Source organism: Psychrobacter sp. DAB_AL32B (assembly GCF_002224105.1).
GTDB lineage: Bacteria > Pseudomonadota > Gammaproteobacteria > Pseudomonadales > Moraxellaceae > Psychrobacter.
The window spans coordinates 1-47,938 of record NZ_NEXU01000048.1 but is presented as its reverse complement, the minus strand read 5'-3'; the positions used below and the strand labels follow the sequence as shown (position 1 = coordinate 47,938).

The following is a 47,938-nucleotide window of genomic DNA, read 5'->3' as shown; positions in this document are numbered from 1 at the left end:
GGACAACCAACGCGCATTCGATAAAGTATACCTTCAACTGTTTGTCTTAGATTTCCTTTGTCATAAATATTCAGTTCTAGTAAGATAGGTCTTAGTCTAGTCCAGTGTTCATCTTTGAGCATGGTACGAGGCATAGCGAACGTGATCTTTTGGTGTGAGAACTTAAAGACTAGACGTTCGCTATCTTTTTTGCCAACACTTTATCGCCAATGTTCAACACGGCCTAATTATAGACTACCTAATTTTTTATCTTACTGTTTTCAGGTTATACCTTTTAAAACTAAATTTTATTTTTATATTGTATACGCTTAAGAGCTGGTAAGGAGCTGCCGCTAGAGGATTTGTTAAATCTATCAGTTCTATAATTATATTGATTCGTGGAATCTAGTTCACTATTATAAATATTAACTAAGCATATACCTTATATGCAAATTTAAACGCAATGACAATAATTAACAAATAATATATAGATGGTTAAAGGTCTATGGCATGTCCTCAATTCAAGCGATCATATCTAAATGAGTTAAAAATGATTAAATTTTGCCAAACATCGTTAAATAGCTAGGTAGTATCCCGATATTATCTGCGCTATTTTCCTTGTTTAACTGCAATTTATCTCATTTTTATTATCATTTTTGAAATGAGGACACGCCCTAGTATCCGCAACAGTATAAATTATATCAAGGAATGAGTGATGATAATTAGTAATAATTGCCCTAAATGTAAGTCTGAAAATACCCTCTGGCTTGACAATGTTATTGAAAACTTTTGGAATCATTCTAAACGAACACTCAGAAAATATAATGGGATTGATAAGAAGCATTTCCATTTGTTTTTAAAAGAGTGCGAGTTTAGATTCAACTATGGATCACCGTCTCATCAGCTTAAAACGCTGAGAAAATGGTGTGATATTTAGTCCTTATCTACTACAGCCCCTTTATTTTAGCTTGTAATGACGCTCTATTTTTTAGAAAAAATAGAGCGTGTATTATTGAGTAAAATTTAATTATAAATATAAATGAGTCTATCTAAAATGCAAACCTACCTATGCCTAGGTGTGAGCCTTAGCACGAATTACTAATTCACATTTTAAAACCTATCTAAAGCAACTATTTCTTTATTAAAATACTCATAGAATTCAGGGTTAAACTACAATGAATGATAAAAACTGTCCTAAATGTCAATCTGAAAAGATACTTTGGCTTGCTGAACCTAAGGTCTTTATCTGTACTTTATGTGTAAATCAGTGGTCAGACGTAAAGGTGTTAACGGAGCAATTGTTTTGTAAAGCCCTTAGTGAGTCTGATGATTGGCAATGGACTGTACTAAATGAATATCCTGCTCCAATAGCACACGAATATAAGCAATTGCAAAAGGTGCTTAAACAGGGTCAGTTTGTTTCTGCAATGCTTCAATTAAAGGATGTTGTAGAAGTTATAGTTAAATTCTCTGCGATTAATATGTACCAATGGTTATCTGCTCAAAATTTTATCAATGACTCAGAAGAGTTTAATATAGTTTCCACTGAGCTGTTATCAAAACCTTTGTCTCTTGGTACTTGGTTAAGCATTTTGAGGAACGTATCCTATCTAATATTATCTAATAACGATAACAGTAACTATGATGTCGGATCTAGAGTAGCTAGCTGGTTATATTCTTATCAAGAAAAACAAGAGGGCAGAAAAGAAAAATTTCAGCCAACTTCATTAACCAGCTGGCTAAATAGGATGGTCGAGTGGCGTAACAAAGAAATTGGGCATGGTGCTTTACGAATTGATTATAGTGAGCAGTTCAAAGAATTTGAAAAATTAATTAACGAGCTGCATGCCTTACTAGGTAAAGAAAACCCTTGGGGAAGGTATCAGTTGTTCTTAGTAAATGGTTCTTCTAATGCTGATAGATTACAGATGACGGGATGGGAAAGTATTAAGAAGAGACATGAATCGTTAAGCCCATTTAATGCAAGTCTTCATCGAATTGATTCTAATAAATTATTACTTGTTAATAAAGACAATCCAGAGCAAGTCATTGAATTATCCCCATTTATAGAGGCGAAAGTTTGTACATACTGTAATTTAAAAGACGTATTTATTTTTGATGGTGTCGCAAAAAACCGTTATTTTTGTATTGATTATTTATCAGGGCATCGGTTAAAGCTTGCTACTGATAAAAATAAGAATCTGATAAGAATTCTTAGTAGAAACAACTTCGTGAAGTTTGATGCCAAATCTAATGAAGAACAAACAGTCGATCAAGACTCAATAAGTGAGTCTTTACTAAATGTATTTGAAATGAAGTCGTTAGAATTAGAAGCTAACTACACACCACCTATTTACTTGAATAATTTAATTAGTGATTATTTAAATGATGATGCATATGATAGTGGCTTGTTTTGGTTGCAAGCACCTGCACATATGGGTAAAAGTACATTCATTAAGGGATTGAACGATAAAAGCTTAGGTGGGAAATTTATAATACTTCGTTTTCATATAAGTAGAGAATACCGTTATTTCGCTCATCATTTCACTGAACATTTATATATAGAGTTACAGAAAGAGCTAGCTAAAAGAAGTGGTAATAAGCCACTACCTAGAATTGATTTACAAGATATTAGCAATACACCTGATAATATGCTAGTTAATTGGGTTAATGAGATTTGGGATTGTAGACCGCAGAAGCTACAGAATCATACGCTAATCATTGCAATTGATGGACTTGACGAAGTAGGTAGGCCCAAAGAAGATGATTTTACAAAGCTGAGTATTGTAGATCTATTACCTACAAAGAATTCTAATAAACTCAACAATAATATATATATCGTTTTAACCTCTCGACCAATCAAAGATTGCCCTTACTGGATGCAAGGATATTTGAAGCAAAAATTATCAGATAATACTTATCAAGTTATTATTAATAAAGATGATAAAGGTTATTTATCGGTATTAAGAGACCATTTCAATAGCAACCTGAAGAAATTATTGAAGGATGTTCCAAAAAAGTATCATAATGATATATTTGAAATGTTATTAGATAAATCAGACGCCTTGTTTCTATATTTTAGTATGTTAATTGAGCAGATAAGCTCTCAACAACTCTCACTAGCAGATCTGGATAAATTGCCTTATGGTAAAGAATTATATGGATACTTTATAGATAAACTAGAATACGTCTTAGGGGAAAACAGCAAAGGGTTTTTAGCTATTAAAGATATTATTACCTTGCTAACTGCTTGCGAGCAGGCTTTTTATACTGATATTAGTATACAGACAGAAGCAATGCAAATCGATGGAGAATCAATTGATTTGGGGTACTCGCCATCATGGCAGGGGATAGATGCGAGTACATTGGCAGGGCTTTTAAACGAAGCACATGGAGCATATTCTAGTCAATTCATTTTTTCATTGTTTACTATAAAGAGCTTGATGAGAGTCGAGCGTAGTAGTGAACAAGCCAAATATAAAATAGGCTTAAAAGAATTGAACTCCTATATCAATAAAAGATGGAAAGGTGCTGTTAAGGAGTGGCATAAGCGTCTTAGTATCCATTTTTATGAACCTTGGATAGATGCGTATGACTATGATTATTTAAATGGATATATTGTTAAAAATGATGGTAATCGAATAGCTATTGACCTTGAGGATAATTCTATTCCAGACATTAATTACCTAAATAGATATGCTTTGAGCCATGCAAAAATTGCTAGTGAAGCAGGTATATTTTTTGATACTAACTACTATAATAAAATTATAGAGAGTAACTCAATACGTAGTTTTTTCCATCATAACTACTTGATAAATGAATTAGATCTATTTGCTAGACGTGCTTTATCCTGGCTAAATATGGAGATTTTCTGTCAGGAAAATACACAAAGTGTTAAGAATAAGTTGAAATGCTACCAATCAGATAATCTGAAATATCAAGTCAATGAAGTCTGGACCAAGTTAGCTACTAATTATTTAAACCGTGGAGACTTATTATCTTACATGGAACATGAAGACTATGCGCAACTTAATTATAACCAGACAGCAATATTAAGTAGAGCGGATATAGTCAGTAGTTACGATAATAAAGTAATACTTTTACTAGAAAGCCTATCAAGAAGTAATAAATTTTCTAAATTGAATGGTCCTTTAATTGATGGCAGCTACAATGATGAGCTAACAGAAGCAAAGTTATTACTAATAGAGTGTTTAGAGTATCTAGACTCTATGAAATTACACGCGGAAGCTTATAACTCGAAAAATCTAATGCAGGTACATGATAGTTTGCAATGGAAAATTGAGCTAATGGGAGCTAAAGTACTGAGCCAGGAAATTAAGCTTTCAGAAAGTGACAGATATTACAGCTTATATCAAGGGGATAGCATAGGTGAATTATGTGAAACTCAATCAGTTTATGAGGTGTATAGAAAGTCAATTACTTATAATAAAAATTTAAAATATGAGCTAGTAAACCAGTATTTAAAATTATCTGATTGTAACGGGATTGGAGAAAAGACTTTTTATGATATGAATAGTGCAGTAGTTATATTACGTGAGATTATAGGAAGTTATAAAGATACCTCACCACTAAAGTATCAATATTCTTTAGCTCAAACCTTGCGAAGTAGATTAAGCCATTATTTCCTAGACCATTCTGACAACTCTAAAATTACTAAGGATACTATAGAGCAAAAAGATATTTTAGAGAGTATAAAGAATAAGTTGGAATCAAAAAATGAATATGTACCAAAGCTACTAGAAGATAGTTTATTAAAAACTTATGAAGATATAAGGTCAATTCATGATGTGACATCTGCAACTACCAATTATGTAAGTCAGAATTATGGTGTTAAATATGATTCGTATGAAACTGATGTAAAACCAGCTCTTGAAAGCATAGGTAGTCTCATAAATATTAAGCTTATGGAGAAAGAGAGATTAATTGAAAAATATATAAATGATGATAGGGATAGCTCTAGATATTCACTTATGAAGTGGTACGGTTCTTATCTAGATCTTTTAGGAGAAAAGCTAAGCATACTTACATCAAAAAGAATATTAGATGAGGAAGTAAAAGAAGCTAGTTATATAGTAGATACGATTAATGAGATATTTCAAAGAGAGATTTTATTTAAAAGAGATTTATTTTCATTACAAAGATTACTTATTGAAAATAAAGAGGGTATGGGAGGAAATGAATTTTTAAATATAGATATCAATTTTATTAATAAAGTATTATCACTCTATATTGAATGTGCATCAGTTTACTTAAGAGATGATAAAAATAAAAAAGCTGAATTTATTATTAGTTTGGTAGATTGTTTTTATGAACCACTTATTTTGGAGGAGAGAAATAGATATGTTGCTTTCAAGCTAGATGGTTTTAATGATCAATCCGACGAGGAATTTTTTAAGTGGCGTGATGCATATTCTCAGTGTATTAGTGGATTAAATTACTATGATGATGATCTTGATATAGAGTATAAGGGAGATCGAGTAATTTTTACATATATGTCTAAAGTTCAGAATGTTCTAAACTCAATACTCTATGATAAGATTGGTTTATTAGATGTTTTGAAGAAAGATAAACCTTTATTGAATTTCTCCAGATATTTTCATAGTAATGTTTTAAATATACGTATGAATGTTAGATATATGTTTGACTGTAGGCAAGATGAATATGGTAGCTTGGAAGGTATTTCTGATTTAAAGGTGCTAATAAGCAATATAAATTATTTAATTGAAAAAGAACCTGAGGCTGTTGAGAAAGTTAGTATTCTATGCAGTTGTTATTATGTTTATACGAGTATTGTATATTTCTATAAAGATATACACGATATAGATTCCGCAATTGAATACTCAGTTCTTTTTATAGAGAGATTAAAGGAATTTGAGTTATTATTGGAAGGATATGAAAATAATAAAACTGTAAGTGCTAGTCGAATTTCTATTTTAGAAATAAAGCAAAAAATGTTGTTGGTTAAGGCTGGTTTATATACACAGAATTTAGAAAAAGAGAGTGCGCTAAATAGTTACAATGAATTTATTTGTATATATGAAGGTTTTCTTAGAAATCCGCCAGTAATCTTAGGTAGGTTTCAGTCAGATTTTTATAAAAGATATGGTTTAAGGTATTTAAAAGAAATCGACAAAGCTCTTAACGTTTCTATTGAATTACAAGAAAGTTTGAATAGTCCTGTATTAGCATCTAAAGCTTATACAGAAATAAAGTTATTTCAACTTAATTATTTAATTGAAGGTAGGTACAGTAGGGATAGAGTAGTTAGCTTCAGAACTGAAGCAAAAGGAATTATGCCCCGGCTATATCACCTACAGTACTGGGAAAGAGTTTTGTTCGAGAGTAAAATTAGAAACGATATAAAATTAGCAGAACAAAAGGACTATCTGACTAAGAGTTACTTTGCTTATATTAGTGATTTAGACGGTTCAAATTGGTGGTTTAATATAGCAACTAAAAGTGCTTCTTACGTAGAGCTAGATAACTATGACTATTGTCAATATATAGATATCCTAACTAATAGAGCCCAGACAATATCTTATACGGATACTGTATTAGCTATTGAAGAGTATAGTAAGGCCATTGATGTATGCTGTAACTATCTGGATCGAAAGAATGCTTGTATATTAATTAATATTAAATCTAGGATAGCTGTCCTCTTTTTCTGTAGAGCAACTGCTTATGAGTCTCTTGGAGACAAAGTTAATTTAGAATTAGGTTTAGTAGATTATTCAGAATCGATAGCACAGCTTGAATATTTAAGAGTCTATAGAGTAGATAAAAGAGGCTATGGTGAGTCAAATGATTTAAATCAATTCTTATTAAGAGTTTATTTTAGTAGAGCCATGCTTCACAATAAAGTTCGAAAAAAGAATTTGGCTCAACAGGATTTTGAAAGTGTGACCTCGCTACATTATCAGTTATATTTTAGTAAGATTATTTATATTGAACATCAAATAGACTGGTTCTTACAAGGAATGATTTTTGTAAATGATGATGGTACTGGTTTTTATGATTCTAAGAATATTGAAATGAGTAATATTAAAAATCCTATAGAATTATTTCTATATCCTATCTACGAAAATGATGCGACTTTATATGAAGTCTTAGAGAATAAGTTCAAATTTTCTCAGAATACTTTAGTCGAAATAAGAAATAATAACGATTATACATTTGTTTCTAATATGCTACATTCACTAGGCAATGCATTTGTAATTTGTGCAATTAAAAGTAACCGTCGTCATTTAGATCTATTGCTTTTAATACTTGATAAAGTCGAAAATGTTTATGAAGAAATAAAAATACTAAATAATATCGATCCTGTTAGAAGTGCTTCTGAAATTCTTGAAACAGACGTAATTAAAGCTGGGTTTTTATTAGAAAAAAATGGAACTAACTCCAACCAAGCTTATTCATACTATAAGATCGCTCAAAGAATTCATTTACAAGCAATTGAAATTATGCGTGATCATAGTTATGTTTATCCAGAGCTATGGGATTATGATCTTAGAATTTCCACTCAATTAGCTAGCTTATAACTAATGAACCGCCTCGGGATTATCGGAGACTTAAGTTATTAGATAATTTATTTATAAACTTAATATTTATATGACTGTATTAATAATGCTGGAGTACTTTATATAAATCATTTACCGATAATAGTCTGAGATATATTGCACCAGGTTTAGGCTTGATATCTCCAAGATAAAAACCGTCACTTAAAAAACTGCCGTCACTTACTACTTTGACTGGCTTTACTCAGTCGATAGTCGAGCTTGGCTCGACTAATATTAAGCAGTCGAGCAGCTTTAGGAACATTGCCATCGCATTTACTTAGAGCTGCTTGAGTGATTTTGTCATTAAAGTGTTCTAGATCAAACCTCGATATTAACAACATCATCTGAGAAAAGTGAATTTCATAACTCAGCCTTCTACGCTTTATAAACAATAGTATGTAGGGGTTTTTCGACTCATCAGAGTAAAATAAATCCATGGCATATGAAGATGTTATTGATATTTTGTACACCATAGTATTAGGGGGGGGTGTCACCTAATAAGTTATAGTCTAAATTAATATTGGGTCTACTCTAGCATTGAATTATTCTTCGCTATTGATATTAATTTCAAAAATATCCCTTAATAAAAATAAACAGCAATTAAAAATTCTTTAAAATTATAACCTCCTAAGTTAATGAGCTATGCTGAAGAAACCGTAGAGATAAACTTGGTAAACTAGCGACTCGACAAGGAGTTTACTATGACAAGAAAATCAGAACTCATAGCACAGAATTCAAAGCAGAAGCCGTCAAGAAGATAGCGGACAATAATGGCAATATCTCAGCGACCGCAAAGCAGCTTGGTATCGCCATGTAGACCTTATCTAATTGGCACAATAAAGCCAATCAAGGCAAACTTGCAGGAACAGCTCAATATGATCCTGAACTCATATCGGTGATCGAAGAAAACAAGCGTCTTAAACGGCAGCTCAAGATGGCTGAAGAGGAACGAGAGATCCTAAAAAAGGCGACGGCGTACTTCGCAAAGCACAGCTAATCAAGTACGCCTTTATCAAAGATAACCAGCTCTTCTTTAGCATCACCACTATGTGCCACGTGCTTAATGTTAAGCCATCAAGCTATTATGACTGGATAAATCGTGACATTAGTGAGCAGCAGGTACACCGTAATCATTGCGAGCTACTGGTTAAAGCCGCTCACATTGAAAAGTAAAGAACGTTATGGTTATGATCGACTGCATGCAAAGCTGACAGAGCAAGGGTTTGATATTAGCTTATACATGGTGAGACGTACCTTTGATGAACATGGTATCAAATGCCGTCGTCATAAGCGCTTCAGAGTGACAACCGACTCTGATCACAACAAACCCCGATATTAATAGCGTCACCTAAGAAAAGTAAGTTTCATTCTCCAGCCCTCTACACTATATAAATAATAGCATATAGAGCTTTTATAACTTATCAGAGTAAGATTGATTCATGGCATATGCAGATATTAACGATATTTTAAACACCATAATATGAGGGGTTTATTACCTAATAAGTTATAGTTTTAATAAGAACTTGATCTACTTGAGCGTTAAATATTTCTAGTATCTATCTCAATTTTGAGCATAGCTCGACTATAAAACTGACGACATCAGTGTATTTATACAGATTCTAATGCTTGCTGGCATGCTTGAGCCAAATAAGGGTCAACACTGTCCTGTTTAAGCAGCCATTTAAGATAGCCAGCACCCTCAGAACTAGTGGCTAAATCTGCAATAGCCTCACCTTTATGTTTACCAAAGCTTAAATGCGTGGGTATACGTGCCATTTCACTAAATTCATATAAGCTTTCCACATCACTTATCTCATGACCTTGGCTATTCGCTAAATCAATCAGACTACCAAGCACCAGCTCAGTGAAGTAAATATCAGCAATAGCAGCATGAGCATCCCTTGCTTGAGCACGGGCTATATCACGGTGAAAGTGATAGAGGAGGGATACTAGCTTATGGCTCTCAAGCGTAGGAAGCAGGTAGTTAGCCATTGCATTGGTACATATCAGATTGGGACTATGAGTAACGCCAGCATTTTTCAGAACGGCCATATCAAAAACAATATTGTGACCAATCAAGTACTCAACACTACTAGGTAGTCGAAAGTCTGTGTGAGGTGGCTCATCTGCCACATCCTCATCACAGATATGTGATATTGCCATAGAGCCCAAGCTGATTTCTTTTAGAGGGTTGAAGCGCTTGGCTCTCGGCTCCTGCAACACAATTATATTACCATCGCTGATATCAACAATAGAGTAGGCGGCCTCAGTCATGTGCGGTTCAACAAGCCCTGTGGTTTCAGTATCGAGTATGTATGTGGTCATAATTGGCCTTGATAGATATGAGGAGCTTAGCAGTCTGATATAAGTAGTTCCATTATATCAGTCTATTTTGAGTGGTCTATTAATTGATTAACAGGATCTGTTTAGCTAGTTCTACTGGGATGTACATCAAATGGGTGGCAATCCTCCTAACAATAAGATACCTATCAAAGAAAGTTTAATACACCCCAATTGCAAGCTTGTCATTTATTTAATGATTTTTTTATGAATTATGATAGAACATGGTAGATGCTAACATATTAGACCTCTTGCATAAGTCATCGCTAGCGCCTGTAGCTTCGTCAGTTTAAGTCAATGAACTGGTACTTTTGCAAGAGGTCTATTAAGCTTATATATCACTCAGTACTTTTAATTAAGTTTATGTAACAAGATAAAACATTTGTGTTATATTAATAAAATAATAAGGATTTGTAAAAACGTCAATTATTGGAGCGGTAATGAAACCTACTTATTTTTTATCTTTAGCTTTTTTAACCCTGTCATCTCTTGTATCTACTAGCGCACTAGCTGCCCCTGGTTTTTCAAATGGTATTAATGTTTATACCAGTCAAGACGGTGGTGTGTATAGCACTAGTTGGACTGCATATCCTATGACAATAGAAGGGTATACGGGTGCTAACCTTAAAAAGCCAGACAATCTGTTGATTGCTTTAACAGCTGATGGTAAAACAAGTAGTTTTAGAGGGGTTCTAAGCATTACTTGTTCAAGCCCAATAAATTCAACCATAGTAAGTGATGCAGATTATAAAAGCTTAAAAGAAGCAATGGCTGATTACACAATACCTCGCCCTGTAGTGAACAACCTCTTTGCCAAATTCTGTAAATAGCGATTACCATTTTATTAAGTCATTAAGAGTTGCCCATATAAACAATGGGCGACTTTTTTGTTTGTCTAGAAGATCCACATATTTATGAATTTAAAGCTGCAAAAGTGCTCAGTACATTAATGAAGATTTATTCGTACCCATTACCCTTTGCTAAAGACTAATTCTTCTTCCTATAATTCTTCCACTCATTTTCTAACAATATTAAGAGCGTAACTATGAAATCAGGTCATGTTTTATCGTTGGTTGCTATAAGCAGTATTATTGCGTTATCTGGCTGTGCGGACAATAACAAAGTAGAAGCTACTCAAGAAGCTGCTACTGAAGATTCAGCTGTTGCCGAAGTGGCTGCGGTAGAGCCAGTAGTTGCTGAAGAGGTCGTTGTTATTGAAGAAGTGGTTGTCGAAGAAGTGGTTGTCGAAGAAGAAAACCCGCCCAGATTTGCTAAGGTTGCTGATTATCTTGCTTTAAAGCCTAATGCTGATTGGCAGTGGGAAACGCTGGCTGAAATACCTGGTGTACGAGAATGGCGAAATAAGATCCCTACTTTAGATGGAGGTACCAACTATTCCATCATTGGTGATTTAGATGATCATAGCCATGTTGCAGCTTATGGTACTAAAACAAAACCAGGCTTAGTTAATATTAGTTCTGGTCAGGGCGTAGCAGAAGATGAAACAACAAGTGCCGTTTATAAGCTTGAAGATCTATTTAGAGAAAAAGAATTAACGCGTGTGGAATCTAATTGTGATACAGACGAAGACTTTCCTTTTTCCCAGCATTTTTACAAATGGCAAAAAGAAGGCTATCAGCCCCTTTATGTCCTAGCAATGACAGAAGAAGGAAATTCTGGTACATCCAAAGATTTTGGTATCGCTAAAAGCTTTGAAGAGTTTTATAAACCTGAAAACAGAGATATGTATCCTAATTTAATAGTTTCTGATGATGATGGTAATGAAATAACTTGTACTTTTAACCTCTAATATTTATTCAGTATTTTAAACACTAATGGACTAAATTATGAAATCGAATCATGTGTTGTCATTGGTTGCTATTAGCAGCCTTATTGCTCTATCAGGCTGTGCTGAGAGTCAAACAATGGGCACAACAGTAGTAAAAAGTGTTGGTTCTTTGGTAAATGAAGTAGTGACAGGTACGATAGCCGGCGTACAACAAGGCTTAGGTGGCTCTCCTGTAGATACTAAAAAAGTAGTCATAAGTACTCCTAAAAAATTACCAACAAGTGACATGCTTTATTTGTTTGGTGATATGGAAGGTGGATGTGTAGGTAAAAATTTATCTTTTAAAACTTTTGACCAAAGTCAGTTGTCATTAGCGGATAGTATTAAAGGGGTATCAGAAGGCTCAGGATACTTTGTTAGGCCTAGGTCACAATGGTTATCAGCATATCGCGATACGATAAAGGATGTGAAAATAAAAGAAGGAAATGAGTTCACTGCATATCATCTAATATTCAAAGACGGCATTAAATATCGAGGTCAGCCTTTAGAGGAATATGTATTTATGTTTAGACCAGAATCTTCAGGTGCAGGTGAGGCCTTAAAGTTTGCACCAACTGCCAATCTTTCTACTGTTTTGCCTAACTTTAAATCTTATAAGATGGAGTATTGGGATGAGATAATAGATATGGGTGCAACGTATAACTCTAAAAACAAAACGATTACTTGTCTTTTTGATTGAATGCTCTAATCATATTATGCGATAACGTACACAGTTCAAACCAAACCATTTCAGTAAACAACCAACGCATAAAAGGATTTAAAATGAAAAATAAATTAGTATCACTTACTGTAGCAGCAACCCTAGCACTTACTGGTGTATCAGCTTATGCTGCCCCTGCAGCAAAGCCAGCCGCTAAGCCTGCTGTGCCGCTAAAGATTGCCAGTACAGGTGATGGCGTGATCTTATACAAAGGCAAAACAGTTGTGTCGGGTGTGCTTGAAATTAACCGAGTAAACGAAGCGGGCTTCCCGCTTGAATTTACAGTTGATAAAAAGTCCAAGTCAATGATTCCTAAAGTACCGGCTCAGAGTTACGACACTCAATTTGCGCTAGATACTGATACTCCTCAAATCCTGAAGTTAAATCTTAATAAAAATAAGTGCTACCGCATTCCAATGACGATTGAGATTGACGGTTACTATAGTGATACCAGTGACTTTGGTACTGATACTGCCAACTTGATTAAAATTATCAAGAAAGGCACTCCAGTGCTAACAAGCTGTAATGTGGGATGAGAATAATGCTGGCATGCCAGCACATATTTGAAATTATTATTTGATAAATCACTATTAATTAGTTTGTATTACTAAATACCAGTATCAAAAACATGACTTGAGTAAAAAATAGGCTGCTAACGCTATGCTTCATATATAGCTAGTAGCCTATTTACTACTATTGGAACTGCATTTATGAAAATGTCCATCTATCTGAGCTGTGTTGAAAAAGTGTAGAAATAAATTTGGCAAGCTAAGCTCTGTTGGTAATCATTCAAACCCTAGCATCAACCAAGCCACCTGAGTATTTCTTAAAATAGTAAAAACCCTGTAAGGCTTGATAGTAAAAGCCTAATGGGTTCTTTATACTCAGAATCTTACCTAATTATACTCTTGATGTGCTTTATTGTTGATAATGTTATACCCCCAAACTCATGGCTTTGTCGCCTAGTAAGTAAAAGTATTATTATCAGAAAATTGCTTTTTAATAAAGAAATTTTCAGAATGCCTACATTTGGTTCAAAGCATTAAATTACCTAACCTATTAAAAAGTAGTGACTAACCCACTATATATAAATCATAAAAACGAGAATTATATGAAATCAAAAATTAAGAGTGATTTTATCAATGGTCGTAAGTTTACGTTGCTTGCATCCGTTATGTGTATCAGCTTAATCAGTACTGCTTGCACAGATAAAGAAGTAGGTGTACAAAATGTTGATGAAAACGCTACAGATACCGTATTGGTTGAGGAAGTAACAGCAGAGCCTTTAGGGGTTGAAATAGAGAAAAACTCTGACAATCTTGTTGAAACGGTTGATGAAAAATCAAGTAAAACTCAAGTTGATCCAACAACAGCAGAGTTACCAAAATCTGCCGAAGTTCTTGACGGCACTGTTAAAGAAGTATTGGTTAGTGGTATTAAAATAATTAGCGGTGACTCGTTTAGCGCAGTAGATGAAAACGGCAAACGTATAACGGTGAAGCTAACGGGCATTAAAGCGCCTAAGATAGGGGAGCCATTAGGTCAAGAAAGTGCTGATCGACTTAAAGTTTGTATTGAGATGGATACAGCATTGCTACTTGTTCAAGTTAACCATTCGACAGACAAAGAAGGTAGAACCTTAGCGGAGTTACAGTCAGGACCTATCCATTGTAATCTCTCTCAGGTAGAGGAAGGGATGGCTTTCATGTACGAAGGTGAGAATGATAATGTAAGTGATGAAATGCATCCTGTCTATAAAGATATGCATGATGAAGCGCTAGAGAATAAACGCGGTCTTTGGGCGTTGAAAGAATCCTACCTATAAAGAGACGCCTGATTAAGCGCTAGATAATAAAATGGGTGGTTGGCTGCTGTATGCAACAAATCCTGAGTAATAGTAATAATAGACGCAAATACTAGCGTTCAATGATCAATGTAAGGATTCTATTATATGAAATCAAATATCAAGAGTAATTTTAGCAATGGTCGCAAGCTGACGTTACTTGCATCCGTTATGTGTATCAGCTTAATCGGCATTGCTTGCACTGATAAAGAAGTGGTGGCATCAGACGTTGATGAGAGTACTGTCGATACAGTATTAGTAGTTGATGAAGCGCCAGAGATTATTGAGGTTATAGAAGTCGATACCAGTATCACCGATGAAGCTAATGATAAATCTAAAGTAGAGGTAGCGCCAGCCAAAGACGCAGATAAAGTCAGCGATGATGCTGGAAAAGAGTTTTTGGTTACTGATATCAAAGTGATTGATGGTGATACGTTTACAGCCAGCAGAGAAAATGGTAAGAAAATCACAGTAAGAATGGCTGGGCTAGATGCGCCTGAAATTGGGCAAGATTTGGCAGAGGAGAGCGCTGAACAATTACGCGGCTGTCTCGCAAGTGGCAATGCGCTTATAACTGTACAAGCAACCAATTCAATAGATGATAAAGGTAGAACTTTAGCAAAGGTTGAGTCTGCTGAGCTAAATTGCAATCAGCAGCAAATTGAAACAGGTATGGCTTGGATGTATGACAAGCATGATGAGGATTTAGCTTCGGAGGACTACCAGCTCTACGTATTCGCAAATAGAGATGCACTTGATAGTCAACGTGGTCTTTGGGAGAACGTCGAAGCAGAGAGACCGTGGGCATACCGTGAGCGTCTAGGTAAATAATATAGGATAATGTACTTATCCATAGTGACTTCAATGAGTCATTCTTTAATGAGGATAGTTCTGCAAAAGATACCCCTGATGAAGAGTACCGCCTATTGTATGTGGCCATGACTCGCGCTAAGAAGAAGCTATATGCTGCTAATATCGCTAAAGTAATAGAAATCATACAGTAAGGGTAACGATATGGCGTTTGTTTGCTTAAAAGATGATAAGATTATTTATAGTTTCCATTACGTCTTAAAGGACTGGATTGCTTTGAAAGAGGATAAGCACTCTTCTTTCAAAATGTCTTGTTGCAACACGCCCGCTATTCTTAAAACAAGCAAGCTTGGTACGCAATTTTTTTCTCATAAAGCCAAGCCTACCGATACGGATTGCTCAAGCGGTGGTGAAACGGCTGAGCACATGCACATCAAATATCTGGTCAGTAAAACCCTTTTCGAATGTGGTTGGGATGTGCAAGTCGAAAGACGCGGTGTATCAAGTAAGGGCGAGGAATGGATAGCGGATATCTATGCCACCAAAGGCAAGATTAAAATCGCCATCGAGGTGCAGTGGAGCCCGCAAGCTTTTATCGAAACCAAACGTCGTCAACAGGTCTATAAAGACTCAGGTGTTAGAGGCTTATGGCTGCTTAGAAGTGGCTCAATTAAAGATAGAAATGCCATTACCGGTGATTACTTGTATAAAACCAAGGATGTGCCAGTATTTTCGGTCTACAAAAACAAAAAAGAGCCTAGTAGCCCCTACAAGGTTTTTAATGTCAATCAGGAAGATACCGAAGAGGGTTTGATTTATGACCGTTTTGAGCCGATTGCGCTAGATTTAGAGGATTTCATCTCTAGGATGATGTCATCACAGATAAAGTTTTATGCAAAATACAGCCGTAGCACAGAATTGTTTTTAAAAATCATTAAGCAAAAATGTTGGGCTTGTAAGAGAAGCATGAATAGCGTAGCCGAGGTTGTTTATAGAAACACCAATTATGGGGTGCCTTATGAAGATCGTCGTTATAGCGGGCATATAACAGATTGTGACAGCGAAACCATTCATGTTATCAATAATAATCTTGCTCAGGCGTATGGGTTTGCGCCTCTAAAAAGCATGTATAGCAAAACAATGGGCGGCAGCTTCATGTCTAACTCATGCCCGCATTGTGGTGTTTTGATGGGTAACTTCTTTACCGAGCAGGCATTCATTGAGGCCCGCTACCATAACCGCGTCATACAAACAGATAGTATCAATATTTCTAGAACACCAGTTATCGTACATGGCAAAGAAATAGAAGCCGACTTTGAGCGCGGTGAGTGGGTACTACTTAATGCCTTGCCTAAAAAATCTCAGATAACCGTTAATACAGACAACCATAACGCTGGCACATAATGAGATATTTAATAAAAAGCTGTAAGGCGGGCTAATCTCGCAACCGCGCCAGCGGAGATACTGGCATTAAGGAATGAACAATGAAGCGACTGCTTTGCACCGTAATTGGCTTATGCATGTTATCACCGGCTATGGCTTATAATGAAAATGGAACGAAGATTGATAAAGCGAATAAGAGCAAAATTAATAGCTATATGCTCGATAAGTCTTGTGTGGATGTGGGTAAGACATTAACTAAAAATGGTTGGATGCCTTATCGTGATCCCAATAATTTGCCAGGGGAGTTAATAGAACCCAATCATAATCAGAAGCTATTCAAGAAGTATAAGGAATTAGAATTTTGCCGTGGTACTGGTCTTGGTGAATGCTATGGCAGATTCATCAAAGGCAAATTTAAATTATCAGTAGAGTACTATGCCGAGGGTGGCAGCGCGCTTTTTGAAGATAAGTCGTGCCGGGCATCAACCTATAAAATACAAACCGGCTCATTTGATTAAAACAAGCAAACCAAAAAGGAATTGGAATGAATAGTAAGTTAATATCATTAACTATCGCGGTAGCCCTAGCCATTACTGGTACATCTGCTTATGCAGCAAGCGAAGTCAAACCCCTGAAAATAGGGGCAACGAACAGCGATGGTATTACAAGATATAAAGGTAAAACGGTGGTATCCGGTGTCCTTGAGTACAATATGATTAATGAGGCGATGTGTCAGACCTGTTTTACAGTTGATAAAAAGTCACAGGCGATGATTCCGAAGAAAACTAAGACAAATTATCCTACTGAGTTTGCCATCGTTTCTAATAACCCGCAGCTTACAGCTTTAAAGCTTAACGATAGTAATTGCTACCTTATTCCCATGACGGTCGAAATTGACGGATACTATGCTAATAATGATGGTAGCGGCGGCTTTGATGGGGCTAATTTAATAAAAATCATTAAGAAAGGTAAACCTGCACTAACCAGCTGTCATATGGCATCAGACTAACAATTTGTCGCTGAGCGTCGATAAACTATCATGACGTATACTTGCATGAAAAATATCTGGTGGTGTTTTAAAAAGTAAGCTGGCGATAAAGGTAAATAAGAAATCTATGCTGCGTTCTCTGATCCTACAGGACTTTTAAGGCTTCAAGAATTTTTTAAATTTTAATCAGCATACTTTTTAATACACCACCATTTTAGTTACACTCATAGGTAAGCTTAAGGTTGGGTAGTAACTGCTTAGAATAAGAGATAAGAGATATGTCAGACAGAAATATTAATCTATGTGAAACTAAAGCTGAAGAGCAACGATATATTATTAGCATGCTACCGTCTCAGCTATTAATAAAGGGGATAACTGAAGGTAAAGGCTTAGTAAAGCAGATCACAAAAGGGCTGTCTAAGATACATAGAAAAAGGCAAGATCAAGTTGCAGGTATTTTTGATAACTTAGCCACTACTCAGAAAAAGGGCAGCATTATTGGAGAGGATATAAGCCTTGAAAAAGGCGAACTAATTGATAGTCCTTATGAGTCTTTATTACGGGCTTTTGGTGCTGAATCTGCTAAGAATTTACTTGAACATACCAAGATCATAGACTCATGTTTAAACCAAAAACTCGATGACCAGCTTGTTATTAACTTTAAAACCTATTTGTCTAATACATTCAATTATGAGGATGACACTCTCAACACTGACATGCCAGCAGATGAGTTCTATCTACACCTGGTTTTAAGCTTTATAGCCCATCTTGATGCTCGAATTCATCATGCTGTTTACTCAGAAGATATTGCACCGATTAGTTTGGGCTGGCTATTTATGCAAAAGCTGTATCCAGATAAGTGGCAATACGATACAAAAACTAAAAAATATAACCTAACTAATAGAAATGGCAGTCCTTTCACTTGTACTTCACGCTCATTTATACATTTTTTACTAACTGTTTTTTTCTTTCAAAAACATCAAAAGATGCCTGAAGGGTTATATGGTATTCGTAAGAAAATCGATTGGAAGACAGATGATAAAAATGGTCAGTTGCACAGTTTTTTAGATATGAAAAGTGAACGCGATAGTAAGAGAAACTGGATTAGTCTTGAAGAGTTTTATTGGCTGTTAGGTACGCAAGACTCTGCAAAAGATGAACCTAACGATGTATTAATCAACTGGCAGAAGTCATTTGTTAAGTATTTAAAAACTGAAGATATAAGTGAGCTTGGTGGGCTTCCTCCCAGTGCTGAAGGCATTGTCTGGTTTATCTATGCTTTTTTTCAAAATATATACGAGCAAACGGATAAGTATAATAAAGCGAATAAAGAAAAGAGCTGTGTTATCTATGGAGACTATTATGAGTTATGGCAGTCATTCACTAATTTTTATGAACAACACATAGATGAGCAAGCTAAGAAAGAACGTACCGAGTGGCCTGATTGTTTAAAAAAGCAAGCCACTCCAATAGCTGCGAGTTAGCAAAAAATACTCAATATATAGTCGTTCAACCTAGCTCAAACACATCAATATAATTGCTTTTATAGCGTCCATGAAATTTTTCAGGATTGAATTTTATTTCACTAAATGCCTGACGAATACCGATTTCTATGATTGGACGACTATAAATATAGCCCTTCGTAGTATTTGAGTTTTGAAAAAATTTTCCTACAGGATCAATCATGAGGTAGGAGTCAGTCATCTCGTCATTGTCTTCAGAAGAGATAATACTGTCAAACTCACTGTGACGATCTAAAAATTGAGAAAAATCGCTTTGGGATATATTGTTTTCTTCAGTAATTATTGGTAAAACTTTAAATATCTTCCATTTATCAGGATCTATTTTTTTAATAAAAGAAGACAAGTCTTCGGCTTTATTTAAATTGCTCACAACAGTATTAACCTTGATGTCAATATCTGGATTTAGCTTCTTGATAGTGTTAATGTCCTCTGAAAGTTTCATGACATCCATAGGGTTGTTTTTTTCCGATCTTCCTATTGTTAAATTTGTTTGGTTATCTAGCGAGTCAAGGCTGAAGCCAATGCTGCAAAAGTTTATGGCAATCAAATCTATCAGCTCATCGTTTAGTCGGCTGCCGTTTGTGATTGCAGATAGGTTAAAGTTTCTTTGCTTAGCATGATGAATAATCCGAGAAACCTTCCTAAAGCTTAGAAAAGTTTCACCGCCTACTAAATTTAAACGTATGCTATTGAAGTCTGTTGGATAGCTGTTGTTTAATATTTTTGGTAGTTTACTAATTTCATCTAATAAGCGAATAGTAGCTGCTTCATCATTCATAACTTCGTTTTTTTGCCTATCCCATTTGGCAAAGCAATAACTACATTTATAATTGCAAGCCTCGGTAATGTGCCAGTTTATGACCAGCTCTCTTTTAGCATTGTTTACGTTGTCCATTGGTCTTCTCAGTTTGAGGGGGTTTAAGTAATATGTTGGTTTCAGATAATTACCTATCTATCAATTCTTGATGATTACGCTAAATATCTTAAAACTTAATATCAGTTGAATCTCCCACAAAAATGCGAGTTTTTTGAAATATGTGCAATTAAGGTTTATAACATCACCATAAGTACTAAATAATGACTAAAACAACCAGAGACTAAAAAGTGAATAAGACTTTTAACTTAGCCAAAACGTAATCTTGTTGGTTTTTGGACAATGCACATAATATTGAAGGTCAAATAGCAGGATTTATTAAAGAGAGTATCTTAAAGGTTAGCACTTTGGCTCAACCGTCAGATTTAGCAAAGTCTATTAAGGCTGGCGAGAAAATCACTATAAAATCGAGCTATATTAGGAAAAATGGATTGCCTTTTGATAATTGAGACCATGATTTTTCTGCCATGGCTGTAGTGACATAGTTGAGTCATCACTACTTTATAACAAACACATCAGAACGGAATATCATCATCGATAGGACCATCTGGCATAACGTTTGGTTTTGGTAGCCATGGCTTCTGAGGTATTGGTATGACGGCTTCTGGTTTTTGCGTCTCAGTTCTGTTGCTATTACCAAGCATTTGCATGCTACTCGCATAGATTTCGGTGATGTAGCGATCTAAGCCGTTATCATCTGTCCATTTTCTAGTACGTAAACTACCTTCTATATATACTTTGCTGCCTTTATTTAGGTATTCAGCAGCAACTTCACCTAGGCGATTGAATAGCTTAATTTTGTGCCATTCTGTTGATTCTTTAGGTTGACCATTTGCATCTGTCCACTGATTTGACGTAGCGACAGAAATGTTAGTGACACGATTGCCATTAGCAAACTGATGAACATCTGGTTCAGCACCCAAATGGCCGATTATCATTACTTTGTTTACGCCTCTCATGGCTGTCTCCCTATTAGTATTTGACGATATAACGCTGTATTCAAACATTCAGATAGATATTGTTCAGCTACTAGTCCACGACATCATCGCCATACGCTGTGTGGAGGTGTGCTGATTCCAAGTCGCTTGCATAACGCGGTACATCTGGTAGGTCATATCCCAGCACTCATCATAAAAGTTCTCAGCAAAGTCTATTTCTTGACGTAATATGCGAAAGCCTGTTTGTGCATTGGCATATTTTGGACAGGTAGCAAGCAGGAAATTTTTGCCTGTGCAGGATTTCATCTGCTTTGCTAGATTTGGTAGGGTGTCTTGCACCGTCTCTATATCTATAACATTAGATAATAGATGAAAGGTCTCCACGCATTCACTATTCAACGGGATGAGTGCATTATCGAGTGTGCGCTGCTGACAATGGATAGATACTTGTATACCATATACTTTTGCTAGTCGCTCAATTAAGAGCTTAGCAATGTCTAAGCTGACTTTGGAGGGCTCGATCAGGTGTATTTCGAGTGAGCTTTGTTGTGCGACCCCTTTTTTTGTTAAATGGTCCATAAGTGCCAATGTCGCTACCCCTTGACCACAGCCATAATCTACCACGCGAATGTTTTCTTGTGCATTACTAGTGAAATCAAGCGTTTCAGATAATAGATGTTGCATACTTTGGTGATGTTGCCAGCCATAAGCAACGATATAAAATATCGCCTCCTGTTCACTGGTTAAACCCCAAGTTGCTCACATTCACCTAAGAAAAGACACGAATATTAAAAAATCATGTGAGCCAATTCTGATAGGGTTTGTAGAGGTATTTAGCTATATTGATAGTAGTAAGCAAGGTTTAGATATTGAGGGTAATTGATAACTCAATCCCCTTGATTTTAAAGGTTTCGACACTTAATTTAAACGTGATGGGTAGACCTGAGGTCGAAAACCCTAGTGAGTTTATACGCTACTAACTAGCGTATTCAGTTCTTATAAATGAAAAAGCACTACCGTAGTGCGCGCTCCTAAATTATTCAATAAATATAATGTTTGGAATACTCTTAAGAATGGTAAAGAAGTTACTTGTACGTTCAGCCAGCTAGCTTGTTTTTGGCTACGATATGAATGCGCTTAACTCATATGCTTGTAGATGATATTTTCTATAACGGCATACTAATTAAGATTCAACAGTTTCTAATGCTCAAAAATCTAAACAACGTCAAGCTGTATAGATTTTTGTGGCTTCGAGTACTTACTTACTAACAAAATCATTCCTCCACATTGCATGTTCACATACTGCACAAAACCAACTCTCTTTTGCCCGCATATAAGTAATATCAGCGGGTACTTCAATGGGACAGGCGCTCCCGCAATATTCACAACAAACATCATCTAAGCAAGCATAGCATTGGTTTATGGTTTCAAATAATACGTGTGAACTAATATTATATTTTTGACAAAGCAGATGGACATAATCTATATAGCTGATTTTATGATCATAGGCCCAATAATCCTCACAGACCCGTTTGTCCCAAGCATTTTGTGTCATGCTCCATTCAATCCTGATACCCACAACATACTCCTTTTTAATGGCAGAATGATTATGATTAGTTTCACATTTTTATAGTAACTATATCTATCGAACAAGTCGCACCCATCATGGTTAGCCAGCTATTGAGCAGCAAGATGAGTCTATGACATAATAAAGCATTAGTCAGCACAAAATAGTTTTTGACGGAAACTTAGTTATTGCCAACGAGTATTATTTTAACAGAAAAGTAGTCACTGGCAAGTATTTTTTACTTACCAATAAGGATTTTATTGTGATTTTATGTAATCTACCAGTGCTTTTAGCGGAAAGAAGGTTGCGAGTTGCAGATTTAGTAAGAATGACAGACATCAGCAAATCAACGCTTCATAGAATTTATAACGATGAGACAACTCGCATAGAATTCGATACCCTGAGTAAGTTGTGCCAGGTATTAAAAGTCACTCCAGGGGATGTTTTAAAGTATGTTCCCGATGAGAATGAAGAAAACTAAGCTTTATAGGAAGGTCGACTGCTATAAGACGTTAACCTCCTCACCCAACTAGAATTGAAATTTTAAAATACTCTTCAGCCTTTATTTTATAATAGGTTGGAGAGTATTTTTTTCGTCTAAAAAATGGTTATGGATTAATATTTTAGTTATCTAAACATAAGGATATAACAGCGATATTAAGGTCTTTACAAAAGATAAGTTATAACATATCATAATTAATATAATTCACTGTTAATGATATTAAAATGAATAGTATTCATCTAAAACCTACCCAGAAGTTTATAACTTTTAGCAAATCTAAACTGGTTATTCATCAAGATGCGCAGGAGGCATTGTTGATATGGCATCAATTTAGGCCAAGAATGAAAGGTATAAATATAGGTGGCTTGGATGATTGTTATCGCCCACCGCTACGATTAGTCATTGGTAAAGATTCGACTTACTATTTTTTTAATGAGTTTAGACGAATTGATAGAGTTCTTACAGAGGAGGTGAGTTTGCGTCAGCCCTGTCTTGTCGCAGCTGAAAGCTTACAAGATATTAAGCGCTTGGCTTGGAGTGAGGTTATTGAGCTGGCATTCTCAAGAGGAATTTATCATCCTGAGTTTTTTAAGGCATTAAATACCAATGCGCCAAAAAGCATTATTTGCGAGCTCATGAATATTGATCGCCTGACGGTAGAGAATTATTGCAAGTTTGCTGGTATCAACCAAAGCGCTTATGAGTATCAGCAGTGCAAAGTGGCCGATGATCAGGCATTGCTGGGATTGCACAAAAATATGAATTGGATGGATGCCTCTTATGAGTCAAACTAAACTATTTGATGATGTGACTGTTAGGCGAGTATTAGACAAGCTTATCCCTATAGACTCGCCACATTATATGCAAATGCATGCGCTTGTGGCTCATATAATCAGCTTGGTGCCAGATGATGAGGTTGATTTAGTTTTTTCGACAACCTATGAAAATCTTAAAGGCTTCACTGATATAGACTGTGAAGATGTGATTAAACAAATCATTCGGCAAGGTAAAACAGTAGAGTGGGCGGTCAGCTATATGCTAATTGTCTTTTATCAGGTGTATGGCGAAGTTGATATCAATAATAATGCTTGGCGATTTATGAGCGGCTACTTAAAAGTGATGGTGATGATCACAGCACGCCACGACAAACACTTTGCCAAAATAGATAAGCTTAGCGTACGTGTTCGTATGGCGCTAAGACCTACTGATCCACAACGTAGGATTCTCGACCAGTTAATCAGCATTCATGCTCAGTGCGATAGCTTGTCCTCATGTTTACCTTATATCAGACAATATGAAGCAAACGTCAAACAGGAAGAGGCAACAGGTGAAACAGCCAACCAATATCTTGGTAGCAAAATTGGTCAAATTAGGTTGGCTTATGAGGTGGCGATTGATAATAAGGCTTTTATTGGTAAAACCTATACTGAAGATACTAAACGCGTAAAGTCGGCTCAAACAGTCACCAAAACAGTGGCGCATATCGATGGTGAGTCGCTACAAAGAATACTATTTAGTACGAAACAATCAAAAAAGCACAGTAACGTGGCAATCGCTGAAAATATTGCCGATGACGATGAAGTACCATTGCTAGACAATGACTTTAAGCCCGCCATACAAATTGCTAAATCCTCTGAGCTACAGCAATGGCGATTGAAAAATAACCATCAACACGCCCGCCGTAATCAATTTCACTTCCCAACCAATCATCGTCAGTTGAGTATTACTGGCTACCAAATGCTATTTGCTACGCTTTGGCAACGCTTTATTAGCGAAAATACAGAAGATAAGATTGGATATGCGGTATTACTGCTATCACTGCTAAGCGGTCTTAATATTGATAGCATCATTGCTGATTGGCAATGTAGTCGCAGTCAACGCAAGTATTTCATTTATGACAGTACCTGTAAAATCAGTCGCACTGCCATCACGATTGATGTGACCACCAATACTCGAAATCACCTCCTTGCCCACAGACAAAGCTATGGCAGTACCTTTTATCGCGCACTGCCTGTTGCCTTGCAGGTCATGCTTGAGGGTAAGCTTACTGTTTCATCCGATGAGATTAAATCGGCTCTTTCTTACGCTAAAAGCCAGCTTGACCTGCCAGCGCTTAGTCCTCAGCATATTGAAGTGGGACTGCTTGTCATTATCAAAAACGAGCTTAAACAGCCACTACATGCCGACCTGATCACAGGTGTTGATGTAAGGCATAGCTCTGCGCTGTATTACACTAGCACTAAAACGGTAGAGCTAGAGCAAAATTATATAAAAGCGGTAGAGCTGATAACTGAATACTGCAATGATGAACAAAAAGCACTTTTAATAGATGAGTGTAGCGTACCGATGAACGGGCATAGAAGCCACATTGGTAGTGATATGGCACTAAAGACCACAATGTGCCAGCAGTTCTTTAATCAACTGGCTGTCAGTGCCGAGAGCTTTAATGGCAAGCTAAAGTCACGCATAGATCGCTATATTGCGCAGTTTAATAGCTATAGTATTTGGTTGTGGCATATTGTCATGATCCAAACGGGTATCCGCCCAGTCAGACACGCACCAGGGTTGCCACACCAGTTTGATTTGAAGCGGCGTATATTGTGGGTGTCTGACAAAGAAGAACGTCATGCGCAGTCTGATGGCAGGCTCATTCCTCTTAGCAAGTTTTTGATAACTGCTATACAAAACTATATGACTTATATTGAGCAATTTGCCGCCATCTATAATCCATTATGTCCAGCAGCGCCTTATCCCATCAACGACATCTTACAATCTGAGCGTCCTCTCATTCAGCTGTATAAAAAGAACCCAAAGGGCTTTACTAGCATTACGCCAAGCCAAGTTCGCTACCAGTTACAAGACTTTTTTAGTCATCAGGATAATTGGCTGCGTCATCAGCTGAGATCTATGCTTACGGGGCGCGTGACTGACTATCTGATTTGCGCGCTTTACGGTCATGAGCATCCTAATCAAGAATTTATGCATCCAATGTCATCAAGCTTTATAAATCAGCTGCACCAGCTCAGTCCCCATTTAGATGCGATTGCTACAGACCTTCACTTAAAACAAATTGAGGTTCGCCTATATGGATAATATTAGCGCCCATAAACTGCGACAGCTTAATAGAGAAGAAGCTAAAAATAGTATCAAGCATGATGCTAAAGCCTTAATTAAAGAATATATCAATCAATATCCTATGCAATCGCCTTGTGAGCTTCAGCATCATTACGAAGCGATTAACCAGTTACTAGAGGAGAGTTTTGATACCGCTCAAAACTTCCAATTGGCGCGGCGCGGATTTTTAGAGTTTGTTCGTGATTATAATAAAGCTCACCAGATATACCTTAACGAGCCTGTGGTACCGATACTGGCGACTCGTGAGCGCTTGACCATTAACTATGACTGGTTCGTCAATGGACGCGCTGTAGCAAATAGTAGCGCGACAATGATAGAGGTTTGGCAACGAAAGCGGCGTTTTTCAGTGAGTGACTTGGTTGAGGGGTTACTATATTGCAGCATCATGTATGGCGGTATTAACGACATTGAAGTGTTAAAGGCACTCTATGGTTGGCTATTTGATGAACGTCAGATTTATCAAATTGACATGGCAGCGACTGATGAAAAAAGCAGGATAGAGCATTTGGCTATAATACCGCTTAGCGTACCTGATGATAACTATGGCTGCGCGGCTGATGAAAGTGAAAGTCTAAAGCGATTCGTTGATTATATTCCCGATGATATGAGCCTGTGTTTTTTATATACTCTAAAGGATAAAGAGTTAAACACTGCCAAGATAAAGCCATTTAATACCATAATCAACGATATCTCACAAACGCTTAAACTTACCAATAAGGATAGCGCTCGCCCGCAGCTCTCACTACTCATCAAATATGCCAACTACCACTGGAGACAGCTAGAGGGTAGTCTAATCGATGGTGCGCTAGCCGTGGTGAAACAAGGCGATATAAAGACAACAGGTTTGCCTACTGATAAGCTAATCAGTCATAACCGAGAGCTTATCAATCAAAACCCTAGGCTATTAGAATGGTCTGAGCTGTTTGATGCCAGTTATCAGTCATCGATAAAGTCGAATAGCCAAAGTAGTACCATAGACTATCCTAGTTTTAGTAAAAATCTGATCAAAGAGCTGCAAGATACGCTCAAATTAACTAGAAACGCCGCTATTTCTACTATTACCATATTAAAGACAGATGCTAGTCAGCCTAATGCGCAGCGCCTGCTTAGTTGGGTATTATCATTCCTGGATGATAATAGCATTCGGCTTAATACCATCAGTAAATACATCGGCTGCATTGGTCGCGACTGGTTGATGCTGACAATGGATGATGATGTTGATCAGTGGGAGGGTAATGACTTTGAGGAAGTTTATGAGCAAATTATTCAAAGTAAAGTGAAAGATAGCCGTAAGCTGTCTACACTGTGCAAGTTATCAGAGTTTGATGATACGTCTAGTAGTATAGATAACGATAACAATGCTACTGGTCAACCGCCATCTTATCTTGATCGTTTAAAAGATAGCCAGAAATTTACTTATGGCCGCCTAAAAGCCTTTCATGATCACCAGCGTATACACTTTGATGCCCCTTATGTGTATTTTCCATGGGGGAGTAATAGACAGGTAGTAAAAGCCAATATGGTATCACCACGTGTCTATCATGCAATGAAAGATTATATTCAGTCATCAAATTTAGAGATCGATCAAAAGCAATTATGCTTTGTGGTACTAGCACTTGCTTATCGCACAGGTATGCGTATCAATGAAATTATTGGCATTAAGGTTAGCGACATTGCTGATATAGGGTTTATTAATGGTCAAGTGATTGAAGCGCCAAAAATAATCCTCAAACCTAATCGGTATCGTAGGCTAAAAAGTAGTAGTGCCAAAAGAGTAATACCGATAGATAAGCTTTTGAAGACTGATGAGTTGCAACCGTTCATCGCATTCTATTATCAACAAAAAAGATTAAAAAGAAATTATTTATTCTCACAAGGATCAGGTGATCAACCACTACCGTCCGTATTCTTTAGTAATATGATGAAAATCATATGGGATAGATTGCTAATTACCCATGATTTCACCTTTCATAGCTTTTGACATACTGCAATTAGCCAATTAGTCCTGGTGTTAAGCGGCTCGCCACTTGCGCAGGTGATGACAGATTATGATAGAGATCATAGCGAGGCTATCGTTAGCGCCTTGCTTGCTAATAATAAAGAAAAAGGGATGTGGTTTGGGCTGGCTAGCTTTGCTGGGCATCTAACGTCAGATACTACGTTTGAATATTATATGCATACTGCTCATTTGCTAGTTGGCTGGCAAATGAGCCAAGCTAAGCTTGCTATGCCTATAACCGTATTTGAGATGGTGACAGGTATTGGTTATCAGACAGTGAATAGACAGGATAACAGGGCTTATGCTGCTAACACTAAACAGGTTCATCTCGATAAGATGCGTGGCTATTTAATTGGCAAAGTTGTTAACAAAGAGTCTCTATTTTCTTATAACAGCACATCAGCTAATATAGCTTGCCAGCAAAACACACAAAATGACGCAGTAGATACTCAGCCGTCTATATTTATTCACTCTAAAACCTATGATGTCATTGCGCTGTTAGAAGAGCTACAAAACATAAACATCGATAAAAGAGCTGAGCGGTTACCAGAGGTTGCACTTCGGCATGGCGTCGCTTTTAATGAGGCTAGGCAAATATATTATAGAGCCAGTCAGGTCTTTACTGATGATAAACTGCTTTTGAGTACGCCGACGGGACATAAAAACCAAGAGGTTTTAGTTAGAGCGCTTGATCGTGCGTATCAGATGTCGATTGATGAGCCTGCTAGACTGAAATTATTTAAGGAAATATTTAAAGATAAACACAACTTAAATACTTCATCGATCCATTTTGGGATTAAAAAGACCCAGCTTGAGATGCTACAGCAGTTTATGGCAGTAGGTTGTCAGCTTATAGATGCCAGTCATTGGCAAATTAGGGCGCATAGTGAGAAAGCAGTGCGAGATGTTAAAAAAGAGCTAAGGCTCGATAGCTCAATACGTGTTGGCTATCGTGAGCGTTTCCATGGTTATGAAGTACGGGTAGTACAGAAAAAACGTAAGCGGTCTGATAAAAATTTAGCGGTGACAGATGATTATTACGGCTCATCGGGGGTGCTAAAATATGTGGGATATTTACTTTTGCTATTAGTTATAAGTGAAATTAATGATTAAAGGAAGATGAGAGTATCCATTAAGATTAGAATTTTAAGGCTCTACAGCTTTTTGTTTAAATATCATGCTGTATTAATCTCTAAACGGTACCAATAATTACTCAACTGGCATAAGTGTGTTGATGTAGTAAACTTTGTCTCTTAAGAGATAGTATAACAATACTACTCAAGTTCGATATGATCCTGTAAAAAATACATAATTTTCATATAATCTACTTCGGTGTGTAGTATGAGCTGACTAATTGATGTAGTCTACGATCGACACTTAGTGCTCTGATAAAATAAAGATAAAAGCACTTATTTGGGACTTACATATGTGAGTCTTTTTTGTTGTCTATAAGTTGAAACTGTTAGGATTAACCGTATAACGAATCGTGAGAAACTAGGTAATGAATGTAAAAGACTATGTAGGTGACTTAATCGGAGCAAGTTTGCTGATCACTGAATCACGAATTATCGCAGAGTATTTATTAAAAAAATTATCTGATGATGAGTGGAAGTCACTTGTTATCGAGCAAAACATACTACAAAAAAGGTCGGGTCAGACAGCATCTCGCTACACTAAAACCATTCGCCAGCGTATTGAAGTACTTGGTGACGACTTTATAGTGTCGTTGCTTGAGTCTACTGAGCGTGCCTATATTCAGCTGTTAATGGCTGCACTACTTATTAACTCTCCAATAGTTGCGGACTTTATGCGATTGAGTCTGGCTGAAGCACGCAGAACCTATAAGCCAACATTAGCATCTGATGCTTGGACTGAGTTTTACGATACGCAAATACGTGTATATCCAGAACTTAATAAGTTCTTTGAGTCGACTATCAATAAAATGGGTAATAATGCGATTAGGTCGCTAGTGGACAGTGGCTATCTAAGTGATAGTCGTAAACGTCATATTCAACCTGTTTATCTGCTACCAGAAGTAAGAGAGTGTCTTATACACTTAGGTAGGGAAGATTTAATTGAAGTTATGGAGTGCACGATATGAAGGCTCTTCAAGGCAGACTTGATCTTATTCTTGAAAGGATAGAGGGACCTAAGTTTTTAAAAAACGATGGTTTAGGTAATGAGATAGGTTTTTGGGTATTTGATTATCCAGCAAAATACGAGTTGGTTGTACGAGAGCAAATCAATCATATTACTGACAAGCTACGCAAACGAAACTATCGCTTTGTACACCTAAATATATTTGAAGTGCTCATAGATATGCTCGAAGAACGAGGTTTATTTGATCGTGCTTGCCAGCGAGAAAAACAGGTTGGCGTTGATAGTCTACGTAAAACACTGGCAGGGCCATTAAGCCAAGAAAAGGTAGCCAAATTCATTGCTGATAGATATCAGCCGTCTGAGCTAGAGTTTGTATTGTTATCAGGGTTAGGTAGTGCGTGGCCGTTGGTCAGAGGACATGAGCTACTAAGTGCACTACAAGATGTTATGGGTAGCACTCCATTGGTTTTGTTCTATCCAGGTGAGTACAGTGGTAGAGACTTACATCCTTTTGGCATGATCGAATCTAAAAACTATTATCGTGCTTTTAAGTTGGTGCCTGAAGATGGCAAAAAGCCCTTAATTACTAATAATAAATAGAATAGGAAACCTCCCAAATGAATATTGAACAAATTTTTTCAAAAAAGCTAACTCGTGATATTAATGGTGTTGTAAAGGCTGAGCAGAAAGACAATGACAGTGTCTATGTTGAGCTTGATGAGTATGTTGTCACACAAGAGCTCAATAGACATTTTCGCACTTTTTTTGAGGCGTATGTACAGTCTATTGATAATAGCGGCTCAGAGATGTCTGGAAAAGTAGGAGTTTGGATATCAGGTTTTTTTGGCTCGGGAAAATCACATTTTTTAAAGATATTATCTTATTTACTAGAAAATAAGTCGGTAGAGAAAGATGGTGAGGGCAGGCAAGCATTCGATTTTTTCAAAGATAAAATTACCGATGCAAAATTATTGGCGGATATTAAAAAGTCTGTTGGTAAAGACACAGACGTTATTTTGTTCAATATTGATTCAAGGGCAAATACTGAGGATCGTGAGAACGCCATTCTAAAAGTGTTCTTGAAAGTATTTAATGAGCGTGTTGGTTACTGTGCTGATTTCCCTCATATTGCGCATTTAGAACGAGAGCTTGATAAACGCGGACAATATCAGTCTTTTAAAGATAGGTTTGCTGAGCTGACGATGTCTACGTGGGAAGAGGAGCGTGATGCATATGACTTCTATCGTGATGAGCTTTCAGAAGCTCTAGCTCATGCCAGCGATCAGTCTACAGAGTCTGCTAAAGACTGGGTACAACAAATAGAAAGCAACTTCCCACTGGACATACAAAACTTTTGTAAATGGGTAAATGATTATCTAGACAGTAGTGGTGACCGAAATTTATTGTTCATGGTCGACGAAGTGGGTCAGTTTATTGGGAAAAACACCCAAATGATGCTCAAGCTTCAGACTATTACTGAGAACTTGGGTACCGCTTGTAATGGCCGCGCTTGGGTAGTAGTCACATCACAGGCAGATATTGATGCCGCCATTGGGGGTATGAGTAAGGGTGATGGTGAAGACTTCTCTAAAATTCAGGGGCGTTTTAGTACCCGTCTACAGCTGTCTAGCTCAAACACTTCTGAAGTTATCCAAAAGCGCCTATTGTCTAAAACAGATAAGGCAAGTGAGATTCTTACAGAGGTGTTTGCGCAAAAAGGCGACATTCTACGTAATCAATTAACCTTTGATAAAACAACAACGGCAGTTTTAAAAGGTTATACGGATACTAAGTCTTTTGTAGATAACTATCCATTTGTACCCTATCACTATACGTTGGTTCAAAAGGTTTTTGAATCTATCAGAACCAAAGGGGCAACGGGTAAGCATTTAGCTATGGGTGAGCGCTCTTTATTAGATGCGTTTCAGTCTGCGGCAAAACAGATGAAGGATAATGAACTTGATGTACTGATTCCCTTCTATAGTTTCTATGCACCTATCGAGAGCTTTTTAGAGCCGGCAATCAAGCGCACTATTGATCAAGCATGTGAATTGGAGTCATTGACCGAGTTTGATCAAAACATCTTAAAAACACTTTTCTTGATTCGTTATGTTGATGTGGTCAAAAGTACTTTAGATAATCTGGTGACTTTATCGATTGATCGTATTGATACCGATAAAATTGCACTACGTAAGCAAATCGAAGACAGCCTAAATCGTTTAGAAAGACAGCTACTGATTGCTCGTAATAACGATGTGTTTATTTTCTTAACCAACGAAGAGAAAGAAATAGAAAACGAAATTCGTCAAACGGATTTTGAGATATCTGAAGTATCGAACAAGCTTTCAGCGATTGTATTTAATGACATTCTCAAAAATAACCGTACTTACCGCTATCCAGTAAATAAACAAGACTTTATGGTTAGCCGATTTTGTAACGGTCATCCTAAAGATGGGACGACCCTTGAAGATTTAGTTATTAAGGTAGTGTCACCACTGGATAGCCATTACGACAGCTTCTCTCATGAGCAGGCTTGTATTGAACATACATTAAAAGATAATGGCTCTGTACTGGTCAAGCTGGGTGAGCATAAGCGCCTGTGGGATGATTTGATAGTCTTTATTAAGACAGATCGCTTCTTAAAGCAAAACTCAGGACAGCGTCCAGAGCAAGAGCACCTGTTACGCGAAAAACAAATGGAAAATATGGCGCGTGAAAAACGTCTAAAGATGGATTTTGAGGCCTTATTTGCAGAGGCTGATATCTATGCAATTGGTACTAAGCTTCCCAAAAAGTCTTCAACACCAAGCACTATCGTTGAGGAATCCTATAAATACATCGTTGAGAATACCTTTGCTAAGTTAAACATGCTTAAGGTAACACCAGGTGAGGTACTACCTGAGCTGCAAAAAGTATTGATTGCAGATAACGTTGCACAGCTTGGATTGGATCTACAGGCGGATGAGTGCAATCCAGAAGCGACTCGTGAAGTAGAGCAGTATGTCACGCTCAAGATAGAGCGTAATGAAGCTGTCTATCTGAGTGATATTGTGACTCACTTTGGCAAACGTCCTTACGGCTGGCCAGTTAATGAGATATTGCTGTTAGTAGCAAGGCTTGGTTTGGCAGGCAAGATTTCATTTAGTACTCAAGGTAGCGACTTAGCTTTGAATAGAGCTTATGAGCCATTTAATAGCGTACGTAAGCGTGGCGATATACGAATCAATAAAATTCGTCAGGTTAATGAAAGTCAGGTTAAAAAGGCAGCAGCCTTAGTCAAACATTTATTTTCTAAAACCTTTACCGGCTCTGGTGAAAAAGAGCTGTATGAATTGGTAAAAAACGAGTTGATTGATTGGAATGAAGAGTTAAAGTCATTTCGCACTAAATCTCAAACAGGGCAATTCCCTGGCAAACCGCAAATTAATAATGGTTTAGCACTGGTTGCTGGCATATTAGAAAAAAAATCAAGCTTTGATTTCATTGAGCGCTTTTTGCAAGATGCAGAGGCACTTAAATCGTTCTCTGAAGACTTTGAAGATCTAGATGATTTTTATAATAGTCAGTTTCAAACATGGCAAGCACTCGCTGCTGCACTGAATGAGACATTTAAGGCAAACCTGCCAGCGCTCGAAAAGGAGTCTCAAGCCTCAAAGGCGTTAGTAGAGCTTAAGCTTATTTACGATATGCCTGCTCCCTATGGACATATGCGTCGCATTAAACCTCTCATTGAGCAAGTGGATAAGATTAATTTAGCCTTGATTAAGGAAAGGCGAGCTCATGCCCTTGAAAGAGTGGATGAGCGAATTGAGCGTATTAATCAAGCCTTAGTAGAAGCATCAGCAACTGCAGATATCAAAAATAAAGCGCTGCGTCCGCTACAAGTATGTAGAGAACGTATAGAGCATACCAATTCTATTCCCCAGATTTTTAGCGAACAGTCGGAAGCTGGAGATTATGAGGAAAGCGCGAATGAATTGTTAAATGCCTTTATCGCTGATCAGCGCCAACTAGCGGAAGCTGAAGTGCGTCGCCGAACCCTTGAGCAGAAAAAACAGCAAGCAGAAGCAGAGAAAGCAGGGAAGGTACTGCCACCACCTACACCCAAGCCTGTCATGCATGCTCCAGTTGCTAAACTAACCGTTACGATTGACCCTAGGGAAGCAATAGCTAAATCAGTTCCTAGTGGCTTTATCGAAAGCAAGGCTGAAGTAGATGCTTACCTTTCTGCTTTACGCGAGCAGCTAATAGCTGCTGTTGAAGCTGGCGAGCGAGTACGAATTAAATAATAAATGGATGAAGAATAGCTATGTATCAAGCAGGTGGAACAATAAGAACATTGTTAGATAAAGTCGCTGATCAAGAATATTTACTACCCGCTATTCAACGTGAATTCGTATGGCGTCCTGAACAGATTTGCATGCTTTTCGATAGTTTATTGCAAGGGTACCCATTTGGGACGTTTCTATTTTGGAAAATTAAACCTGAGAACCGTGATCTTTATCAGTTTTATCAGTTCATGCAGCACTATCATGAGCGAGATAACCACCACTGTGAGAATGTCACAAATCTACCTGAAAGAGAGTTTGTAGCTGTACTAGATGGACAGCAACGTATTACTGCACTGAATATTGGGTTGCGTGGATCATACGCTTGGAAACTTAATGGCAAATGGTGGAGTAATAACGATGCTTTTCCTGTACGCCGCCTTTATCTAAATCTATTAAAAACACCAGAACTAGAGACTGGTTTAGTGTACGGTTTTGAATTCCTTACTGATGAGAAAGCGGCTCAAGTAAACCAAGGCGATTACTGGTTTAGGGTGGGTCGTATTATGGAAGAAGAGGAAGATACGCTTATAGACGAGGTTGCTGACGATGACACATTAACCTCGGAGCAAAAAAAAGAAGCTCGTTCGACACTTCGTCATTTGTATAGAACCATTCATGATAAAGACAAGATCGCTTTTTACGAGGAAAGTGACCAAAGTCTCGAACGTGTACTGAACATCTTTATCCGAATGAACAGTGGTGGCACTACGCTCTCTTATTCTGATTTATTGCTCTCGATAGCCGTGGCGCAGTGGAGTACTTTGGATGCACGTGAAGAAATACATGCCTTAGTAGATGAGATGAAGCGCGTTGGCGACGGATTTAATGTCTCTAAAGATTTAGTGTTAAAGGCAGGGTTAATGCTATCGGATATAGGTAGTGTTGGTTTTAAAGTTGAAAACTTTAATAAAGAAAATATGACTATTCTAGAGAAGAACTGGACGCCTATACGTGAAGCGTTATTATTAACGATGCAATTGCTGGCAAGTTTTGGGTTTAATGAACAGAATCTAAGAGCAACCAGTGCCATCTTACCATTAGCTTATTATTTGTATCATCGTAAGCTAACCTCTTCATACCTTACTCGTTCAGAATATGCTGTGGATAGAGATAATATTCGCTATTGGCTCACTCGGTCGCTACTTAAAGCCTCAGGTATCTGGGGAAGTGGGCTTGATACTTTGCTCACTGCACTTCGAGCTGATATCAAGCAATTTGGTAGTGACTCATTCCCGATAGTAAAAATTGAAGCCACTATGATGCTACGAGGTAAGTCACTACGATTTGATCCTGAAGAGATTAGCGAGCTTGCTCAGCTTGACTATGGTAATCCGAGAACGTTTGCATTATTAGCGCTGCTTTTCCCAGGGTTTGATTTTTCACGCCATTTCCATGTTGACCATATCTATCCAAAGGGTTTGTTTACTAAAAATAAGCTGACTAAAGTAGGCGTGCCAGCCGAATTGCAAGAAGAGATGATTGAAGCCTCAAACAAGCTACCCAACCTACAGCTGCTCGAAGGCTCAATGAATAATGAGAAACGTCAAAAGATGCCGCATGATTGGTATGCAAAACAATGGCCAGAAAGTAATGCTAGGGTAGCGCATCTACAGTCTCAAGCTATCTCGTCACTACCTGAAGAGTTAACTGATTTTATGACGTTTTACCATGAACGTCAGCAAACACTGCATGCTCGTATCAAAACTGCGTTAAATTCTGTAGAAAATACAGCAAGTATCAATACTGAGGCACAAGACTAACCATGAATACCAGTAATATAAAAAAGTATGCTCCAAAAGCACGTATCGAATTTATGGATGCGGTGACTAAACGACTAAATAGTTTTGGTATCTCTCAAACGAAAGGCACCGCTAGCAATGCAGGCGAGCTACGAATCGCTGAGGCAGTCGTTCAGGGCTCTGTATTACAGATCGATGGTAACAGCTTCGACAGTGCTTTAGCTGAGCCTAGACGTCGTTTGGTTGTGCGTAGCGAGCAGTTGGGTTTTGCACAATTGGTAGAGCAAGAAGCTTATACGTGGTTCAACCGTCTATGCGCGATTCGTTACATGGAGATTCATGACTATCTCGGGCATGGTTTTAGAGTATTGTCGCATCCAGACAACCCTACAGGCTTTGAAATCATCGATCATGCAGTAGATGCTGCTGATGAGTTAGATTTAGATCGTGATTATATTGTTGAGCTAAAGCTGGCAGGCAATAAAGATGAAGTCCTATATCGTGAGCTGCTACTCAAACAATGTCATAAACTTCATCAAGCGATGCCATTCTTGTTTGAAGCATTGAATGATGCATCTGAGCTGTTATTGCCGGATAACCTGACACGTACCGACTCGATTCTGCGCGGCTTGGTTGATGGTATTCCTGAAGAAGACTGGCAACAAGTTGAGGTGATTGGTTGGCTATACCAATTCTATATTTCTGAGAAAAAAGATGAGGTGATGGGCAAGGTTGTCAAAAGTGAAGACATCCCAGCGGCGACTCAGCTATTCACTCCCAACTGGATTGTAAAGTACCTAGTGCAAAACTCAGTAGGTCGCCAATGGTTACAGACCTATCCTGAGTCACCTATCAAAAGTCAGATGGAATACTACATAGAACCGGCAGAGCAATCTGCTGAGGTGAATGAGAAGCTACAAGCTATTACCCCTGATAGCATTGAACCTGAGAGCATAAAGGTACTCGATCCAGCAGTAGGTTCTGGCCATATATTAATCGAAGCTTATAACGTACTAAAGGCTATCTATGAGGAACGAGGCTACCGCCCGCGTGAGATACCAAAGCTGATACTAGAAAACAATCTATATGGCTTAGATATCGACGACCGTGCTGCCCAGCTTTCAGGTTTTGCTTTAATGATGATGGCACGTGATGATGACAAACGTATCTTTACCCGCAATGTACGTCTCAATGTACTGGCGCTACAAGAAGGCAATCATATCAACTTGCCAGCCCAGTGGCGCGCGCTGAATTTATCTGGCGGTTGGGATACGGGTGCAGCACAAGATATGTTCGCTGATGACGCACATGACCTAAGCTCGTTTGAAGCCGACAATCGCTATCAGCTGTTGCAGCATACCTTAGCGCGTTTCACTCAAGCTAAAACATTTGGTTCTCTAATTGACGTGCCAGCAGGTGAGTATGATGGCTTAAAGGAGATGCATGAGACTCTGAGTGAACTGGCGGAGTCTGGTGACTCATTTCAAAGGCCAGCTGCCAAGCAGTTGATTGATATTGTCCATCAGGCGCTTATTCTATCGATTCGTTATGATGCTGTGATTGCTAATCCGCCGTATATGGGTAGTAATGGTATGAATGTGACACTAGATAGTTTTGCTAAAAAAGGATATCCAAATAGTAAATCAGATCTATTTGCAATGTTTATAGAGCGTGGATTTAATTTAATTAAAGTGAATGGTTATAACTCGATGGTTACCATGCAGTCTTGGATGTTCTTATCAAGCTATGAAAAAATGAGGAAGAGAATATTAAACAAAAAAAATATAGAAACAATGGTTCATATGGGTAATGGCGTAATGAAAATCGCATTTGGAACAAATGCTGCTATATTCCGTAATATTTGTATTGATGGTTATATTGGCTCTTTTTCCTATGTAGAAAATAATGATATTAATAAGCAAGGTGTACCAGTTGAATTTCCCGTTAAAAATGCAAGGTTGAAAAATGTTGCCCTAGAAAACTTTAAACAAGTCCCTGGTAGTCCAATTGCTTATTGGGCCTCAGAAAAACTACTAAATACATTTATAAATTCAGAGAAGATAGGTGATCTGATATCTACTTCTCAGGGTATGAAAACACTTAATAACGAAAGATTTGTCAAAGATTGGTCTGAAATAGAAATTGATAAAATGGCTTTAGACTCTATTTTTAATCTTTCCCCAAAATGGTATCCCATAAACCACGGAGGAAGTTTCAGGAAATGGTATGGAAATAATGAGTCTGTAATTAATTGGGAGAATGATGGACAAGAAATTAAAAGCTTAGCAGAAGAGAGGTATGACTCAGTAACTAGAACTGTAACAGGTATGAAGCATTATTTTAAGCCAGGAATAACTTGGTCAGCTATATCATCAGGGAAACTTAGCGTTAGAATGTTCCCTAAAGGGTCTTTATTTACTAATGCAGGAATGTGTGGTTTTGGTTCTGAAGATAACTTAAACCTAATAGCAGCATTTCTTAACTCAAAGGTCGCTAGAGTTTTACTAGAGTTTATCTCACCAACATTAAATTACGGACCGAATCAGATAAAGTTATTACCTATTAAAGATTGTGAAAATATAACTGACTTTATAAATGAAAACTTTGAGGTAATACTAAAGATATCTAAGGAAGATTGGGATAGCGTTGAAAGTTCATGGGATTTTAAGCATCATCCTCTCGTTTGTACAATAGATAAAACCAAAAATATTAAAGCAGTAATTTTACTTGAAAACTATATTTACAAAGTAAGGGAGTTGGTAAACAAGGCTCGTCTTATTGAAGAAGAAAATAATAAAGTATTTATTTCTGCATATGATTTAGAAGAAGAGTTAGACGCAACCGTTGATACCAAAGATGTGAGCCTTTTATCGAATCCATTTTATGTATATGGAACAAAGAACGTAGAAAATTTAGAGAGAAGTGCATTGCTAGTAAGTTTTATTAGCTATTTCATAGGCTGTTATATGGGGCGGTATTCTTTAGATAGAAACGGTATAGTCTATGCTCATTCAAATGATAAATTATTTGATGAGCTCGTCGCTGAGGGCGCTTATAAAAGCTTCCCTGCTGATCATAATGCTATCGTTCCATTGACCGATCAAGAGTGGTTTAAAGACGACGCCACTGACCGTTTTCGTGAGTTTGTACAAGTGGTATGGGGTTCTGAGCATCTACAAGAGAACTTAGACTTTATCGCTGAGTCTTTATGTTTACATGCGATCAAGCCTAAAAAGTCTGAATCTGCTCTAGATACTATACGTCGCTATCTATCGACCCAATTCTATAAAGACCATCTGAAGACTTATAAAAAGCGCCCCATTTACTGGCTATTTAGCTCAGGAAAACACAAGGCTTTTGAGTGCCTAGTTTATTTGCACCGTTATAACGAAGGTACACTGTCACGTATGCGTACAGAGTACGTCACGCCACTACTGGGTAAGTATGATGCTTATGCTGAGCAGCTTGAAAAACAGGTTGAAACAGCTGAATCCACAAGCGATAGCAACCGCTTTAAAAAAGAATTGGCTACCTTGGCAAAACAGCAGGTTGAGCTGCGTGAGTTTAATGACAAGCTGAAACATTACGCCGATATGCGTATCTCCTTAGATTTAGATGATGGTGTAAAAGTAAACTACGGTAAATTTGGTGACTTGCTAGCTGATGTGAAGGCCATTACTGGTTCAGCACCGGAGATGAAATGATGCAAATTAGCGAGTTAGCACAAGGTCTTACATCCAAGTTTGAGCAAAGTAGAATCGTATTTTGGTATGACCCTGACCAAAGCTTTACCGAAGATTTAGAGCAGCTTAATGCGCCTTTAAATACAGCTACTTCTAGCCATACTAATAATAACGCTAGTGATATCTCAGAGCTAGTTATTATAAATATGGCTAATGAGTCTGTATTAGCGGTTAAAAAACGTATTGAGATTGATGAGCCAAAAGGGCGTTTCATACTTTATTTCCCTCATACAGAGCCAGAACCTGAGCGTGATTGGTTGCTTGATATACGCCTCTACAGTGAGCAGTTCTTTGCAGATCATAGCTCAATGCTACTTAATGAGCTGGGAATTACTAAAATGGCGCTGCGAACTCATATCCATAAGCGCCAAGCGTTTTTTGCTAATAAGCAGCGCTTCGCTGGACTTAAGCGCTGGGTGGTAGCAAACGAAGATGAGCAGTCGCTTGATCTAAAAATGATTGCCGTTACTGTAAAAGCTGATTCAATAGCTCTGTCTGATATCTTGCTCAGTTTACTAAAGGAGTATGCTGTCAGCTTAGAGGATGAGGCTAAAGCTACACCACTGTGGAGCCAACTTGCTAAATTTGACCTACAAGCATCGCTATGGGCATGTCTGGATGACAGTTATGGTTACGTGAGTGAACAGCCGTCATTTGCAGATTTTGTGCTCAAGCTCTTCTGTACAGACTTTTGGAGTCAAATTGAAGGGGTAGAGCGCGATTGGTTGTCTAATAATGTGTTAAAAAATGCTGCTGGTCGCGCAACGGCACTGGCGTTTATGGTGAGCTGGCGTGATATTCGCTCGTATGCTGGCTTCTATAAAGTTATTGCCAGTGTCTTAAGTCATCAACTAGATATCGCTAACCACAGCAGCCAATATCGTCCAATTGAGCTAATAGAGTGCGAAACCTTTGAAGCAGTTGAACAAAATATTATTATTGGCTTAGTAGATAGCTTGCTGAATAGCAGTCAAGCATTAGATCGAGTGCAGTTTAATACGATAGTTTCACGCCGGCTGGCAAGCTATTGGAGTTTATCTAAGTCAAAATATAATAGACTTTATGAAGCGCTACGTAATGCTGAAACGCTTATTTATCTTCGTAAAAAGTATATAGATGGATTCCACTTTGACAATGCCAAAATGATGTATGACGCTTATGCCACTGATATTTTTCGATTCGATCAAGCGTACCGGCTATTCAATGAGTATGTGCATACCTCACTAAGCAGTGGTTCCGACATCCTCAGACAGCTAGATGATGAAGTAGAGAGCCTATATACCAATTGGTATCTTTACGAGTTGGGTTTAGCATGGGATCGTCATTTAGGTGATGAAAATTTATTGGATGAATGGAAAATAGCAGACATTCCAAATCAGTATGACTTCTATAAAAATAACGTTCAATTCCCCTTAAATACGACGCAGCTCAAACGTGTATTTGTGATTGTTTCTGACGCGCTACGTTATGAAGTTGCCTCTGAGCTTGAGTCAGTTATTAATCATGAAAACAAACGATTCAAGTCGACAATTTCAACACAGCTAGGGGTGTTACCAAGCTACACTCAGTTAGGTATGGCAGCCCTGCTTCCTCATGAGTCCCTTAGTTATCAGCCTGCAAGAAGCAAAGCTGTATATGTTGATGGCGTCTCATCCGCAGGTTTGCCTAAACGAAATGAGATACTACAAAAAGTTGGCGGTATGGCAGTGAGTGCAACAGACTTAATAAATTGGAGTAATCAAGAGGGGCGCGATAAAATTCGTGATGCAAGTGTAGTTTATATTTATCATGATACGATCGATGCCATTGGTGATACAAAATCAACCGAAGAAAAAACCTTTGAAGCTTGTCGTAGTGCCATTGATGAGCTAAAAAATCTAGTTGGTCGAATAATAAATCGTCTTAATGGTAGCTATGTGGTGATAACTGCTGATCATGGATTTCTTTTCCAACAAAAAGAGCTTGTTGCCGATAACAAAACCAAGTTGATGACACAACCTAGTGGCGTTATGGAAGCCAAAAAGCGTTATGTGATTGGTGAACAACTACCATCAGATGATGCCTACTGGAAAGGAGCTATTAGTAACACAGCTAATGGTTTGGTTGATTGTTCATGCCAAACCGAATTTCTAATACCTAAAGCTAGTCAGCGTTTCCATTTCGTTAGTGGTGCTAAATTTGTTCATGGTGGTGCTATGCTACAAGAGATATGCGTTCCTGTCATCCATGTTCGAGAATTGGATAAAGAGCAAGCGGCTAAACTGGAGAAACAGCCAGTTGGTATTTTTGTTGTGACTCAGCCTATAAAATTAGTAAATAATATCGATAAAGTGACTTTTATTCAAACGGATATAGTTGGTGAGAAGTTTAGCTCTCATAAAATAAATATTTTTATTTTAGATAATGAAGGCAATGAGGTCTCTAGCCGAGAAACTATTAACTTTGATAGTAGTAGCAAGACTATGGATGAGCGTACTCGTGAAGTAAGGCTAAAACTGATTGGCTCGAAGTTCGATCGTAATGCGCAGTATAAGTTAGTGCTAGAGAACGCAGAGACCAAGACTAATTATAGCAAGTACGATGTCACGATTGATCTGGCGCATCGTGATGATTTTTTCTAAAAGGAAATGTACTTGCGTTAAGGGTATTTAAATTAACGTGTCCCCTCTGTCCCAGTTATGCCTTAATGTAAGGGACAGCTCTTAGCGCTTGCGCTGTATAGTTTGTCCCACTCGTCCCATCTGTCCCAGTGTTTTTACGAGTAATTGTTTCTTTAGCTTTATAAGTAAGAATAGTTAAATTTTAAAGCTATCTAAATTTACACTTTCACCATAAAATATATTTTACATATAATCATATCAAGGAGTTATGATGAAGGTTTTGAGAGGGTTTTTAGCTTGTTTGGCAGTAACGGCTGTTTCTCTAAATTCGACAAACGCTAAAATTAATAATGGTAATGATTTTTTTAATAATCAACAGGTAGAGGTATTTGACCAACCTTTGGGTGATGGCGTTAGGTCAACAACTTGGTATGCTAAACCATTGAGAGTACAACTACCTGAAAACAATGCTTTAAAGCCTGAGGTAATGTGGCTTCAGGTATATTCAGACGGATATACGGGCATCTTTAATCAGTATGTTGAAATAAACTGTAAGGAGCCAGTCAAGTCTCATATTATGACAGCTGATGGAGATAAGATCAGCCTTAAAAAATCCATGGCTTATCCAAATAACCCTCGGGATAAAAACTTTACAGATCGTATAGATAGAGATGCGGTTGGAGGTATATTCTCGTATTATTGTTCTTAAAACATATAAGCAAATATCTTATTTAAAAAGCTCTCTTATTCTATGAGTAAGAGAGCTTTTATTTTCCTGATATTAAATTACTATCTACAAATCATTCACTCTTTTACCCTAACTACCTTTTTTAGCCAGGGACAATTGGGACAGCGTGACAATGCTAGTCATTAAGGCATTTAGAGTAGTCCCAGTCACTTTAAGTTATGGGACGACTGGGACATATTAATTAATATTAGTACTTTTATTTGGCTCATAGCTTAATATATCGCCTTTAATAACGTAAACACGAGGACGATGTTTGATACAACTTTGTGGTAATTTATAAGCCATGCGACCAGGCTCATTCTTAGAAGTGTCTAAAAGCTCGGCATTCATCAAAACTTGCAATACTTTTCGCTTACTAAAAGGTGAGCACACATCTTTTTCAAAGTTACTAGTATAGAAATAGAACTCGTTTGTGTCACGGTTATGGTAGCCAGAGCGATTACTAATTTTGTCCTCAAAAACTGCAGATCTTTTTTCATAACAAGGCTGGAATCTACTTGAACCATGTTTCTCAATAAATGCTTTGACATTATTAATAATTTGTCGATCTTCATGCTCACTATCACGTCCATAATTGTCAAGCCAGTTATGCAGGCAAACTTTAACAGCTGATGTTGCCTGACCTTCTTGCCAACCAGTGATGCCAGCCAGGGTTGCCATCTCTCCGGCTGCAGCTACAAGCGCAAATCTTTTGGCGACCCTATGTGGCTGTGATGATAGATCATTATACTGGAGCATAAATTTTTTAATTAAGCTGTTAGCTTTAGCTGTGGTTTCTGCCTTATCAGTAGTAATATATTCAAGCCAAGCGATTCCTGCTGTGCCGTGATAGTGAGAGACAAGTTCTTTAATTTTATCTGCCTGCGCTGCGCCAGAGTCTGCCATGACTAAACTATCGAAAATTCCATGACCGAAGCCTGCATCAGCCTCAATATGAGCAACACGTACCTCGACTCCTGCAGTAACTTCCTTAGACTCATACGCAACATGTTGTTTGATAGATTGCTCACCATTGGATAGAAATATGAGGCGCCAAGTATGAGATTTTTGGTTGGTTCCAGAGACAGAACTTCGTGATTTGCTAACTCCATTAGCTAGCATGTAAGCAGTTTTGACAGCGATGTTAGATTCGAGCTGACCTATTTCATCTAGCAGCAAAATGCTATCGTTATGTTCTCTAGCTGTACCCTCAAGTGCATTGTCCGTTTGTCGCCAACTTCTGACTATTTGTCTCGGATTTCCCCATATACTAGCCGCTAAACACATTGTAATCGACTTACCGATACTAGATGAGCCTAATAAGTGAAAGCCACCCCCATCAAAGCCTAATGGTTCTAATAATTGTCCTGAGAATGCACAGCATAGTGAGAACACTAAACGACTCTGTTCTGCTATTGGTCGGCATATCTCATCACGCCATTGAACTAACGTACCTCGCTGAGATGGCGCTTTACTGATGTTAGTACTAGATTGATATACAATAATTTCATCATTATTAACACCTAAAGAGCTATTGTGTAATACATATTGTTCATCATTCCAGCCCAGGTTATTAACAAGTAATGCTCTCGTCTTAATGGGCTGCTGTAAATAAATATCTAAATAATGACGATGTTTAGCATTCGGTGTAATGGTTAAACCTTTGCTAGCTAGATATTTACGGTATTCGCGTGTATCGCCAAGGAATGAGTCAATTGCTATAGAGTGTTGATGCATTACTCCATCAGCATCAAACCACCTTATTAATACACCCCATGAAGTGCTATGAGCATCTCGCGTTTTGGCAATAACCTCTATGGGTGAGCAAATAAAAACAGCATGCTCTGTAGATGGTTTTGAGGATTTATTCTTATTCAGATGTACATAATATAAACCATTCGAACGTGACTCAAAGACCCCATTTTCGTAAACGAATCGTTCATCTGATTTAGTTTCTGCTATAATTTCAGTTGATGGCTGGTCAGTGTCATCTGTATTGTTTTCTAAAAGCTGAGCATCCTGCAAGATGCTCAGCTTTTTTATTGGGTCAGCTGATTGCTCATCAACAGTCTCAGGAGGGATAGCCTTGTTATGTTTACTCATGATTGTTTCTCCTCATCTGATGATGAGGTATGGCTCTCTAGCCATCGATTTATGTCGGATAGACGCCAAAGGCTGGCGCGTCCGATTTTTATTGGGGCAGGAAACTCGCCAATTTTGATGAGATGGTAGAGATGTTTAGCCGAAAACCCCGTTATGCCGCATGTGGCCGGTCTGGCTGTAATGGTGCGTTGCTGACCTGATTCAGTGGCATAGTTGCGAGCTGGGCGCTCAGGTTGGTTTGCGAGATCTGACATTCGCAAATATCGATTTTTCAGTTTCATATTATTACTCCACAGCATTGTGAGTTGGTATTGGTACTGGCTAGTGCTGCAGAGTAATGATAGAAGCAAATCTAAGACGTTGAAATAACTATACATGTATAATGCACACTATACGCGTATAGTGTGCATACTTAAGCATTACTTATTGTGAATTACGAAAAATCACCTTTAACGGCAGCTCTTAAGTATCTTAAAATAGTACTATAAGCAAGGTTCTTTTCATTTTCATTTATATAAATATGCTCTGCTGCTTTAGCAGCGCTTGGAAAATTTTTCTCTCTCATGATTTTCAAATATTTATTTTTTCTATTTGGCCTATCCTGATTGTTTTCTTCCCACCGTTTATTAACAGCCTTTTTGCTTTTTGCGGAAATCTCTCTTTGAAGATAGTTTTTGCTCTCATAATCGATTTGAACAACTGCACCGCTATATAGAACTATTGCATAATCATGGTACGTTAAGGCCACATCAAATGCGTCAAGATCAAATGCTAATAATGAGAGATCTTTATACAAGTAAATTCTAATAAGCTCCTCTATCATATGTTTTAGTCTATCTAGCTCAGCTCCAGAATAAGGTGCTAATATTTTTTGAAAATTATGGTATTCATGAATTTCAGTATCTATGTCTTCATCAATTTTTGCAAAAAGATTCTCGGTGTACCGGTTTAAAGCATATACGTCCTTACTCTCTGTGCGTTTTCTACTTGTATAACCTTTCTGGTAAATTGTTAGATTTTCTTGAAAATAGCTACGATCGAACTTAAACTTCTCATCGATGTATGCGTTGGCTGCCGCTTCAATAATTTCTAAATAATAGATATTATTTTTCTGTTGTAGTTCGTGGCATTTTTCGTGAGATAATATGTTACGCGCTATATCAATAGTTCTTGGTCTTTCTATATTGTCCATAACTGATCTAAAACAGTTTTGATTATTGATCGCTTGAGGGTCAAACATATTTTTCTGCCTTCATATGATACGAGTAAAGTGTCTAAGTAAGTAATAGCTATTGTTTTGGTAATTAATCCTAGCCTTGTATATAATATTGATAGCAATTTACTATCAAGTCAGGTCTGTCAGGCCAACACTGAAAATAGTATTAAATCAGATTATCCATAATCTCAAAGCTGCTCAGCTAGTTTTAGTAAAACGTCCTCAGTTATGCCTTGTGCTCGTAAGTTTTTAATTAATACCTCTTTTTGATAGATGACCATTTCAGCAACTTGCTGACCTCTTTTAGCTAATAATGCTTCGAGTTCATCGGGCTCTAATAAATCAAAGCGCACGGCTTTACCAGCTCGTAGGTCATCAAGGTGGTTCGCCCATTGGGTCATCATGACCTGTCGTTCTGCTAAGTGTGCGGATAGATCATAACGCTTCTTCACGCTTGACTGCTCAAGATGAGCTAATTGTATTTCTATAAGATTTTCACTAAATTGCAACTCATGTAATCCTGTGCTGGCGAGCTGTCTGAATCCGTGACCAGTCATTTTAGGATAGGGGTCACCTGTATAGCCCATCCGTTTTAATGCCTGATTGAACCATACATCACTGTACGGTTTATTACGTTCAAAGTTATAAAACACGTAACACGTTTTTTGTGTCAGAGGTCGCATACGCTCGATGATGGTCATAGCTTGTGGTGATAATGGAATAATGTGATCTTGCCGCATTTTCATCTTATGCGCTGGTATGCGCCACACGTTCTTATGATAATCAATTTCTGACCACTCAAAAAACCTTAATTCTTTCGTTCTAACAAAGCATAGCGCCATCAGCTGCATACCTGCCACTGTTTGTTCATGCCCATTCAGGTTATCTTTACCATAGTTGTCAATATTGCGTAATAGCTCTGAGAATTGGTGTTGTTCAATCGCTTTCATACGTTCAGCTTTATGAGGTCGTAATGCTTTGCTGCGCCCATGAGCGATGTTAATAATATCGTAGCCTAATGTATTGATAGCATACTCAAAGACTGAGCTGATCAAGGCAACGCACTTGTGCGACGTATCGGTCGTCCATTTGCCGCGCTCTTCAAAGTAGGTTTGGATGGCTAGCCCAGTTTTGATGACATCCTGTGCTGTGATAGAGGCAATAGGGTAGTCACCGATATGCGGCGCAACGTGTTTATCTAAATAATTATGAAGTTTTTGAACATTCTTGGGTGTAGTGTTAGATTTTTCGTTGATATAACTCTTGGCAATTACTCTAAATAAGTCTTTTTTCTCAAAGTTATTCTTTTCATGACTTTTCTGTTCAGTCGGTTCATTACCATTCCTGTCTATTTCTTTGACTCTATCACGTG

At 37.6% G+C, this 47,938-nt stretch carries 34 protein-coding genes and 3 pseudogenes; 26 read left to right on the top strand and 11 right to left on the bottom strand.

Going from position 1 to position 47,938, the window contains the following annotated elements; genetic code table 11:
* Positions 1 to 134: pseudogene (locus CAN34_RS05430) on the bottom strand (IS5/IS1182 family transposase); the annotation flags it as partial.
* A gap of 617 nt (positions 135 to 751) precedes the next feature.
* On the opposite strand from CAN34_RS05430, the pseudogene CAN34_RS05425 reads away from it, so the two are divergent.
* Together CAN34_RS05425 and CAN34_RS05420 are read left to right on the top strand one after the other, a co-directional pair.
* Positions 752 to 916: pseudogene (locus CAN34_RS05425) on the top strand (IS1595 family transposase); the annotation flags it as partial.
* 238 nt (positions 917 to 1,154) lie between these two features.
* The gene (locus CAN34_RS05420; protein ID WP_089554779.1) at positions 1,155 to 7,538 is read left to right on the top strand and encodes a hypothetical protein; all 6,384 of its coding nucleotides are present in this window, start codon (positions 1,155 to 1,157) and stop codon (positions 7,536 to 7,538) included.
* 194 nt (positions 7,539 to 7,732) lie between these two features.
* Here the strand turns inward: CAN34_RS05420 and CAN34_RS14665 are convergent, their stop codons facing one another.
* Entirely contained in the window at positions 7,733 to 7,897 is a 165-nt protein-coding gene (locus tag CAN34_RS14665; RefSeq protein WP_368039467.1) for a helix-turn-helix domain-containing protein, read from the bottom strand.
* Between the two features lie 371 nt (positions 7,898 to 8,268).
* Here CAN34_RS14665 and CAN34_RS05410 point away from each other — a divergent pair.
* Positions 8,269 to 8,883 (top strand): annotated as a pseudogene (locus CAN34_RS05410) (transposase); the annotation flags it as partial.
* Positions 8,884 to 9,164: 281 nt separating this feature from the next.
* Here CAN34_RS05410 and CAN34_RS05405 read toward each other — a convergent pair.
* The gene (locus tag CAN34_RS05405; RefSeq protein ID WP_089554777.1) at positions 9,165 to 9,881 is read right to left on the bottom strand and encodes a DNA polymerase III subunit epsilon; all 717 of its coding nucleotides are present in this window, start codon (positions 9,879 to 9,881) and stop codon (positions 9,165 to 9,167) included.
* Between the two features lie 455 nt (positions 9,882 to 10,336).
* On the opposite strand from CAN34_RS05405, the gene CAN34_RS05400 reads away from it, so the two are divergent.
* From CAN34_RS05400 to CAN34_RS05350, 11 genes are all read left to right on the top strand, one after another.
* On the top strand, positions 10,337 to 10,726 hold the full coding sequence (locus CAN34_RS05400) for a hypothetical protein (RefSeq protein WP_089554776.1): 390 nt from the start codon (positions 10,337 to 10,339) through the stop codon (positions 10,724 to 10,726).
* Between the two features lie 215 nt (positions 10,727 to 10,941).
* On the top strand, positions 10,942 to 11,706 hold the full coding sequence (locus tag CAN34_RS05395) for a hypothetical protein (protein WP_089554775.1): 765 nt from the start codon (positions 10,942 to 10,944) through the stop codon (positions 11,704 to 11,706).
* A gap of 37 nt (positions 11,707 to 11,743) precedes the next feature.
* Positions 11,744 to 12,424: a hypothetical protein gene (locus CAN34_RS05390; protein ID WP_089554774.1), complete on the top strand. Its 681-nt coding sequence runs from the start codon at positions 11,744 to 11,746 to the stop codon at positions 12,422 to 12,424.
* A gap of 83 nt (positions 12,425 to 12,507) precedes the next feature.
* Positions 12,508 to 12,981, top strand: coding sequence for a hypothetical protein (locus CAN34_RS05385; RefSeq protein ID WP_089554773.1), 474 nt, complete (start codon positions 12,508 to 12,510; stop codon positions 12,979 to 12,981).
* Positions 12,982 to 13,556: 575 nt separating this feature from the next.
* Positions 13,557 to 14,270 carry a thermonuclease family protein gene (locus tag CAN34_RS05380; protein WP_089554772.1) on the top strand — a complete coding sequence of 238 codons (714 nt, stop codon included), beginning with the start codon at positions 13,557 to 13,559 and terminating at the stop codon, positions 14,268 to 14,270.
* Positions 14,271 to 14,396: 126 nt separating this feature from the next.
* Complete coding sequence (locus CAN34_RS05375; protein ID WP_089554771.1) at positions 14,397 to 15,119, top strand: thermonuclease family protein; 723 nt, start codon at positions 14,397 to 14,399, stop codon at positions 15,117 to 15,119.
* Between the two features lie 17 nt (positions 15,120 to 15,136).
* Complete coding sequence (locus CAN34_RS14660) at positions 15,137 to 15,292, top strand: 3'-5' exonuclease (RefSeq protein ID WP_089554781.1); 156 nt, start codon at positions 15,137 to 15,139, stop codon at positions 15,290 to 15,292.
* Between the two features lie 10 nt (positions 15,293 to 15,302).
* The gene (locus CAN34_RS05365) at positions 15,303 to 16,502 is read left to right on the top strand and encodes a competence protein CoiA (protein ID WP_089554770.1); all 1,200 of its coding nucleotides are present in this window, start codon (positions 15,303 to 15,305) and stop codon (positions 16,500 to 16,502) included.
* Positions 16,503 to 16,582: 80 nt separating this feature from the next.
* Positions 16,583 to 16,999 carry a hypothetical protein gene (locus tag CAN34_RS05360; RefSeq protein WP_089554769.1) on the top strand — a complete coding sequence of 139 codons (417 nt, stop codon included), beginning with the start codon at positions 16,583 to 16,585 and terminating at the stop codon, positions 16,997 to 16,999.
* Positions 17,000 to 17,025: 26 nt separating this feature from the next.
* Positions 17,026 to 17,490 carry a hypothetical protein gene (locus CAN34_RS05355; protein WP_089554768.1) on the top strand — a complete coding sequence of 155 codons (465 nt, stop codon included), beginning with the start codon at positions 17,026 to 17,028 and terminating at the stop codon, positions 17,488 to 17,490.
* A gap of 257 nt (positions 17,491 to 17,747) precedes the next feature.
* Positions 17,748 to 18,953: a hypothetical protein gene (locus CAN34_RS05350; protein WP_089554767.1), complete on the top strand. Its 1,206-nt coding sequence runs from the start codon at positions 17,748 to 17,750 to the stop codon at positions 18,951 to 18,953.
* A gap of 25 nt (positions 18,954 to 18,978) precedes the next feature.
* On the opposite strand, the gene CAN34_RS05345 is transcribed toward CAN34_RS05350, so the two are convergent.
* The 4 genes from CAN34_RS05345 to CAN34_RS05330 form a co-directional block, all read right to left on the bottom strand.
* Positions 18,979 to 19,887, bottom strand: coding sequence for a viperin family antiviral radical SAM protein (locus tag CAN34_RS05345; RefSeq protein WP_089554766.1), 909 nt, complete (start codon positions 19,885 to 19,887; stop codon positions 18,979 to 18,981).
* 494 nt (positions 19,888 to 20,381) lie between these two features.
* Positions 20,382 to 20,825, bottom strand: a complete 444-nt coding sequence (ssb, locus tag CAN34_RS05340) for a single-stranded DNA-binding protein (protein WP_089554765.1) — start codon at positions 20,823 to 20,825, stop codon at positions 20,382 to 20,384.
* Between the two features lie 63 nt (positions 20,826 to 20,888).
* Positions 20,889 to 21,488 (bottom strand): class I SAM-dependent methyltransferase, encoded by a 600-nt coding sequence (locus CAN34_RS05335; RefSeq protein WP_089554764.1) that lies wholly within the window; start codon positions 21,486 to 21,488, stop codon positions 20,889 to 20,891.
* Between the two features lie 574 nt (positions 21,489 to 22,062).
* A complete protein-coding gene (locus CAN34_RS05330) occupies positions 22,063 to 22,383 on the bottom strand; it encodes a hypothetical protein (RefSeq protein ID WP_089554763.1) in 321 nt (106 codons plus the stop codon).
* A gap of 250 nt (positions 22,384 to 22,633) precedes the next feature.
* Between CAN34_RS05330 and CAN34_RS05325 the strand changes: the two genes are divergently transcribed.
* From CAN34_RS05325 to CAN34_RS05270, 12 genes are all read left to right on the top strand, one after another.
* The gene (locus tag CAN34_RS05325; RefSeq protein WP_089554762.1) at positions 22,634 to 22,852 is read left to right on the top strand and encodes a helix-turn-helix transcriptional regulator; all 219 of its coding nucleotides are present in this window, start codon (positions 22,634 to 22,636) and stop codon (positions 22,850 to 22,852) included.
* A 362-nt stretch (positions 22,853 to 23,214) separates the two neighbouring features.
* The gene (locus tag CAN34_RS05320) at positions 23,215 to 23,667 is read left to right on the top strand and encodes a hypothetical protein (RefSeq protein ID WP_123891903.1); all 453 of its coding nucleotides are present in this window, start codon (positions 23,215 to 23,217) and stop codon (positions 23,665 to 23,667) included.
* Complete coding sequence (locus CAN34_RS05315) at positions 23,654 to 25,966, top strand: hypothetical protein (protein ID WP_089554760.1); 2,313 nt, start codon at positions 23,654 to 23,656, stop codon at positions 25,964 to 25,966. Before CAN34_RS05320 ends, CAN34_RS05315 begins: the two co-directional genes overlap by 14 nt.
* Positions 25,959 to 27,989, top strand: coding sequence for a tyrosine-type recombinase/integrase (locus tag CAN34_RS05310; RefSeq protein WP_089554759.1), 2,031 nt, complete (start codon positions 25,959 to 25,961; stop codon positions 27,987 to 27,989). The genes CAN34_RS05315 and CAN34_RS05310 overlap by 8 nt, the downstream gene beginning before the upstream one ends.
* 27 nt (positions 27,990 to 28,016) lie before the next feature.
* Positions 28,017 to 29,120, top strand: a complete 1,104-nt coding sequence (locus CAN34_RS05305; RefSeq protein WP_089554758.1) for a hypothetical protein — start codon at positions 28,017 to 28,019, stop codon at positions 29,118 to 29,120.
* A gap of 388 nt (positions 29,121 to 29,508) precedes the next feature.
* Entirely contained in the window at positions 29,509 to 30,108 is a 600-nt protein-coding gene (locus tag CAN34_RS05300) for a DUF1819 family protein (RefSeq protein WP_089554757.1), read from the top strand.
* Positions 30,105 to 30,707 carry a DUF1788 domain-containing protein gene (locus tag CAN34_RS05295; protein ID WP_089554756.1) on the top strand — a complete coding sequence of 201 codons (603 nt, stop codon included), beginning with the start codon at positions 30,105 to 30,107 and terminating at the stop codon, positions 30,705 to 30,707. The genes CAN34_RS05300 and CAN34_RS05295 overlap by 4 nt, the downstream gene beginning before the upstream one ends.
* 17 nt (positions 30,708 to 30,724) lie before the next feature.
* On the top strand, positions 30,725 to 34,396 hold the full coding sequence (brxC, locus tag CAN34_RS05290) for a BREX system P-loop protein BrxC (protein ID WP_089554755.1): 3,672 nt from the start codon (positions 30,725 to 30,727) through the stop codon (positions 34,394 to 34,396).
* A gap of 20 nt (positions 34,397 to 34,416) precedes the next feature.
* Positions 34,417 to 36,198 (top strand): DUF262 domain-containing protein, encoded by a 1,782-nt coding sequence (locus CAN34_RS05285; protein ID WP_089554754.1) that lies wholly within the window; start codon positions 34,417 to 34,419, stop codon positions 36,196 to 36,198.
* A gap of 2 nt (positions 36,199 to 36,200) precedes the next feature.
* Positions 36,201 to 39,881: a BREX-1 system adenine-specific DNA-methyltransferase PglX gene (gene pglX, locus CAN34_RS05280; protein ID WP_089554753.1), complete on the top strand. Its 3,681-nt coding sequence runs from the start codon at positions 36,201 to 36,203 to the stop codon at positions 39,879 to 39,881.
* Complete coding sequence (pglZ, locus tag CAN34_RS05275; protein WP_254423101.1) at positions 39,878 to 42,541, top strand: BREX-1 system phosphatase PglZ type A; 2,664 nt, start codon at positions 39,878 to 39,880, stop codon at positions 42,539 to 42,541. The genes pglX and pglZ overlap by 4 nt, the downstream gene beginning before the upstream one ends.
* Before the next feature lie 250 nt (positions 42,542 to 42,791).
* Positions 42,792 to 43,229, top strand: a complete 438-nt coding sequence (locus tag CAN34_RS05270) for a hypothetical protein (protein WP_089554752.1) — start codon at positions 42,792 to 42,794, stop codon at positions 43,227 to 43,229.
* Between the two features lie 216 nt (positions 43,230 to 43,445).
* Here CAN34_RS05270 and CAN34_RS05265 read toward each other — a convergent pair whose 3' ends face one another.
* From CAN34_RS05265 to CAN34_RS05250, 4 genes are all read right to left on the bottom strand, one after another.
* A complete protein-coding gene (locus tag CAN34_RS05265) occupies positions 43,446 to 45,350 on the bottom strand; it encodes a DUF927 domain-containing protein (protein ID WP_089554751.1) in 1,905 nt (634 codons plus the stop codon).
* Positions 45,347 to 45,604, bottom strand: coding sequence for an AlpA family transcriptional regulator (locus CAN34_RS05260; RefSeq protein WP_165767615.1), 258 nt, complete (start codon positions 45,602 to 45,604; stop codon positions 45,347 to 45,349). Before CAN34_RS05260 ends, CAN34_RS05265 begins: the two co-directional genes overlap by 4 nt.
* 179 nt (positions 45,605 to 45,783) lie before the next feature.
* Positions 45,784 to 46,590 carry a hypothetical protein gene (locus CAN34_RS05255; RefSeq protein WP_089554749.1) on the bottom strand — a complete coding sequence of 269 codons (807 nt, stop codon included), beginning with the start codon at positions 46,588 to 46,590 and terminating at the stop codon, positions 45,784 to 45,786.
* Between the two features lie 164 nt (positions 46,591 to 46,754).
* A partial coding sequence (locus tag CAN34_RS05250) for a tyrosine-type recombinase/integrase (protein WP_089554748.1) occupies positions 46,755 to 47,938 on the bottom strand: 1,184 nt, incomplete at its 5' end.

What these genes read in the sequence shown, in the direction of transcription:
- CAN34_RS05315 (WP_089554760.1), top strand. Translation starts at nt 23,654, where the DNA reads ATGAGTCAAACTAAACTATTTGATGATGTGACTGTTAGGCGAGTATTA.
- CAN34_RS05260 (WP_165767615.1), bottom strand. Translation starts at nt 45,604, where the DNA reads ATGTCAGATCTCGCAAACCAACCTGAGCGCCCAGCTCGCAACTATGCC.
- CAN34_RS05365 (WP_089554770.1), top strand. Translation starts at nt 15,303, where the DNA reads ATGGCGTTTGTTTGCTTAAAAGATGATAAGATTATTTATAGTTTCCAT.
- CAN34_RS05335 (WP_089554764.1), bottom strand. Translation starts at nt 21,488, where the DNA reads ATGCAACATCTATTATCTGAAACGCTTGATTTCACTAGTAATGCACAA.
- CAN34_RS05380 (WP_089554772.1), top strand. Translation starts at nt 13,557, where the DNA reads ATGAAATCAAAAATTAAGAGTGATTTTATCAATGGTCGTAAGTTTACG.
- CAN34_RS14665 (WP_368039467.1), bottom strand. Translation starts at nt 7,897, where the DNA reads ATGTTGTTAATATCGAGGTTTGATCTAGAACACTTTAATGACAAAATC.
- CAN34_RS05385 (WP_089554773.1), top strand. Translation starts at nt 12,508, where the DNA reads ATGAAAAATAAATTAGTATCACTTACTGTAGCAGCAACCCTAGCACTT.
- CAN34_RS05265 (WP_089554751.1), bottom strand. Translation starts at nt 45,350, where the DNA reads ATGAGTAAACATAACAAGGCTATCCCTCCTGAGACTGTTGATGAGCAA.
- CAN34_RS05300 (WP_089554757.1), top strand. Translation starts at nt 29,509, where the DNA reads ATGAATGTAAAAGACTATGTAGGTGACTTAATCGGAGCAAGTTTGCTG.
- CAN34_RS05355 (WP_089554768.1), top strand. Translation starts at nt 17,026, where the DNA reads ATGAATAGTAAGTTAATATCATTAACTATCGCGGTAGCCCTAGCCATT.
- CAN34_RS05390 (WP_089554774.1), top strand. Translation starts at nt 11,744, where the DNA reads ATGAAATCGAATCATGTGTTGTCATTGGTTGCTATTAGCAGCCTTATT.
- CAN34_RS05320 (WP_123891903.1), top strand. Translation starts at nt 23,215, where the DNA reads ATGAAAGGTATAAATATAGGTGGCTTGGATGATTGTTATCGCCCACCG.
- CAN34_RS05420 (WP_089554779.1), top strand. Translation starts at nt 1,155, where the DNA reads ATGAATGATAAAAACTGTCCTAAATGTCAATCTGAAAAGATACTTTGG.
- CAN34_RS05400 (WP_089554776.1), top strand. Translation starts at nt 10,337, where the DNA reads ATGAAACCTACTTATTTTTTATCTTTAGCTTTTTTAACCCTGTCATCT.
- ssb (WP_089554765.1), bottom strand. Translation starts at nt 20,825, where the DNA reads ATGAGAGGCGTAAACAAAGTAATGATAATCGGCCATTTGGGTGCTGAA.
- brxC (WP_089554755.1), top strand. Translation starts at nt 30,725, where the DNA reads ATGAATATTGAACAAATTTTTTCAAAAAAGCTAACTCGTGATATTAAT.
- CAN34_RS05345 (WP_089554766.1), bottom strand. Translation starts at nt 19,887, where the DNA reads ATGGACAACGTAAACAATGCTAAAAGAGAGCTGGTCATAAACTGGCAC.
- CAN34_RS05255 (WP_089554749.1), bottom strand. Translation starts at nt 46,590, where the DNA reads ATGTTTGACCCTCAAGCGATCAATAATCAAAACTGTTTTAGATCAGTT.
- CAN34_RS05360 (WP_089554769.1), top strand. Translation starts at nt 16,583, where the DNA reads ATGAAGCGACTGCTTTGCACCGTAATTGGCTTATGCATGTTATCACCG.
- pglX (WP_089554753.1), top strand. Translation starts at nt 36,201, where the DNA reads ATGAATACCAGTAATATAAAAAAGTATGCTCCAAAAGCACGTATCGAA.
- pglZ (WP_254423101.1), top strand. Translation starts at nt 39,878, where the DNA reads ATGATGCAAATTAGCGAGTTAGCACAAGGTCTTACATCCAAGTTTGAG.
- CAN34_RS05285 (WP_089554754.1), top strand. Translation starts at nt 34,417, where the DNA reads ATGTATCAAGCAGGTGGAACAATAAGAACATTGTTAGATAAAGTCGCT.
- CAN34_RS05310 (WP_089554759.1), top strand. Translation starts at nt 25,959, where the DNA reads ATGGATAATATTAGCGCCCATAAACTGCGACAGCTTAATAGAGAAGAA.
- CAN34_RS05405 (WP_089554777.1), bottom strand. Translation starts at nt 9,881, where the DNA reads ATGACCACATACATACTCGATACTGAAACCACAGGGCTTGTTGAACCG.
- CAN34_RS05295 (WP_089554756.1), top strand. Translation starts at nt 30,105, where the DNA reads ATGAAGGCTCTTCAAGGCAGACTTGATCTTATTCTTGAAAGGATAGAG.
- CAN34_RS05270 (WP_089554752.1), top strand. Translation starts at nt 42,792, where the DNA reads ATGAAGGTTTTGAGAGGGTTTTTAGCTTGTTTGGCAGTAACGGCTGTT.
- CAN34_RS05375 (WP_089554771.1), top strand. Translation starts at nt 14,397, where the DNA reads ATGAAATCAAATATCAAGAGTAATTTTAGCAATGGTCGCAAGCTGACG.
- CAN34_RS05395 (WP_089554775.1), top strand. Translation starts at nt 10,942, where the DNA reads ATGAAATCAGGTCATGTTTTATCGTTGGTTGCTATAAGCAGTATTATT.
- CAN34_RS05350 (WP_089554767.1), top strand. Translation starts at nt 17,748, where the DNA reads ATGTCAGACAGAAATATTAATCTATGTGAAACTAAAGCTGAAGAGCAA.